At 70.4% G+C, this 56,026-nt stretch carries 57 protein-coding genes and 1 riboswitch (2 of these 58 cut by a window edge); of the genes, 40 read left to right on the forward strand and 17 right to left on the reverse strand.

The genetic code is table 11. From position 1 onward, the window contains the following. The 6 genes in view from DFJ64_RS18580 to cysQ are tightly spaced (at most 23 nt apart) and all read left to right on the forward strand, a layout consistent with a single transcriptional unit that may run on beyond the window. A protein-coding gene (locus DFJ64_RS18580; protein ID WP_115851593.1) for an aspartate carbamoyltransferase catalytic subunit crosses the window boundary here: on the forward strand, positions 1-119 show its final stretch. 865 nt of this gene lie to the left of the window's left edge; 119 of the gene's 984 nt are visible here — the last part of the coding sequence; its start codon lies off the left edge, out of view; it ends in the stop codon at positions 117-119. After that, positions 116-1,402 (forward strand): dihydroorotase, encoded by a 1,287-nt coding sequence (locus DFJ64_RS18585; protein ID WP_115851594.1) that lies wholly within the window; start codon positions 116-118, stop codon positions 1,400-1,402. The genes DFJ64_RS18580 and DFJ64_RS18585 overlap by 4 nt, the downstream gene beginning before the upstream one ends. A 23-nt stretch (positions 1,403-1,425) precedes the next feature. Next, positions 1,426-2,610, forward strand: coding sequence for a glutamine-hydrolyzing carbamoyl-phosphate synthase small subunit (gene carA / locus DFJ64_RS18590; protein ID WP_211310671.1), 1,185 nt, complete (start codon positions 1,426-1,428; stop codon positions 2,608-2,610). 1 nt (position 2,611) lies between these two features. Next, on the forward strand, positions 2,612-6,010 hold the full coding sequence (gene carB, locus DFJ64_RS18595) for a carbamoyl-phosphate synthase large subunit (protein WP_115851595.1): 3,399 nt from the start codon (positions 2,612-2,614) through the stop codon (positions 6,008-6,010). Next, positions 6,007-6,870, forward strand: a complete 864-nt coding sequence (gene pyrF / locus DFJ64_RS18600; protein ID WP_245941229.1) for an orotidine-5'-phosphate decarboxylase — start codon at positions 6,007-6,009, stop codon at positions 6,868-6,870. Before carB ends, pyrF begins: the two co-directional genes overlap by 4 nt. Before the next feature lie 13 nt (positions 6,871-6,883). Beyond that, a complete protein-coding gene (gene cysQ / locus DFJ64_RS18605; RefSeq protein ID WP_115852238.1) occupies positions 6,884-7,669 on the forward strand; it encodes a 3'(2'),5'-bisphosphate nucleotidase CysQ in 786 nt (261 codons plus the stop codon). 140 nt (positions 7,670-7,809) lie between these two features. On the opposite strand, the gene DFJ64_RS18610 is transcribed toward cysQ, so the two are convergent. The 3 genes from DFJ64_RS18610 to DFJ64_RS18620 all read right to left on the reverse strand — a co-directional run bounded on the left by DFJ64_RS18610 (position 7,810) and on the right by DFJ64_RS18620 (position 9,959). Then, on the reverse strand, positions 7,810-8,214 hold the full coding sequence (locus DFJ64_RS18610; protein WP_115851596.1) for a PaaI family thioesterase: 405 nt from the start codon (positions 8,212-8,214) through the stop codon (positions 7,810-7,812). After that, complete coding sequence (locus DFJ64_RS18615) at positions 8,211-9,431, reverse strand: MFS transporter (protein ID WP_115851597.1); 1,221 nt, start codon at positions 9,429-9,431, stop codon at positions 8,211-8,213. The genes DFJ64_RS18610 and DFJ64_RS18615 overlap by 4 nt, the downstream gene beginning before the upstream one ends. 81 nt (positions 9,432-9,512) lie before the next feature. Then, a complete protein-coding gene (locus DFJ64_RS18620) occupies positions 9,513-9,959 on the reverse strand; it encodes an Rrf2 family transcriptional regulator (RefSeq protein ID WP_115851598.1) in 447 nt (148 codons plus the stop codon). Between the two features lie 253 nt (positions 9,960-10,212). Here DFJ64_RS18620 and mihF point away from each other — a divergent pair, with 253 nt between their 5' ends. The 6 genes from mihF (at position 10,213) to DFJ64_RS18650 (ending at position 14,169) form a co-directional block, all read left to right on the forward strand. Further along, a complete protein-coding gene (mihF, locus tag DFJ64_RS18625; RefSeq protein ID WP_115851599.1) occupies positions 10,213-10,533 on the forward strand; it encodes an integration host factor, actinobacterial type in 321 nt (106 codons plus the stop codon). A 4-nt stretch (positions 10,534-10,537) separates the two neighbouring features. Beyond that, a complete protein-coding gene (gene gmk, locus DFJ64_RS18630; RefSeq protein WP_245941231.1) occupies positions 10,538-11,125 on the forward strand; it encodes a guanylate kinase in 588 nt (195 codons plus the stop codon). A gap of 21 nt (positions 11,126-11,146) precedes the next feature. Beyond that, a complete protein-coding gene (rpoZ, locus tag DFJ64_RS18635) occupies positions 11,147-11,455 on the forward strand; it encodes a DNA-directed RNA polymerase subunit omega (protein WP_211310672.1) in 309 nt (102 codons plus the stop codon). A 27-nt stretch (positions 11,456-11,482) separates the two neighbouring features. After that, positions 11,483-12,721, forward strand: coding sequence for a bifunctional phosphopantothenoylcysteine decarboxylase/phosphopantothenate--cysteine ligase CoaBC (gene coaBC / locus DFJ64_RS18640; protein ID WP_115851601.1), 1,239 nt, complete (start codon positions 11,483-11,485; stop codon positions 12,719-12,721). Between the two features lie 90 nt (positions 12,722-12,811). After that, positions 12,812-13,102, forward strand: coding sequence for a hypothetical protein (locus tag DFJ64_RS18645; protein WP_115851602.1), 291 nt, complete (start codon positions 12,812-12,814; stop codon positions 13,100-13,102). 371 nt (positions 13,103-13,473) lie between these two features. Continuing rightward, complete coding sequence (locus DFJ64_RS18650; RefSeq protein ID WP_147304761.1) at positions 13,474-14,169, forward strand: hypothetical protein; 696 nt, start codon at positions 13,474-13,476, stop codon at positions 14,167-14,169. Between the two features lie 157 nt (positions 14,170-14,326). Here DFJ64_RS18650 and DFJ64_RS18655 read toward each other — a convergent pair whose 3' ends face one another. Further along, positions 14,327-15,028, reverse strand: coding sequence for a hypothetical protein (locus DFJ64_RS18655; RefSeq protein ID WP_147304762.1), 702 nt, complete (start codon positions 15,026-15,028; stop codon positions 14,327-14,329). 89 nt (positions 15,029-15,117) lie between these two features. Here DFJ64_RS18655 and DFJ64_RS18660 point away from each other — a divergent pair, with 89 nt between their 5' ends. Beyond that, complete coding sequence (locus tag DFJ64_RS18660) at positions 15,118-15,336, forward strand: hypothetical protein (protein ID WP_147304763.1); 219 nt, start codon at positions 15,118-15,120, stop codon at positions 15,334-15,336. 195 nt (positions 15,337-15,531) lie between these two features. On the opposite strand, the gene DFJ64_RS18665 is transcribed toward DFJ64_RS18660, so the two are convergent. Further along, on the reverse strand, positions 15,532-17,244 hold the full coding sequence (locus DFJ64_RS18665) for a serine hydrolase domain-containing protein (protein WP_115851606.1): 1,713 nt from the start codon (positions 17,242-17,244) through the stop codon (positions 15,532-15,534). After that, a complete protein-coding gene (locus tag DFJ64_RS18670; RefSeq protein WP_115851607.1) occupies positions 17,241-18,137 on the reverse strand; it encodes an endonuclease/exonuclease/phosphatase family protein in 897 nt (298 codons plus the stop codon). Before DFJ64_RS18670 ends, DFJ64_RS18665 begins: the two co-directional genes overlap by 4 nt. Positions 18,138-18,298: 161 nt before the next feature. Between DFJ64_RS18670 and DFJ64_RS18675 the strand changes: the two genes are divergently transcribed. Continuing rightward, positions 18,299-19,066 carry a hypothetical protein gene (locus tag DFJ64_RS18675; RefSeq protein ID WP_115851608.1) on the forward strand — a complete coding sequence of 256 codons (768 nt, stop codon included), beginning with the start codon at positions 18,299-18,301 and terminating at the stop codon, positions 19,064-19,066. 319 nt (positions 19,067-19,385) lie between these two features. On the opposite strand, the gene DFJ64_RS18680 is transcribed toward DFJ64_RS18675, so the two are convergent. Beyond that, positions 19,386-20,462 (reverse strand): Rv2578c family radical SAM protein, encoded by a 1,077-nt coding sequence (locus DFJ64_RS18680; RefSeq protein ID WP_245941233.1) that lies wholly within the window; start codon positions 20,460-20,462, stop codon positions 19,386-19,388. 264 nt (positions 20,463-20,726) lie between these two features. On the opposite strand from DFJ64_RS18680, the gene metK reads away from it, so the two are divergent. From metK to DFJ64_RS18745, 13 genes are all read left to right on the forward strand, one after another. After that, positions 20,727-21,920, forward strand: coding sequence for a methionine adenosyltransferase (gene metK / locus DFJ64_RS18685; RefSeq protein WP_115851609.1), 1,194 nt, complete (start codon positions 20,727-20,729; stop codon positions 21,918-21,920). Between the two features lie 68 nt (positions 21,921-21,988). Further along, on the forward strand, positions 21,989-24,016 hold the full coding sequence (locus DFJ64_RS18690) for a primosomal protein N' (RefSeq protein ID WP_115851610.1): 2,028 nt from the start codon (positions 21,989-21,991) through the stop codon (positions 24,014-24,016). A gap of 97 nt (positions 24,017-24,113) precedes the next feature. Beyond that, on the forward strand, positions 24,114-24,905 hold the full coding sequence (locus DFJ64_RS18695) for an HAD family hydrolase (protein WP_245941235.1): 792 nt from the start codon (positions 24,114-24,116) through the stop codon (positions 24,903-24,905). A gap of 183 nt (positions 24,906-25,088) precedes the next feature. Beyond that, positions 25,089-25,634, forward strand: coding sequence for a peptide deformylase (gene def, locus DFJ64_RS18700; protein ID WP_115851611.1), 546 nt, complete (start codon positions 25,089-25,091; stop codon positions 25,632-25,634). 28 nt (positions 25,635-25,662) lie between these two features. Next, complete coding sequence (fmt, locus tag DFJ64_RS18705; RefSeq protein ID WP_115851612.1) at positions 25,663-26,589, forward strand: methionyl-tRNA formyltransferase; 927 nt, start codon at positions 25,663-25,665, stop codon at positions 26,587-26,589. Next, complete coding sequence (locus tag DFJ64_RS18710; RefSeq protein ID WP_115851613.1) at positions 26,589-27,995, forward strand: RsmB/NOP family class I SAM-dependent RNA methyltransferase; 1,407 nt, start codon at positions 26,589-26,591, stop codon at positions 27,993-27,995. Before fmt ends, DFJ64_RS18710 begins: the two co-directional genes overlap by 1 nt. Positions 27,996-28,067: 72 nt before the next feature. Next, complete coding sequence (gene rpe / locus DFJ64_RS18715) at positions 28,068-28,748, forward strand: ribulose-phosphate 3-epimerase (RefSeq protein ID WP_115851614.1); 681 nt, start codon at positions 28,068-28,070, stop codon at positions 28,746-28,748. Continuing rightward, positions 28,748-29,092 carry an NIPSNAP family protein gene (locus DFJ64_RS18720; RefSeq protein WP_115851615.1) on the forward strand — a complete coding sequence of 115 codons (345 nt, stop codon included), beginning with the start codon at positions 28,748-28,750 and terminating at the stop codon, positions 29,090-29,092. Before rpe ends, DFJ64_RS18720 begins: the two co-directional genes overlap by 1 nt. Positions 29,093-29,235: 143 nt before the next feature. Continuing rightward, positions 29,236-29,374, forward strand: a riboswitch (FMN riboswitch). A 125-nt stretch (positions 29,375-29,499) separates the two neighbouring features. Continuing rightward, entirely contained in the window at positions 29,500-30,153 is a 654-nt protein-coding gene (locus DFJ64_RS18725; protein WP_115851616.1) for a riboflavin synthase, read from the forward strand. Beyond that, positions 30,150-30,854, forward strand: a complete 705-nt coding sequence (gene pnuC / locus DFJ64_RS18730; RefSeq protein WP_115851617.1) for a nicotinamide riboside transporter PnuC — start codon at positions 30,150-30,152, stop codon at positions 30,852-30,854. Before DFJ64_RS18725 ends, pnuC begins: the two co-directional genes overlap by 4 nt. Continuing rightward, on the forward strand, positions 30,851-32,137 hold the full coding sequence (locus DFJ64_RS18735) for a bifunctional 3,4-dihydroxy-2-butanone-4-phosphate synthase/GTP cyclohydrolase II (RefSeq protein ID WP_115851618.1): 1,287 nt from the start codon (positions 30,851-30,853) through the stop codon (positions 32,135-32,137). Before pnuC ends, DFJ64_RS18735 begins: the two co-directional genes overlap by 4 nt. Positions 32,138-32,152: 15 nt before the next feature. After that, positions 32,153-32,638, forward strand: coding sequence for a 6,7-dimethyl-8-ribityllumazine synthase (gene ribH, locus DFJ64_RS18740; RefSeq protein WP_115851619.1), 486 nt, complete (start codon positions 32,153-32,155; stop codon positions 32,636-32,638). 39 nt (positions 32,639-32,677) lie between these two features. After that, a complete protein-coding gene (locus DFJ64_RS18745) occupies positions 32,678-33,214 on the forward strand; it encodes a SixA phosphatase family protein (RefSeq protein ID WP_170152671.1) in 537 nt (178 codons plus the stop codon). Positions 33,215-33,232: 18 nt separating this feature from the next. Here DFJ64_RS18745 and serB read toward each other — a convergent pair whose 3' ends face one another. After that, on the reverse strand, positions 33,233-34,429 hold the full coding sequence (gene serB, locus DFJ64_RS18750) for a phosphoserine phosphatase SerB (protein WP_115851621.1): 1,197 nt from the start codon (positions 34,427-34,429) through the stop codon (positions 33,233-33,235). Positions 34,430-34,597: 168 nt separating this feature from the next. Here serB and melA point away from each other — a divergent pair, with 168 nt between their 5' ends. Next, the gene (melA, locus tag DFJ64_RS18755; protein ID WP_115851622.1) at positions 34,598-36,154 is read left to right on the forward strand and encodes an alpha-glucosidase/alpha-galactosidase; all 1,557 of its coding nucleotides are present in this window, start codon (positions 34,598-34,600) and stop codon (positions 36,152-36,154) included. A gap of 10 nt (positions 36,155-36,164) precedes the next feature. On the opposite strand, the gene DFJ64_RS18760 is transcribed toward melA, so the two are convergent. After that, entirely contained in the window at positions 36,165-36,890 is a 726-nt protein-coding gene (locus DFJ64_RS18760) for a hypothetical protein (protein ID WP_115851623.1), read from the reverse strand. A gap of 108 nt (positions 36,891-36,998) precedes the next feature. Here DFJ64_RS18760 and DFJ64_RS18765 point away from each other — a divergent pair, with 108 nt between their 5' ends. The 5 genes from DFJ64_RS18765 to DFJ64_RS18785 all read left to right on the forward strand — a co-directional run bounded on the left by DFJ64_RS18765 (position 36,999) and on the right by DFJ64_RS18785 (position 41,427). Beyond that, a complete protein-coding gene (locus DFJ64_RS18765) occupies positions 36,999-37,784 on the forward strand; it encodes an ABC transporter ATP-binding protein (RefSeq protein ID WP_115851624.1) in 786 nt (261 codons plus the stop codon). Positions 37,785-37,843: 59 nt separating this feature from the next. Then, positions 37,844-38,311 (forward strand): NfeD family protein, encoded by a 468-nt coding sequence (locus DFJ64_RS18770; RefSeq protein ID WP_115851625.1) that lies wholly within the window; start codon positions 37,844-37,846, stop codon positions 38,309-38,311. Continuing rightward, complete coding sequence (locus DFJ64_RS18775) at positions 38,308-39,450, forward strand: SPFH domain-containing protein (protein WP_425452203.1); 1,143 nt, start codon at positions 38,308-38,310, stop codon at positions 39,448-39,450. Before DFJ64_RS18770 ends, DFJ64_RS18775 begins: the two co-directional genes overlap by 4 nt. Next, the gene (locus tag DFJ64_RS18780) at positions 39,447-40,208 is read left to right on the forward strand and encodes a sulfite exporter TauE/SafE family protein (protein ID WP_115851627.1); all 762 of its coding nucleotides are present in this window, start codon (positions 39,447-39,449) and stop codon (positions 40,206-40,208) included. Before DFJ64_RS18775 ends, DFJ64_RS18780 begins: the two co-directional genes overlap by 4 nt. Before the next feature lie 184 nt (positions 40,209-40,392). Then, positions 40,393-41,427: a M48 family metallopeptidase gene (locus DFJ64_RS18785; protein WP_115851628.1), complete on the forward strand. Its 1,035-nt coding sequence runs from the start codon at positions 40,393-40,395 to the stop codon at positions 41,425-41,427. A 30-nt stretch (positions 41,428-41,457) separates the two neighbouring features. Here the strand turns inward: DFJ64_RS18785 and DFJ64_RS18790 are convergent, their stop codons facing one another. Next, complete coding sequence (locus DFJ64_RS18790; RefSeq protein ID WP_115851629.1) at positions 41,458-42,009, reverse strand: YbaK/EbsC family protein; 552 nt, start codon at positions 42,007-42,009, stop codon at positions 41,458-41,460. Between the two features lie 52 nt (positions 42,010-42,061). On the opposite strand from DFJ64_RS18790, the gene DFJ64_RS18795 reads away from it, so the two are divergent. After that, positions 42,062-42,883 (forward strand): TrmH family RNA methyltransferase, encoded by an 822-nt coding sequence (locus tag DFJ64_RS18795; protein WP_245941236.1) that lies wholly within the window; start codon positions 42,062-42,064, stop codon positions 42,881-42,883. Here the strand turns inward: DFJ64_RS18795 and DFJ64_RS18800 are convergent. Together DFJ64_RS18800 and DFJ64_RS18805 are read right to left on the reverse strand one after the other, a co-directional pair. Beyond that, entirely contained in the window at positions 42,867-43,184 is a 318-nt protein-coding gene (locus DFJ64_RS18800; protein WP_115851631.1) for an antibiotic biosynthesis monooxygenase family protein, read from the reverse strand. The two genes, DFJ64_RS18795 and DFJ64_RS18800, sit on opposite strands and share 17 nt — an antisense overlap. Positions 43,185-43,277: 93 nt before the next feature. Then, complete coding sequence (locus DFJ64_RS18805; RefSeq protein ID WP_115851632.1) at positions 43,278-45,182, reverse strand: ABC transporter ATP-binding protein; 1,905 nt, start codon at positions 45,180-45,182, stop codon at positions 43,278-43,280. Between the two features lie 202 nt (positions 45,183-45,384). On the opposite strand from DFJ64_RS18805, the gene soxR reads away from it, so the two are divergent. Then, on the forward strand, positions 45,385-45,960 hold the full coding sequence (gene soxR, locus DFJ64_RS18810; RefSeq protein ID WP_115851633.1) for a redox-sensitive transcriptional activator SoxR: 576 nt from the start codon (positions 45,385-45,387) through the stop codon (positions 45,958-45,960). Here the strand turns inward: soxR and DFJ64_RS18815 are convergent. Then, positions 45,951-46,640: a (2Fe-2S)-binding protein gene (locus tag DFJ64_RS18815; RefSeq protein WP_115851634.1), complete on the reverse strand. Its 690-nt coding sequence runs from the start codon at positions 46,638-46,640 to the stop codon at positions 45,951-45,953. The two genes, soxR and DFJ64_RS18815, sit on opposite strands and share 10 nt — an antisense overlap. A 170-nt stretch (positions 46,641-46,810) precedes the next feature. Between DFJ64_RS18815 and DFJ64_RS18820 the strand changes: the two genes are divergently transcribed. Beyond that, positions 46,811-47,836, forward strand: coding sequence for a zinc-dependent alcohol dehydrogenase family protein (locus DFJ64_RS18820; protein WP_245941238.1), 1,026 nt, complete (start codon positions 46,811-46,813; stop codon positions 47,834-47,836). Between the two features lie 15 nt (positions 47,837-47,851). Here DFJ64_RS18820 and DFJ64_RS19585 read toward each other — a convergent pair whose 3' ends face one another. Further along, positions 47,852-48,313: a VTT domain-containing protein gene (locus DFJ64_RS19585; protein WP_170152672.1), complete on the reverse strand. Its 462-nt coding sequence runs from the start codon at positions 48,311-48,313 to the stop codon at positions 47,852-47,854. A 225-nt stretch (positions 48,314-48,538) separates the two neighbouring features. Here DFJ64_RS19585 and DFJ64_RS18830 point away from each other — a divergent pair, with 225 nt between their 5' ends. From DFJ64_RS18830 to DFJ64_RS18840, 3 genes are all read left to right on the forward strand, one after another. Continuing rightward, positions 48,539-49,252 carry a CDP-alcohol phosphatidyltransferase family protein gene (locus tag DFJ64_RS18830; protein ID WP_115851636.1) on the forward strand — a complete coding sequence of 238 codons (714 nt, stop codon included), beginning with the start codon at positions 48,539-48,541 and terminating at the stop codon, positions 49,250-49,252. An 82-nt stretch (positions 49,253-49,334) separates the two neighbouring features. Further along, positions 49,335-50,960, forward strand: coding sequence for a GxGYxYP domain-containing protein (locus DFJ64_RS18835; protein ID WP_115851637.1), 1,626 nt, complete (start codon positions 49,335-49,337; stop codon positions 50,958-50,960). A 101-nt stretch (positions 50,961-51,061) separates the two neighbouring features. Further along, entirely contained in the window at positions 51,062-52,819 is a 1,758-nt protein-coding gene (locus tag DFJ64_RS18840) for a cation:proton antiporter (protein WP_115851638.1), read from the forward strand. A gap of 17 nt (positions 52,820-52,836) precedes the next feature. Here the strand turns inward: DFJ64_RS18840 and DFJ64_RS18845 are convergent, their stop codons facing one another. Further along, positions 52,837-53,235 carry a VOC family protein gene (locus DFJ64_RS18845; RefSeq protein WP_115851639.1) on the reverse strand — a complete coding sequence of 133 codons (399 nt, stop codon included), beginning with the start codon at positions 53,233-53,235 and terminating at the stop codon, positions 52,837-52,839. A gap of 217 nt (positions 53,236-53,452) precedes the next feature. Between DFJ64_RS18845 and DFJ64_RS18850 the strand changes: the two genes are divergently transcribed. After that, positions 53,453-54,352 carry an MBL fold metallo-hydrolase gene (locus tag DFJ64_RS18850; RefSeq protein ID WP_115851640.1) on the forward strand — a complete coding sequence of 300 codons (900 nt, stop codon included), beginning with the start codon at positions 53,453-53,455 and terminating at the stop codon, positions 54,350-54,352. Positions 54,353-54,362: 10 nt separating this feature from the next. Here DFJ64_RS18850 and DFJ64_RS18855 read toward each other — a convergent pair whose 3' ends face one another. Continuing rightward, complete coding sequence (locus tag DFJ64_RS18855) at positions 54,363-55,049, reverse strand: MerR family transcriptional regulator (protein ID WP_245941240.1); 687 nt, start codon at positions 55,047-55,049, stop codon at positions 54,363-54,365. Positions 55,050-55,474: 425 nt separating this feature from the next. Beyond that, positions 55,475-56,026, reverse strand: partial view of a DHA2 family efflux MFS transporter permease subunit gene (locus DFJ64_RS18860; RefSeq protein ID WP_211310673.1) — the 3' portion only. 498 nt of this gene lie beyond the right edge of the window; 552 of the gene's 1,050 nt are visible here — the last part of the coding sequence; its start codon lies beyond the right edge, outside the window; the stop codon is at positions 55,475-55,477.

The raw sequence follows: 56,026 nt of genomic DNA on the forward strand, positions 1-56,026 counted from the left end.
CGGTGGTGGTCGAGCAGGTCACCAATGGCGTCGCCGTCCGCATGGCTGTGCTCTACTTGCTGCTGGCCGGAGCGCGGCCGGCGAGCGACGAAGCCGAGCGAGGGGGAGAGCGCCCATGAACAGCTACCTTCTCCGTGGAGCCCGCCCGCTCGGCGGCGAGCCGGTCGACGTGCTCCTTCGCGATGGTCTGATCGCCGAGATGGGGACAGGCCTGTCGGCGCCCGGGGCGAGCGTCGTCGACGCTGACGGTCTCGTCCTCCTGCCGGGGCTGGTCGACTTGCACACCCACCTGCGGGAGCCTGGTCGGGAGGACGCGGAGACGGTCGAGACCGGCACGCGGGCTGCTGCGCTCGGCGGTTTCACCGCGGTCTTCGCGATGCCCAACACGGATCCGACCGCCGACACCGCGGGCGTGGTCGAGCAGGTCTACCGGCTCGGTCAGGAGGCCGGCCACTGCGACGTCCAGCCCATCGGGGCGGTCACCGTGGGGCGCGCCGGCACCCAGCTCGCCGAGCTCGGCGCGATGGCCGACTCCGCGGCCCGGGTGCGGGTGTTCAGCGACGATGGCGACTGCGTCTCCGACGCGGTCCTCATGCGGCGAGCGCTCGAGTACGTCAAGGCGTTCGATGGGGTGATCGCACAGCACGCCCAAGAGCCCCGGCTGACCGAGGGCGCCCAGATGAACGAGAGCGCCCTGTCCGGCAGACTCGGCCTGGCCGGCTGGCCGGCGGTCGCGGAGGAGGCGATCATCGCCCGCGATGTGCTGCTCGCCGCCCACGTGGGGTCGCGTGTACACATCTGCCACGTCTCTACCGCTGGCTCGGTCGACATCCTTCGGTGGGCGAAGAGCCGTGGCTATCCAGTCACGGCGGAGGTCACGCCCCACCACCTCCTGCTCACCGAGGAGCTCGTGACGGGCTACGACCCGATCTACAAGGTCAACCCGCCCTTGCGGTCCGCCGACGACGTCCGGGCGCTGCGTGAGGCGTTGGCTGACGGCACCATCGACTGCGTCGCCACCGACCACGCACCCCACCCGGTGGAGGACAAGGAGTGCGAGTGGCAGGCCGCCGCGATGGGCATGATCGGCCTCGAGACGGCCCTGCCCGTCGTGCAGCAGGCGATGGTTGACACCGGGCTCTTGGACTGGGCGGGCGTCGCCGAGCGGATGTCGATTCGCCCCGCGCGCATCGGACGGCTCGCCGGGCACGGCCAGCCTGTGGAGGTGGGCGCGCCGGCCAACCTCACCCTCTACGACCCGGCGGCGCCGTGGGTGGTCGATCCGGCTGAGCTGGCCAGTCGTTCCCGCAACACTCCGTTCGCCGGCACCACTCTGCCCGGTCGGGTGGTCGCGACGTTCCTGCGCGGTCGACCCACAGTCCTGGACGGGAAGCCACAGTGACCGCCGTCACGATAGGAGAACGTTTGTCGAAAAAGACCCCTGCGCTGCTCGTCCTGGAGGACGGCAGAGTCTTTCGAGGAGTGTCCTACGGCGCCGAGGGAGAGACCTTCGGCGAGGCGGTGTTCACCACCGGGATGACCGGCTACCAGGAGACCCTGACCGACCCGTCGTACCACCGCCAGATCGTCGTCCAGACGGCACCGCACATCGGCAACACCGGGATCAACGAGGAGGACCCGGAGTCCCGCAGGATCTGGGTCGCCGGCTACGTCGTCCGCGACCCAGCGCGCCGACCCTCCAGCTGGCGGGCCCGCCGCCACCTCGAAGACGCCCTCGTCGAGGCCGGCATCGTCGGCATCGCGGGCATCGACACCCGCGCGCTCACCCGGCACCTGCGGGAGCGTGGCGCGATGAGGGCCGGCATCTCCACCACGGAGACGAACCCGGACGCCCTGCTGGCCCGGGTACTCGCCTCCCCTCCGATGGAGGGCGCCGACCTGGCCGGTGAGGTGACGACACCGACGCCCTACGTCGTCCCGGCCCGCGGGGCCAAGCGCTTCACCGTCGCCGCGATCGACCTGGGTATGAAGGCGATGACCCCGCAGCGCCTGGCCGAGCGGGGGATCGAGACGCACGTCCTGCCGGCCACGGCGACCCTCGACGACATCCTCGCGATCGACCCCGACGGCGTCTTCATCTCCAACGGGCCGGGCGACCCTGCCGCCAGCCACCACCCGGTCGAGCTGGCCCGGGGCGCGCTGCGCGCCGGCCTGCCGTTGTTCGGTATCTGCTTCGGCAACCAGATCTTCGCCCGCGCGCTGGGCTTCGGCACCTACAAGCTGCGGTTCGGCCACCGCGGCATCAACCAGCCCGTGCGGGACCTGCGAACGCGCAAGGTGGAGATCACCACGCACAACCACGGCTTCGCCGTCGCCTGGCCCGGCCGCGATCCAGGCGACACCCGGATCCCCACGCGCGACGGCGCGGACAGCTACCCCGCCGTCGAGACCGAGTTCGGCGTGGCCGAGGTCAGTCACGTGTGCCTCAACGACGGCGTGATCGAAGGGCTACGGCTCCGTGGTCCGAGCGGCACCGAACGCGCCTTCTCGGTCCAGTACCACCCCGAGGCGGCCGCGGGGCCGCACGACGCGGCCTACCTGTTCGACCGGTTCGCCGACCTCATGACCGCGCACCGGGGAGGGAAGTGACATGCCCAGGCGTACCGACATCTCTTCGGTCCTGGTCATCGGCTCCGGTCCGATCGTCATCGGTCAGGCCTGCGAGTTCGACTACTCCGGCACCCAGGCCTGCCGGGTGCTGCGGGAGGAAGGGCTGCGCGTCGTCCTGGTGAACTCCAACCCGGCGACGATCATGACCGACCCGGAGTTCGCCGACGCGACCTACGTCGAGCCGATCACGCCCGAGCACGTCGAGAAGGTCATCGCCGCCGAGCGGCCCGACGCGCTGCTGGCCACGCTCGGCGGCCAGACCGCGCTCAACACCGCGGTCGCGCTGCACGAGTCCGGTGTCCTCGCCAAGTACGGCGTCGAGCTCATCGGCGCCTCGGTCGAGGCGATCCAGCGTGGGGAGAACCGAGAGTCGTTCAAGCGCGTCGTCGAGGAGGTCGGCGCGGAGGTGGCGCGCAGCCGCATCTGCCACTCCCTCGACGAGTGTCTCGCGGCTGCCGAGGAGCTGGCCTACCCCGTGGTGGTACGGCCGTCGTTCACGCTGGGTGGTACCGGCTCGGGCTTGGCGCACGACCCCGACGACCTCCGTCGGATCGCCGGAGCGGGCCTCCAGGCCAGCCCGACCAGCGAAGTGCTCCTGGAGGAGTCCGTCCTGGGCTGGAAGGAGTACGAGCTCGAGGTCATGCGGGACGGCGCCGACAACGTCGTCATCGTCTGCTCCATCGAGAACGTCGACCCGATGGGCGTCCACACCGGCGACTCGATCACGGTCGCACCCGCGATGACCCTGACCGACCGCGAGTACCAGCGGATGCGCGACATCGCCATCGGCATCATCCGCGCGGTCGGCGTGGACACCGGCGGGTGCAACATCCAGTTCGCGGTCAACCCGCGCGACGGCCGAATGATCGTGATCGAGATGAACCCCAGGGTCTCCCGCTCCAGCGCCCTGGCCTCGAAGGCCACGGGGTTCCCGATCGCGAAAATCGCCGCCAAGCTCGCCCTCGGCTACACCCTCGACGAGATTCCCAACGACATCACGCTCGAGACGCCGGCGTCCTTCGAGCCGACCCTCGACTACGTGGTGGTCAAGGTTCCTCGGTTCGCGTTCGAGAAGTTCCCGCAGGCGGACCCGACGCTCACCACGCACATGAAGAGCGTCGGGGAAGCGATGGCGATCGGCCGCAACTTCACCGAGGCGCTGCAGAAGGCGCTTCGCTCGCTGGAGAAGAGCTCGAGCCCGCTCTCTTGGTCTGGCGAGCCGCGCCCCAAGGACGAGCTGCTCGCCGCCATCCGGACCCCACACGACGGCCGGCTCGGCACGATCGTGGAGGCCATTCGCGCGGGCGCCACGCTGGAGGAGCTGGCCGAGGCGAGCCAGATCGACCCGTGGTTCCTGGACCAGCTCTTCCTCTTGCACGAGGTGGCGATGCAGGTGGCGTACGCGCCGGACCTCGACGCCGACCTGCTCCGGCTGGCCAAGCGCCACGGCTTCTCCGACCGACAGATCAGCGAGCTGCGCGAGTTGGGCGCACCACCCGGTCAGCTCGGCCGGAGCATGCGCGAGGACGTCGTTCGCGGCCTGCGGTGGGCGTTGGGGATTCGGCCGGTGTTCAAGACCGTCGACACCTGCGCGGCCGAGTTCGCCGCTCGCACGCCGTACCACTACTCGACCTACGACGAGGAGACCGAGGTCGCACCGCGTGAGAAGCCCGCGGTCATCATCCTCGGCGCCGGTCCCAACCGGATCGGCCAGGGCATCGAGTTCGACTACTCGTGCGTGCACGCCGCCATGGCGCTGCGCGAGGCCGGTTACGAGACCGTCATGGTCAACTGCAACCCCGAGACAGTCTCCACCGACTACGACACCAGTGACCGGCTGTACTTCGAGCCGCTCACGCTCGAGGACGTGTTGGAGATCGTCTACGCCGAGCAGCAAGCCGGCCCGGTCGCCGGCGTGGTCTGCCAGCTCGGCGGCCAGACGCCCCTCGGTCTCGCGCAGGGCCTCGCGGACGCTGGTGTCCCCATCGTGGGCACCAGCCCGTCGGCCATCCACCTCGCCGAGGATCGCGGCGCGTTCGGCCGGGTCCTGGAGGAGGCGGGTCTCCCAGCGCCCAAGCACGGCACGGCGACCTCGTTCGCCGAGGCCAAGCGGATCGCTGACGAGATCGGCTATCCGGTGCTCGTCCGGCCGTCGTACGTGCTCGGCGGTCGCGGTATGGAGATCGTCTACGACGACGCCGCACTGGAGTCCTACATCACCCGAGCCACCGAGATCTCCCCGGAGCATCCGGTGCTCGTCGACCGGTTCCTCGACGACGCGGTCGAGATCGACGTCGACGCCCTGTACGACGGCGAGGAGCTTTTCCTCGGCGGTGTCATGGAGCACATCGAGGAGGCCGGTATCCACTCCGGTGACTCCGCCTGCGTCCTGCCGCCGATCACCCTCGCCAAGGACCAGATCGAGCGGATCCGCCGCTCCACCGAGGCGATCGCCCGGGGCGTGGGCGTCCGTGGCTTGCTCAACGTGCAGTACGCCCTCGCTGGTGACGTGCTCTACGTCCTCGAAGCCAACCCGCGGGCCTCCCGGACGGTGCCGTTCGTCTCGAAGGCGACCGCGACACCGTTGGCGAAGGCAGCCGCCCGGGTGATGCTGGGCGCGACCATCGCCCAGCTGCGCGAAGAAGGGCTGCTGCCCGAGGGGGACGGCGGGGCTCTGCCGGCGAGCGCGCCGATCGCGGTCAAGGAGGCGGTCATGCCGTTCAACCGCTTCCGCACCGGCGACGGTCGTATCGTCGACACCCTGCTGGGCCCGGAGATGCGCTCCACGGGTGAGGTCATGGGGATCGACGCCGGCTTCGGCGTGGCCTTCGCCAAGTCGCAGGCGGGCGCGTACGGCGGTTCCCTGCCCACCAAGGGGCGGGTCTTCGTGTCGGTCGCCAACCGCGACAAGCGGCACATGATCTTCCCGGTGAAGCGGCTCGCCGACCTCGGGTTCGAGATCGTGGCGACCGAAGGGACGGCGGCGGTGCTGCAGCGGAACGGTGTGGTGGCGACGGTCGTCCGCAAAGCCAGCCAGGGTCCGGGTCCCAACGGGGAGCCGACCATCGTCCAGCGCATCTTGGCCGGTGAGGTCGACCTCATCGTCAACACGCCGCACGGCACCACCTCCGGTGGCAGTCCGCGCGTCGACGGGTACGAGATCCGCACGGCGGCGATCATGGCCAACATCCCGTGCATCACGACCGTCCAGGGACTGGCCGCCGCCGTCCAAGGCATCGAAGCGCTGCGCTCCGGCGAGGTCAGTGTCCGGTCGCTGCAGGACTGGGCGCGGCAGTTGCGCGCCGACCGTGGCCAGCGGGAACGGACGGACCGCGGGCGAGCGCGCGACGACCGACAGGACAAGGAGCGCTCCGCGTGATCACACCACCGCCGGTGTCGTTCGGGGTACGCTTCCGCGCCGCTGTGGACGCCCGAGGGCCGCTGTGCGCGGGCATCGACCCTCATCGCTCACTGCTCACCGCCTGGGGGCTGAGCGATGACGTGGCGGGACTGCGGCGCTTCGCGCTGACCGCGACGGAGGTCCTGGCGCCCATCGTGCCGGTGGTCAAGCCCCAGTCGGCGTTCTTCGAGCGTTTCGGCAGCAGGGGAGTGGCCGTCCTGGAGGAGGTGGTCACGACCGCCCGCGAGGCCGGTGCCCTGGTCCTCCTCGACGTCAAGCGCGGAGACATCGGCTCTACCGTCCAGGCGTACGCCGACGCCTATCTGGATCCGGCGTCGCCGTTGTGCGCCGACGCGGTGACCGCGAGCCCGTACCTGGGTTTCGGCTCCTTGCGCCCCATGCTGGACGTGGCGGCGACGTTCGGCCGCGGCGTCTTCGTGTTGGCGCTGACCTCGAACCCGGAGGGGGCGCAGGTCCAGCGAGCGCGAACAGCCGACGGTCGCACCGTGGCCGGGGCGATCCTCGACGAGATCGCCGCCGTCAACGCCGGTGCCTCCCCCTGCGGCTCCGTAGGGGCGGTGGTGGGCGCCACGGTCGGCGAGACAGGGGAGGACTTCACGCGAGTGAACGGTCCGCTCCTCGCACCGGGACTCGGTGCGCAAGGCGCTGGCCCGAAGGACCTCCGCCGCGTGTTCGGCGCGGCGCTCCACAACGTGCTTCCCGCGACGTCGCGCGCGTTGCTCGCGGCCGGGCCCTCGCGTCAGGCGTTGCGTGACGCGGCGGAACAACTCCGCGACGCTTTCGGCGCCGCTGTGGGGACGGCGGATGCGGGGCTCTGACACGATGGGCGAGATGCCGACGATCAGCGCGACCTTGGTCGACCGGGTCCGTGAGCTCGCGGAGCGAGCGGGAACGGCGATCCTGGAGGTCTACGGTCGCGACGACCCCGGCGCTCGGCGGAAGGCTGACCACACGCCGGTCACCGAGGCCGACCTGCGGGCCGAGGCGGTGATCCTGCGCGGGCTCGTCGACATCACCCCTGACATCCCGGTGGTGGCGGAGGAGAGCGTCGCGGCGGGTCGCGTGCCGACGCTCACCGGCCGGCCGTTCTGGCTGGTCGATCCGCTGGACGGGACGAAGGAGTTCCTGTCCCGCAATGGTGAGTTCACCGTCAACATCGCCCTCGTCGAGGACGGCACCCCCGTCCTCGGTGTCGTCCACGCTCCCGTCCTCGGGCTCACGTACGTGGGTGCGCCAGGTGGCGCTCTCCGCTATGCGGACGGCGAGGTCGCGCCCCTGGCGGTGGTGCCGGCACCGTCCGCTGGCTTCCGAGCGCTGGTGAGCCGCAGCCATCTCGACCAGCGCACGCAGGAATGGCTTGCCGGCATCTCCGTGTCGTCATTCGTCGCGGCCGGCAGCTCGCTGAAGTTCTGCCGAATCGCGGAAGGTGCCGCCGACGTCTACCCGCGGTTCGGGCGAACGATGGAGTGGGACACGGCCGCTGGGCACGCCGTCCTCGTGGCGGCGGGCGGCGCGGTCCGGCAGGCGACGGGCGAGCCGCTCTCGTACGGCAAGCCGGACTTCGCCAATCCGCCGTTCGTGGCGTACGGGCAGACGCCTCCGCCTGAGGCCCCGTGAGGGACTCCTCGGCCCGGTGGCCCAGCGACTCGTCGGCTTCTCGTCCTGTCACCTGTCGGTTTCGCGTCCCCGTCTCGCCCGCCGGCAGCGCCGACTCGCCACGATCCGCGCGGGTTGCCGCCGGCCGGGAGACGCCGCCCTCAGGTGTCTCGAAGCGGGACGTGGTGAAGCCGCACGGTGCCGCGGGCGACCGTCCGGTTCCCGGCCGTCAGGGTGACGTGCCACAACTGCTGGACGCGTCCTTGGTGGATCGGCTCGGCCACCACGTCGAGTCGGCCATGCGGCGCCGCCCGCAGGAAGTCGGTGTTGTTGTTGACGCCCACGGCGAACTGGTCACGGTCGAGCACGTGGGCCGAGGCCCCGACGCTCGCGGCGGTCTCGACGATGGCGGTGTAGACACCGCCGTGGACGACACCCCATGGGGTGTCGTGCTCGGGACCGAGCTCGGCGTAGCCGAGCACGCGGTGCCCGGTGACCTCGGTGAGCGTGAGACCGAGGGTCCGCAGGAAGGCGCCGGTGTTCTCGAGATCGGGGAGACTTCTCATCTCTCTCCTCGTGTCGTGTCGTCGGCGGGCAGAAGAGTTGGGTCGACGGTGGGCGCAGGCCGCGGAATCGTTCGGCGGGAGATGAGCCGATGGGCCGCCTCCGCGGTCACGAGGCCGAGCACGATCAGCACCGCTCCGACGACGCCCAGCCGGTAGGGACCGACGAGAGCGAGGCCGAGCTGCCCCGTGACGCCTGATGCGGAGACGGCGACGTACACAGTGGCCGAGGCGAGCCCGGACAGCAGTGGCGCCGCGGATGGCCTGACGGTGACGAGGCGGTGCGTTTGCGGGGCGAGCAGACCCCACCCGGTCAAGCCCCAGACGACCAGTGCTGCCATCGCGCCGGGGAGCGTGGCGCTCGTCCAGGGCAGGAGGAAGAAGTTCACGGCCGCCACGGCGATCGCTGTGTTGATCACCCGCCGGTTGCCGTAGCGGTCGACCAGGCCGCCTGAGACGAGGGTTCCCGCGGTCGAGGCGACGCCCCAGACGACGAGGAGCCCGGCGAGCACCGCACCGCTGCCGCCGGTCGCCCTGTCGAGGCTCTGGCTGATGAAGGAGTAGACCGTGTACAGGCCTGTGTAGACGAAGAGCGTCGTCGCCAAGGTGAGGCCGACCCGCCCGTCGGCGACCGGGGCGAGCCGAGTCACGAGCGGAACGGCGGGTGGTCTCGGCGTGGCGGGGAGAAGGACGACGATGCCGACGCCCGCGGCGATACCCAGGAGGGAGACGAACCCCATCGTCGCGCGCCAGTCTCCTGTGAGCGCGCCGACGAAGGTGCCGAGGGGCGCGCCGAGCGCGGTCGCGGCGGACAAGCCGCCCATCACTGTCGCGAGAGCCCGGCCGCGTGTCGCGTCGGTGGCGAGCGCGGCCGCGGTCGCGACGGCCGTGGGCGTGACGATCGCGCCACCGAGGCCGGCGAGGGCGCGCGCAGTCACCGCGAGGCCGACATCCTGCGCGGCCGCGGTCGCCATGTTGCCGATGACAAAGGCGGCGAACCCTGTCGCGAAGACCGTGCGCGTCGGCCAGCCGGCGGTCACGGTGGCCATCACCGGTGCCCCGACCGCGTAGGCGAAGGCGTAGGCGGTGATCAGCCATCCCGCTGTTCCGATGGGCACGCCCAATGCCGCGGCCGCCTCGGGGAGGACCCCAGCGACCACGAAGCTGTCGGTTCCGACGGCGAACGTGCCGAGCGCGAGAACGAGCAGTGATCGATACATCGAGGGCCTTTCGTAACCGAACCTGTTACGACAAATCCCGTGAGACCGCCCGGAGGTCGAGCCATCTCGATCAGGGCTGAATCAGCGGGAGGGATGGCGGCGGCGCACCGTCTCTCGCAGCACCTGCGCGATGGTGACCTCGGCCAGCGCGGCGGTCATCGCGTGCTCGGCGCGCTCATAGGCCGCGCGCAGGACGGGCGGGATACCGCGGCCAACGGGGCATTCCTGATTCGGGGTCGACGGGTGGAGGGCGAACACCGGCTCATCTTCGACCGCGTGGTACACGTCGCGCAGCGTGATCGACTCGGGAGGGCGGCTGAGCGTCCAGCCCGCGCCTTGTCCCCGCCGCGACTCGATCAGGCCCGCTGCCTTGAGTCGGGACAGGAGGCGGCGTACCACCACGGGGTTGGTGTTGACGCTTCGGGCGATCTGCTCCGACGTCACGATGCCGTCGGCGCGTTGCGGGCATACCAGCGCCATCCATGTCAGGGCATGGGTCGCCACCGTCAGTCGGCTGTTCGCGCTCATCCGACTTCTCCACTCGCCGGTCTTGTCGTAACTGAGATTATTACATCAACCGCGAACGCGCTCGGCGCCCCATCACCGCCCCGGCGGCGAACTGGTGAACCACGTTTGCTGTCAGGGGTCCCACCTGGGTAGGTTCGCCTTCATCGTGCAGACCAGGTCGTTCCTGATGTCCGGAACTCACCTGTGTCGATGCCGTGCACACACCAAGTACTGCTGCACCCAGACCCGACGTACAGCCTTGAGGTGACCATCCGTGCCGCTACCTCCCCTGACCCCCGAAGCTCGCCAGGCAGCACTGGAGAAGGCCGCACAGGCCCGTCGCGAGCGCGCCGAGGTGAAGAACCGTCTCAAGAACGCCGGCGCCTCGCTGAGCGAGGTCGTCGCTGAGGGACGCAACTCCAACGAAGTGATCGGCAAGATGCGGGTGATCGACCTGCTGTGCGCCATGCCCGGCGTCGGCAAGGTCCGGGCCCGCCAGATCATGGACCGGATCGGCATCTCCGAGACGCGCCGCGTGCGTGGACTCGGCGACAACCAAGTGGCGGCGTTGAAGCGTGAGTTCGGCGAAGCCTGAGGCCGTGTCCGACGGCCTGACGCGCCGCAGCGCCTCACGGCCGCTGGCCAGTCTGACCGTCCTGTCCGGGCCGTCGGGAGTGGGCAAGAGCACGGTCATTCAGGAGCTCCGCGCCCACCATTCGGACCTGTGGGTCTCGGTGTCGGCCACGACCCGGAAGCCGCGGCCCGGCGAGGTCCACGGCGTCCACTACTACTTCGTCGACGACGCCGAATTCGACGAGATGGTCGAACGCGGCGACCTGCTCGAATGGGCGGTCTTCGCCGGCAACAAGTACGGCACCCCCCGCGCGCCGGTCGAAGCCCGGCGCGCGGCGGGCGTGCCGGTCCTCCTGGAGATCGACCTGCAGGGTGCGCGGCAGATTCGGCGGAACTCCCCGGACGCGCGACTGGTGTTCCTGGCTCCTCCGAGTTGGGACGAGCTGGTCCGCCGACTCGTGGGGCGGGGCACCGAGGCACCGGAGGTGATCGAGCGACGGCTGGCGGCGGCTCGCGAGGAGCTCGCCGCGGAAGAGGAGTTCGACGTCACGCTCGTGAACACCGATGTCAAGACCGTGTGCCAGCAGTTGGTAGCCTTGACACGTTCATCCTGACCTTCGTTCGGAGGCTTGAGCGTGCCGGCCAACTCTCAGCCAGCTAGTCCCACCCAACCGGTGGCGGAGGGCATCACCTACCCGCCCATCGACGACCTGCTCCAGAAGACCGACTCCAAGTACAAGCTGGTCCTGTTCGCGGCGAAGCGTGCCCGCCAGATCAACGCGTACTACGCCCAGCTCGGCGAGGGTCTGCTGGAGTACGTCGGACCGCTCGTCGACACCCACGTCCAGGAGAAGCCGCTCTCGATCGCGCTGCGCGAGATCGACGCGGGTCTGCTGACGTGCGAGGACGCCGAGGAGGGCGACCAGCGGCCGGCGGCGTCCTGACGTCGCCTCCAGGTCGGAGTGTCCGTTATGCCAGCGGCGTCCCCAGCGAGGGTCGTGCTGGGCGTCACCGGCGGCATCGCGGCGTACAAGGCCTGCGTCCTGCTGCGGATGCTCGTCGAGTCCGGCCACAGCGTGCGCGTCGTGCCCACCGAGAGTGCCTTGCGTTTCGTGGGCGAGGCGACCTGGGCGGCACTCTCGGGCCAGCCCGTCCACACGCGGGTCTGGGATGACGTTCACGAGGTGCCGCACGTTCGCCTGGGCAAGGACGTTGACCTCGTCGTCGTGGCCCCGGCTACCGCCGACGTGTTGGCGAAGGCCGCCCACGGGCTGGCCGACGATCTCCTGACGTCCACCTTGCTGACCGCGCGGTGCCCTGTCGTCTTCGCGCCGGCGATGCACACCGAGATGTGGGAGCACCCAGCGACGCAGGAGAACGTCGCGACGCTGCGGCGCAGGGGAGCGCTCGTCCTGGAGCCCGCCGAGGGGCGGCTCACCGGCCCGGACACCGGAAAGGGTCGGCTCCCCGAGCCCGAGGAGATCTTCGACGTCTGCCAGGTTGCCCTGGCACGGGGCACGGAGGGCCTGCGCCGCGACCTCGTCGGCCGTCGCGTGGTGGTGAGCGCCGGAGGCACCCGGGAGTTCCTGGACCCGGTGCGCTTCCTCGGCAACCGCTCGTCCGGTCGGCAGGGCTACGCTCTCGCGCGCGCCGCGGCGTTGCGTGGCGCGCGTGTCACGCTCGTCGCGGCGAACACCACGCTTCCTGACCCGGCGGGCGTCGCCGTGACGCGGGTGGTGTCCACGCGTGAGATGCGTGACGCCGTTCTCGCCGAGGCGCAGGACGCCGACGCGGTCGTCATGGCCGCGGCGCCTGCCGATTTCCGCCCGGCGGACTACAGCGAGCACAAGATCAAGAAATCCGGTCAGGACACCGCACGCATCGTCGAGCTCGTCGAGAATCCCGACATCCTCGCGGAGCTGTCGAAGAACCGGCCCAGGCCCGATCTCGTCGTGGTCGGTTTCGCGGCGGAGACCGGAGACGCTCACGCCGGCGTGCTCGATCACGGCCGCGCCAAGCTCGCGGCCAAGGGCTGTGACCTGCTCGTCGTCAACGAGGTGGGCCCCGACAAGGGGTTCGAGTCGCCGGAGAACGAGGCCGTGATTCTGGGCGCGGACGGCTCGGAGACGGTCGTTCCTCGCGCCTCGAAGGACATCCTGGCCCACCGTGTCTGGGACCTCGTGGTCCGCACGTGGTCGACCACCGGGTGAGGCGGCTCCGCACGGGTAGCGAACGACCACGTTTCACGACGAAGCGAAAAGAACCACCCAAAGCGCTGTGTGTCCAATACGATGCCGCGGGTGGGCGATGTCAGTGTCGTGGTGCTCGTCATCGGCGTGGTGGTCGCCTTCTACGCCGGGAAGCGGTGGCAGCACACCCAGCGTGCCACGGCCGACTACCGGCTGGCACGTACAGGCTTGCGCACCGCGCGCAAGACGCAGCTGCTGTCGCTGCGTGCCGTGAGCATCGCGCTCATCCTCCTCGTGGCCTACCTCATCGGCACGTTCAACCTCGCGTTCGACCGGAACGAGGACAAGCAGCCCCGACCCGCCGCGACGTCCACGCCAGCCGAGAAGCCAGCCCAGAAGTGACGGCCAGAGGAGACAGCCCGCGCGACAGTCTTCCGCTGAGACGAGCCTTCCGCTGAGACGAGCCTCCCGCTGAGACGAGCTCACCGGAGGATTCCAGAAGAGGAAACGGGCGGCCGCCGGGCGGCCTCGGCCAGCCGCCCGCCCTCTGATTCGTGACGCGTCTCCTTGTGCGGCCCGGTGGGGGGTCACTCCGGGTGCGCGCACGCGTCGTGCGCGTCAGTGCCCACCTCGGGCGACATGTAAACCTCCTACGCCAAGACTCGATAGAACCGATGCCGCTCGATGGGACTTGATGGGAAACTCGATAGGAATAGCCCCGACCTGGGAACGCGGAAAAGCATGTCCACAAGATCCCGGGCGCCAAGAACACGATGACGCTGCCCGGCGGCAGCCGCTTGGGAGGGTTGTCGGGACACGCGGCGTGGGCGGATGTCGTGACCAGCGTGCCGTCTCGCCTGCGTCTCATCATCACCGACACCGGCGCGATGCTCCGGGCGTGTGCGGAGATCGACCGAGCCGCCGAGACCGCGCGTCGCTACCTCGAGGACCTCAACCAGCAGTACTACAGCGTCACGCCCATGGTCTGGTCGGCGAACGACCAGGAGGCCTTCGCCGAGCGCCTCCGCAAGTATCGCGACTCCGTGGTCAACACGTGCTGCCTCGCCGAGGAGTCCGCTATGTTGACCGCCGTCATCGCCACGCTGCGGTTCGTGCAACACGCTGTCACCGCCGTGCTCGCGGGTACTTTGGCGGTGCTCGCCGCCGCGTTCTGGGTCGCCATGGCGGTCCCAGGGGGACAACCGGTCGCCACCAGCATCCGCAGTTCTGGCACACCACTCGCCAACACGCTTCCTCGAATCGTCCGGATCATGGACGAGGTGATGGTCAGGTGTGGCCAGGTCCATGCCAGTCTCTTGGCCATCCGAACCCTCGAGGCCGGAATCAGTGACGAGATCCGGCTGGAGGACGGTGGCGGGATGTCGGACGTCCTGCGGTCCGCGGGTCTGACGCTCGGCGACGTCGTCGAGAAGTTCCTGAGCAAGCTGAAGGTGTGGGAGAAGATCTAAGGCGGGGTCGTTCCCCCACGGAACGCCTGATGTGCGATGTCGAGGCGACCCATCAGGCGACGCGTTCGTCTCCATGACGAACGCCGACGCGAGACAGTGCTTCTCCGGTTGTCACTCAGGCTTCTCCGGTTGTGGCTCAGGCTTCTCCGGTTGTCACTCAGGCTCGTGCCGGCTGGTGCGTCGACTGCCGATCTCCTACGAAACGCCTGAGCACGAGAAGCACGATGCCGTTCGCCACGAAGACGGCGAGGGCCGGCACCAGCAGGATCGACGGATTGATGAACCAGAAGTAGTCCACCGCGAAGAACGCGACGACTTGGACGACCCCCAAGACGGCGCGGATTCGGCGGATCCTTCGTCGTCCACGCACCTTCGCGGCTTCGGCGGGAAGCTCGGAGGTCTGGATGGTGTCAAAGCCGTCGAAGACTGGTTGGTGGCCGGTGAGCGTGGGCAGGGGAAGCCACAGCAAGCCGGCCGCCTGGGCGTGCCGTTCCGTGGCTGGCGCGGAGCTGCTGAGGATCGTACGGAGGCGATCTGGGTCCTTGCCAAAGGCGCGGGCCAGCTCGGTGACAGCGATGGGGTCGCGTCCGTCCACCCCGACGAGCGGCGAGAAGCCGGGCCTGTAGGAGGAGAGTCGGAAACGATCTCCGTCGACGGCGGCGACGACGACGTCGGTGCGCAGCAGATCACACAGGAGGGGAGCCAGTCTGGAGGCCGACCGTTCAGTGGTGAGAACGCTCGACCAACGCTCGCCGATATCGGGCGCCATGACCTGGCCGGACCAGTCGGAAGAGAGCGTCCGAAGCGCGTCGTCGACGTCTTCTGGCTTGGCGCGAACCTGCAGCAGCGTGTAACTCACCGGCGGCATCGTAGTGGCCGTGACTTGGGTCATCCACAGGCCGACTCAGCCGTCGCTCTCGGTGATCAGACGCCGGTATGCTGCGGGCTGTGTCCAAGGTGATCGACCGGGACTTCATTCGTCGTCTCGGTAACAACATCCAGCGATCCGCTGACACGAACCTGCCAGGTGCCGCGCAGTCGGCCTCCTCCGCGGTGACCACGATGATGGACGCCGGGCAGGCCGGTGGGCTCTTGGTGGCCGCGGCATTCTTTTTCGCCTGTGAGTACACCCAGGCCTCGTTCACTCGGAAGCAGGAGGAGGCCTGAGGAACTGAACGAGGCGTTGCGGCGAATCGCCGAGAACTGGCAGGCTGTGGAGGATCTCCAGAGAATCCCGCACGGAATCTGACGGACCGTCGCGAGGCCGTGGTCGGCGGAGTCGAGGCGATGCCGCCGGCGGTGCTGCGACTCTCGCTGAACTAGATCCACGGGACGGTCGATCGGGTGCATGGAGCCACCGCGTCAGTCGGCGCTCTTGGCGAAGCCGTCCGGCAGCCATCGCGCGTCGTCAGCGGGACGGCGCTCGTCGAAGAGGACACCCTCGGCGGCGGTGATGCGGACCCGGTCGACGTAGACACCCCGCCCGACGTAGGCGGCGTCGGTGGAGTAGCGCCACCGCACCCAACGCGCATCCGCTGGGAGAACGGCGCGGGCCACGTACCAGCGTCGTCCTTGGTACCCGGAGACGGTGCCGTCGGAGTCCCAGCGCCCGCCAGGACCGTGCAGCCGAAGCGACAGCGGTGTCCACGTCACGCCGTCGGTCGAGGTCTCGACGTACGCCACGTCGTAGTCGGCTTCGGTGTCCCACCAGTAGGCGAAGCTCAGCCGCCGCGGCGTGGCCGCCGGGGGCACGGGCAACGTCAGCCGTGCCTCCGAGGCGTCTCGCATCCCCGAGAACCACGCCTCTCGTCCGTCGAGAGGGCGCACCGGGACCGCCCGCGCCAGCTCGTTCGCGACCGTTCGACGGATCCCTCCGAGCTCGGACCAGGCTCGAGTCGGGTGCACCCGGTTGCTGAGCAGGATGACGAACGACCGAGTCGCGGGGTCGACCACCAGCGAGGTCCCGGTGAAGCCGGTGTGCCCGTACGTGTCCGGCGTCCGCATCGCCCCCATGTAGCTGTACTGCGCGAGCTGGAACCCCAAGCCGCGCTCCGCACCCGGGCCAAGGTGGGGGTTGCCGTTGGTGAGCATCTCGGCGACCGTCTCCGGCCGCAGGATGCGCGCGTGGCCATACCGGCCGCCGTTGAGGATCGTCTGGGCGAACACGGCGAGGTCCCAGGCCGTGGAGAAGACACCCGCGTGGCCCGCCGTGCCGCCGAGCAGCCACGACGTCCGGTCGTGTACCTCACCCCAGATGAGGCCCCGGCCCCCTTCCTGCCATTCGGTCGGCGCGATCCGGGGACGAAGCTCGGCCGGCGGGTTGTGCATCGTGTCGCGCAGACCTAAGGGCTCGACGACGCCGGCCCGGACGACCTCGTCGAGGCGCTGCCCGGTCAGCTGCTCGACGATGGCCCCGACGACGATGAACGACAGGTCCGAGTAGAGGTACTGCGTCCCGGGCTCGTAGCGCAGGTCGACGGCGAAGACCGCGGCGAGCCGCTCTTCTCTCGTGGGGTAGGGATCGAGGCTGAGTCCCGCTGGCAGGCCCGCCGTGTGCGTCATGAGCTGGCGAACGGTGACGTCCTGCTTGCCGCCGGCGGCGAAGGCCGGGATGTAGCGCGCGACGGGCGCGTCGAGGTCGAGTCGCCCTCGCTCCACCTGCTGCATCGCCACCACCGCGGTGAACAGCTTCGACAGCGAGGCGACGTCGAAGATCGTGTCGGGCCGCATCGGGATGCGCTGCTCGGGTGGCAGCTCCTCGCCGGTGCTGCTGGCGTAGCGCAACGCGTCGCCGACGGCGGCGTGCTCGACGATGACACCGTTGCGGGCGGCGAGGACGACCGCGCCGGGATACAGGGGCCGTTCCGGTGAGGGCCGCAGGCCGCTCTCGACAGCGGGACGGAGACGCGCGACGTAGCGGGGGAGCAGCCCCGCCTGTTCGGGGGTGCCGTAGACCAAGCGTCCGTCTGCGCCGCCGCCGGTCGGACGCGGTGCCGCCAGGGCGGGCCCGAAGCCTCCCGCGAGCGAGGCGGCCGGGGTGAGCGCGGCCGCCGCGAGGATCGCCCGGCGTCTCATCGCCGCCTTCCCTTCGGGACGAGGAGCTCGGCGACGACGGGTCGGTGGTCGGAGGCCAGCGACTCCACGACGTCGACGGACTGGACGCGGATGTCTCGGCTCGTGGTGATGTAGTCGATACGTCGAACGGGCTCGTCCGCCGGGTAGGTGAGGCCACCGTCCGGACCGTTGGCGACGGCCCACGCGTCGTCGAGCGCCGCCCACAGCGGGGCGAGCTCCGCCGCGTCGGGTGGTGCGTTGAAGTCGCCGACGAGCACCTGCGAGGTAGGCCGCGGGTCGTTCTCGGCCATGATCCGCAGCATGTCGGCCACCTGCATCGTTCGGACCGTCGGGTCGCCGCGGTGGTCCAGGTGAGTGACGTAGACGCGGATCAGCGCGCCCTTGGCGTTGACGAGCACCTCGGGGAAGCCGGGCGCTGGCTCGGCCACCGGGTTCGGCACCTGGGTGGACAGCCGGGTGATCTCGTGGTTCGTCGCGCGCAGGATGGGATACCGGGACAGGATCGCGACGCCGAACTCGCGGCGGGGCGTGCCGGGCTCCGGCGGGTCGAGGCTGTAGATCGGGCCGAAGAACACCCGCATGTCGAGCTTCTCGGCCAGCTCGGTGGCGAGGTCATGCCACTGGCTGCGAGCGCTCCAGTGCACGTCGACCTCTTGGAGACCGATGATGTCGGCGTCCAGAGCGCGGAGGGTGGCCGCGGTGGCGTCCAGGTCGAAACCGCCGACGCCGGCACCGGCCGCGATGTTGTAGGTCGCGACACGCACAGGCACAGCTCGGCGGCCAGCGTCGCCGCCTGCTCCTGACTCCGCCTGGGCGGGCGCCATCGTGGCCCAGCCGGTCGTCACGGCGAGAATGGCCGCCCCGATCGCCACCGTCATCGATCGCCGCCTCATCAGGCCTCCTTCGCGATCATGAGAGCCTTCGGTGACGGTACAAAGCGCGGGAAGGCTTGGCTAGGCGCTCGTCTGATCGTGGTCGCGAGTGACACGCGAGTGACATCGGCCAGCGACAGCGTGTTCGCCGACCGTCCGGCGCGCTGAATACCGCGAGCTGAATGCCGCGCGCTGAATACCGCGAGCGGAAGAGGGACACCGCGTCGTCCGCGCGTTCGACTCCGACAGTCTCGCGAACGCCGCCGAAGAAGCGGGCCGAGCAGCGTCTGCTGGAGGCCCTCGGCCAGCTCGCCGCCGATGGCGGAATCCACTACAAGGGTTCGCCGCGGATCGGGCCGACGCCGTGGACCAAGGTGGATCTGCGCGTGACCAGCAGCGGTGCGGCGTATGGGTCCATGGCGCGGGTGACCCAGAAAGCTCAGGTGTTCGCTCTCGGCGCCGAGACCGTCTTCGTTCGAGGCAACACCCCGTTCTGGATGTCGGCGCTGGGGAACCTCACCAGTGGCCCGGACGACGTCGCGAGAAAGGCAGAGCTCTTCGCGCAGCATTGGGCTCTCGTCCATCCTGAGGTCGTCTCCCGCGTCGGTGAGGTGCTGCGTCCCGCGGCCCTCGCCGACGAGCTGCGGCGGTTCGTGAGCGAGGACGGCGTCCGGTCGGTGCGATCCGGCACCGTGAACGGCGAAGCGGTCGACGTCATCACGGTGGGCGACTCGGTCTTCCACGTCACGAAAGCGGAACCGGCGCGGTTGCTGCGCATGCGGGTGCCACGGCTCCCGGCGTACGGCGAGGCGGGGAGCTCCGGCTTGGTGGGAGGCATCGCTGGCTCCTCGCACGGGCATGGAGAGGCTCGCGTAGCCGCCTGCTACTGCAGGACCTGCAGGGCTACCAGAACCAGTACTTCAAGTTCGGTAGGCATACCTACGTCCTGACCAGGGAGCGGCTCATTCACATCTTGGTACGCCATCACCGTCGATACTGGAGCGGTGGCCCGACCACGACGCAGCAGTGCTTCTTCCGCCGGACCCCAGTATCGACGAGGTGCTGGGAATCATCAGCGAGCTCTCAAGCAGCACGGGCGCACGCTCATGAGACTCGGGCACGGTCGCTCGAGGCGTCGCGCGCCACGGTCGACGGACAGCAGTACCAGTTCGCCATCGACGAAGGGTTCATCATGCAGTTCACGCCGGTCGGGTGACGCTCGAGTGGACCTGCCCTGACGTCGATGGTGAGGCACTGTGACATGGCCGGCTACAGCAGCGTGAGCTGCTCGGCGGCCGAGCTCTCGACGCGAGACCGCGCGGGTGCGCGGCCGAGGTGGCGACTCTCCGCCGGGGAGGTCGGCACCTGACGGACCTGGCCGGGCTTGGCCCGCTCGAGCCCGTGCCGACGGGCGGCCGCGCGCACACGCTCGGTCAGGTCGCGCGTGTAGCTCGACGGCAGGTAGGCGCCACGACCGTAGAGCGCGCGGTAGCGCGGCAGGAGGTGGGGGAAGTGCCGCGTCAACCAGGCGAGGTACCACTCCCGTGCCCCGGGACGGAGGTGGAGCGCGAGCGGGGTCACGCTCGCCGCGCCCGCGTCCGCGATCGCCGCGACGGTCTGGTCGATGGACTCGTCGTCGTCGGTGAGGAACGGCAGGATGGGCGCCATCAGCACCCCCACCGAGAAGCCCGCTTCGGCGAAGGCGCGCACCGCGTCCAGGCGGCGTCTCGGGCTCGGCGTCCCCGGCTCGACCAGGCGCCACAGCGACTCGTCGACGAAGCCGACGGAGAAGGCGATGCCGACGTCGGTGACCTGGGCCGCCTCGACGAGCAGGTCGAGGTCGCGCAGGATGAGCGTCCCCTTCGTGAGGATGGAGAACGGGTTGGCGAAGTCCCGCAAGGCGGCCAGGATCTCGCGCATCAGTCGGTAGCGGCCCTCGGCGCGCTGGTAGCAGTCGACGTTCGTGCCCATCGCGATGTGGTCGCCGCGCCACCTCGGGGAGGCGAGCTCACGCCGGACCAGCTCGCCCGCGTTGACCTTGACGATCACCTTGGTGTCGAAGTCGCGGCCGGCGTCGAGGTCGAGGTAGGTGTGGGTGTTGCGGGCGAAGCAGTAGGTGCAGGCGTGGCTGCACCCGCGGTAGGGGTTGATCGTCCACTCGAAGGGCACCTTGGAACGCGCGGGGACGCGGTTGATGATCGACTTGGCGCGGATCTCGTAGAACGTCATCCCGGCGAAGCCGGGCGTGTCGAACGTCCGCCGGACCGCTCCCGGCATCGCCAAGGGCAGCGGCTCGGCCGTGCCCGCCGCGGGGTCCGCGTCCGACGAGAGGCTCTCCCAGCGCACGACTCCATTCGAACACGTGTACGAGGATCTGTCCAATCGGCGTCCGGCAACCGCCGCGGCGTTCGTCGACATCGGCCGACGATCGCGCATCCGGATACGCAGCGTCATACCGCTCAAAACACGGCCCATCGGTTTCACGTGGCACACCGGCTGGTTACGCTGACAGCACCAACACCGCGAGCTCTTGGTCCTCGCACCCGCGTGGTTCACGCTGAACCCGCCACCGAATCGGTGGACCTGGGTGAAGCAACGGAAAGGACGCCCGTGTCGCGACGCCTGTTCACTTCTGAGTCGGTCACCGAGGGCCACCCGGACAAGATCGCCGACCAGATCAGCGACTCGATCCTCGACGCGCTGCTCAAGGAGGACCCGCACAGCCGGGTCGCCGTCGAGACGCTGGTGACCACCGGTCTCGTCGTGGTCGCCGGCGAGGTCACGACTCAGGCGTATGCCGATATCCCGACTCTGGTGCGCGACCGGGTCCTCGACATCGGCTACGACTCCTCGGCGAAGGGCTTCGACGGGGCCTCGTGTGGAGTGACCGTCTCGCTGGGCTCGCAGTCCCCTGACATCGCCCAAGGCGTGGACGGCGCCTGGGAGGAGCGCGCCGACGGCTCGGTCGATCCCTTCGACCGGCAGGGTGCCGGCGACCAGGGCATGATGTTCGGCTTCGCGTGCGACGAGACCCCCGAGCTCATGCCGTTGCCGATCATCCTCGCCCACCGGCTCGCGAGGCGGCTCGCGCAGGTCCGCAAGGACGGCACGCTGCCCTACCTCCGGCCGGACGGCAAGACCCAGGTCACGATTGAGTACGACGGTGACCGGCCGGTCCGGCTCGACACCGTCGTGGTCTCCAGCCAGCACGCCGCCAACATCGACCTGGACAACCTGCTCGTCCCCGACATCCGCAACCAGGTGGTCGAGCCGGTCCTGGCCGAGTTCGACCTCGACCACACGGACTACCGGCTGTTCGTGAACCCGACCGGCCGGTTCGAGGTCGGCGGACCCATGGGCGACGCCGGTCTGACCGGCCGCAAGATCATCGTCGACACCTACGGCGGCTACGCTCGCCACGGCGGCGGTGCCTTCAGCGGCAAGGACCCGTCGAAGGTCGACCGGTCCGGTGCCTACGCCATGCGGTGGGTCGCCAAGAACATCGTCGCGGCGGGCCTGGCGAAGCGCTGCGAGTGCCAGGTCGCCTACGCGATCGGCAAGGCCCAGCCGGTGGGCTTCTACGTCGACTGCTTCGGCACCGAGGCCGCGCCGCTCGACGTGATCGAGAAGGCCGTCCTGCAGGTCTTCGACCTGCGTCCGGCCGCGATCATCCGAGACCTCGACCTGCTCCGGCCGATCTACGCCCAGACCGCGACCTACGGTCACTTCGGCCGCTCCGAGCCGGACTTCACCTGGGAGCGGACCGACCGCGCGGACGCGCTGCGGCAGGCGGCCGGTCTCTGAACCGAGCCCGCGCATACCTGGGACGAGGTGTAGGTCTCGAGGTCGGTGCCGTGGCCTAGCCTTCGAGAGTGGCCGAAGCGGACGCGGACCAGCTCGCGCTGGTGCGAGCGACGGTGCGACGTAGCCGACCGCGTGCCACCCAGCAGGCTCCCGCGCCGACGCTGCCGGTGGCCCGGGTCGCGGTCGACGTGCCCCTCGTACACCTCGACCGGCCGTTCGACTACCTCGTTCCCGAGCACCTTCACGACGAGTGCGTGCCCGGGTGTCGGGTTCGGGTCCGCTTCGCGGGTCAGGATCTGGACGGCTACGTCCTCGAGCGCGTGGCCGAGTCGGACTACGACAAGCGGCTGACACCGCTGCGTCGGGTGGTCTCCGCTGAGCCAGTCCTCGCGCCAGAGGTGGCACGGCTCGCCCGCGCCGTGGCTGACCGGTACGCCGGCACGCTGGCCGACGTGCTGCGGCTGGCGATTCCACCCCGACACGCCCGCGTGGAGGGTGAGCCGCCACGCGAACCGGCGCCGGCCGTCGAGCCACCCGGCGACCCCGGCCCCTGGCGTGCGTACGAGACCGGTCCCGCCTTCCTCCACGCGCTGCGGCGGGGCGCCGCCCCACGGGCGGTGTGGACGGCGCTCCCTGGAGAGGACTGGCCGACCTGCCTTGCCCTCGCGGCCCGCGCGACGCTCGCCGGTGGGCGAGGCGTGCTCTTGATCGTCCCCGACCACCGCGACGCCAGCCGCCTGGACGAGGCGTGCCGCGCCGTCCTCGGCCCGGACCGGCACGTGCTCCTCACCGCGGAGCTGGGTCCAGCCGAGCGCTACCGCCGGTTCCTGGCGGTCCGGCGCGGCGCCGTGCGGTGTGTCGTGGGTACCCGCGCGGCCGCCTTCGCGCCGGTCGCCGAGCTCGGCCTGGTGGTGTGCTGGGATGACGGAGACGACCTGCACGCCGAGCCTCGAGCGCCGTACCCGCACGCCCGGGAGGTCCTGCTGTTGCGGGCACACCAGCTCGGCTGTGGCGCCCTCCTCGGGGGCTTCGCCAGTACCGCGGAAGCCGCGCAGCTCCTGGCGACGGGGTGGGCGCGTCCCCTCACCGCGAACCGGGAGACGGTACGCCAGCACGCCCCACGCGTCTTCGTCGCCGGCGATGACGACGCCGAGCTGGCTCGTGACCCCGCCGCCCGCACCGCGCGACTGCCGCACCGGGCGTTCGAGGTGGCCAGGTCAGCTCTGGCGACGGGACCGGTCCTCGTGCAGATTCCCCGGTCCGGGTACCTTCCCGCGCTGCTGTGCCAGGGGTGTCGCGGACCGGCGCGCTGCTCGCACTGCTCGGGCCCGCTCCAGCGAGCCGGTGCCCACCAACCGCCCGCCTGCGGCTGGTGCGGGCGGCCCGCGGCCGCGTGGCGGTGTCCCACCTGCGACGACACCCGGCTGCGCGCGCCGGTCATCGGCGCCGAGCGGCAAGCCGAGGAGCTGGGGCGGGCGTTTCCCCGGGTGCCGGTGCGGGTCTCCGGGGGATCGCGCGTGCTCGACACCGTCGGACCGGAGCCGGCGCTGGTGATCGCCACCCCCGGCGCCGAACCGGTTCCGACCGACGGCTACGCAGCCGCGCTCCTCCTCGACTCCTGGCTCGCGTTGTCACGCGCCGACCTTCGCGCGGCGGAGGAGACCCTTCGGCGCTGGCTGAACGCCGCCGCCATGGTGCGGTCGGCGGCCCGCGGCGGTGCCGTCGTGGTGGTGGGGGAGTCGGGCGTGCCGGCGATCCAGGCGCTCGTGCGCTGGAGCCCGCTGGGATGGGCCGAGCGCGAGCTGTCCGAGCGGCGGGTCGCGGGCTTCCCACCAGCGGTCCGGTTGGCCACGATCGAGGGTCCGCCGGACGCGGTCGCGGACCTCGAGCGGTTGGCGGAGCTCCCGGAGACGGCGGAGACACTCGGCCCGGTGCCGCTGGGCTCCGACGACGCCGAGGTGCGCCTGGTGGTACGCGTACCCAAGAGCGACGGGCAGCGCTTGGCCACCGCGCTCAAGGTCGCTCAGTCCATCCGGAGCGCTCGCAAGGAGCCTGGCACGGTTCGGGTCCGGGTCGATCCGGTGGCTCTGGCCTAGCCCCGTCACGACCCGCGCCCACGCGCGACGGTGCGCGCCCAGCACGCGGGGAGGACGGGCACTGGTCAGGAGGGGCACTTGGGTAGGGTCGAGCGCTGTGACCTCAGCCGCCACGAGTGTCGAGACCAGCACGGCGGGTCCCATCGAGGCGGTCGTCTTCGACATCGGAGGCGTCCTGTTGGACTGGGACCCGCGCTACCTCTACCGGTCGTTGCTGCCTGACGAGACCTCGGTCGAGCGATTCCTCGCCGAGGTGTGCACACCGAGTTGGAACGCCGCCCAGGACGCCGGCCGGGACTGGGACGAGGCGGTGGCCGCGCTCACGGCGCGGTTTCCCGAGCACGCCGACCTCATCCGCGCCTATCACGAGCGCTGGCCGGAGATGGTCGCGGGTGTGTTCGAGGACACGGCGGCGATCCTGCGGGAGCTGCGCGCGGCTGGGGTGCCCACGTACGCGCTCACCAACTTCTCGGCGCAGAAGTGGGAGATCGCGGTGGAGCGCTGGGGTGTCCTCACGGAGTTCGACGGGGTGGTGGTGTCCGGCAAGGAGCGGGTGACCAAGCCTGACCCGGCCATCTACCTCCTGTTGGTGGAGCGCTACGGGCTCACGCCGGAGAGGACCTTCTTCACCGATGACACTCCCGCCAATGTTGAGGCCGCCCGGCGGGTGGGACTGCGCGCCGAGCTGTTCGTCGACGCCGACACGCTCCGGGCGCAGCTTGTCGCGGCGGGTGTTCTCCCGTCCGCCGCGGCCTCCGCGGGTCAGCAGGCGCCGCGTGGCGGTGGTCCGCGGACTCGGGGCGCACGAGCGGCTGAGGACGGGCAGGTGAGCCCTGAGCAGCGGGGCGGCGCGGACGCACCTGTGGCGACGGAGGCCGACCCGCGGTGAGGACGGGGGTGCCTGAGCCCAGCCGACCAGAGGGCTGGGCGACGGGTGAGAGTGAACGAGCCGGCCGCCCGCCGAATCGGCATCAAGGCGGCACATCAGCCCTTCCCGCCCCGCGCCCGTCAGATGTCGCGGGTGTCCTTCGTAGACTGGGCGCGAACCTGTCCGACTGACGAGGAGATCCGCGTGGCCGTCCAGCCCATCCGCCTGTTCGGGGATCCGGTGTTGCGGACACCGGCCGAGCCGGTGACGGACTTCGACAAGGAGCTCCGGACGCTGGTGCGTGACCTCACCGACACGATGCTCGACGCGCCCGGCCTCGGGCTGGCGGCGCCTCAGATCGGCGTCGGGCTGCGGGTCTTCACCTACCACGTCGACGGTGTGATCGGTCACCTGGTCAACCCCGACCTCGACTTGTCGGAGGAGGAGCAGTTCGGCCCCGAAGGCTGCTTGTCCCTTCCCGGCCTTCGCTTCGACTGCCGACGCGCGATGCGGGTCATCGCGAAGGGCTACACGATGTACGGCGAGCCGGTCACCATCGAAGGGTCTGAGCTGCTAGCCCGCTGCATCCAGCACGAGACCGACCACCTCGACGGCATCCTGTTCATCGACCGGCTCGACCAGGAAGCGCGCAAGGAAGCCCTGCGGCTGATCCGCGAAGCGGAGTGGGCGGGTGGCCAGGTGCCTGAGGTGCGGGTGTCGCCACATCCGACGCTGGGTCGCGCGCTCTGACACGTCTGGCGAGGAAGGTCCGCACGATATGCGTTTGCTCTTCGCTGGGACGCCTGAGGTTGCCCTCCCGTCCCTGGAGGCCATCATGCGCAGCGACCACGAGCTGGTCGCTGTCCTCACCCGCCCGGACGCTCCGTCGGGTCGTGGGCTGAGGCCACACCCGTCCCCGGTAGCGGAGCGGGCCCGGGCCGCGGGGGTGGAGGTGCTCACACCCGCGTCGGTGAAGGACCCCGCGTTTCAAGCGAGGTTGCGGGAGATCGCGCCCGATTGCTGCCCTGTCGTCGCCTACGGCGGGCTGCTGCCGGCGAACGTGCTCGACATCCCTCGGCACGGCTGGGTCAACCTGCACTTCTCGCTCCTGCCCGCGTGGCGGGGCGCGGCCCCGGTCCAGCACGCGATCCGCGCTGGCGACGAGATCACCGGCGCGACGACGTTCCGGATCGTCGAGGAGCTCGACGCCGGACCCATCTACGGGGCCATCACTGAACCCATCTCGCCGCGAGACACCGCGGGGGAGCTGCTCGATCGGCTGGCGCGGAAGGGCGCGCAGCTGCTGCTGGAGACCCTCGACGCGATCGAGGCCGGCACCGTGGAGCCCCGACCGCAGCCCACCGAGGGGGTGAGCTACGCGCCCAAGGTCGGCGTCGACGACGTCCGCGTCCCCTGGACGGATCCCGCCTTCGCGATCGATCGCCTGGTGCGCTCGGCGACACCCACGCCTGGCGCGTGGACGACCTTCCGGGACCAGCGGCTCAAGCTCGGCCCCGTGGAGGTGATCACCGACCCGAAGGAGCTGGCGCCCGGCGAGCTTCTCGTCGAGAAGTCCCGCGTTCTCGTCGGCACCGGCAGCGTGCCGGTCGCCCTCGGCGACGTCCAGCCGCACGGCAAGCGGATGATGCCGGCCACCGACTGGGTTCGCGGAGCTCACCTCGCCGCTGGTGAGCGGCTGGTGTAATGGCGCCAGCTCGGTCGCGGCGGCCCCAGGGTGGGCGGCGGTCTGGCGTCGACGACGCTCGCCTGGCCGCCTACCACGTCGTCCACGCGGTGTCGACGCGAGACGCCTACGCGAACCTGGCGCTCGCCGCCGCGTTACGGGAACGCGAGGTCACCGGCCGCGACGCGGCGTTCGCCACGGAGCTCACCCACGGCACCTTGCGGTGGCGCGGCACGTACGACGAGATCCTCGCCCGCTGCGTCGACCGTCCGCTCGACCGGCTCGACACAGCCGTGCTGGATGTTCTCCGGCTCGGCACCCACCAGGTGCTCGGCATGCGGGTGCCCGCGCACGCGGCGGTGGCGACCAGCGTCGACCTGGCCCGGCGGGTGGCGGGACGCGGCCCCTCGGCCCTCGTCAACGCTGTGTTGCGACGGGTCGCGCGGCGCGACCGCGAGGACTGGCTCGCCGAGGTGGCGCCGTCGTACGACTCCGATCCAGCCGGGCACCTCGCGATCGTCCACGCCCATCCGCGGTGGGTCGTCGAGGCGTTCCGTGACGCCCTCGCCGGCTCCTGGGCGGAGACCGCGGCGGCGCTCGCCGCCGACAACGAACCCGCCCCCGTGACATTGACCGCGTGGCCGGGGCGTGGCGAGGTCGCGGAGCTGGTCTCCGCTGGCGCGGACCCCGGACGCTACTCGCCGTACGCCGCGGTCCTCAGGCACGGTGACCCGCATGGGCTGACCGCCGTCCAGCAAGGGCGCGCCGGCGTCCAGGATGAGGGCAGCCAGCTCGTGGCCCTGGCGCTGGCCGCCGCACCCGTCGAGGGGCGCGACACGCGGTGGCTGGACCTGTGCGCCGGGCCGGGCGGCAAGGCCGCCCTGCTCGCCGGACTCGCGGCCGAGCGCGGCGCTCGACTGCTGGCGGTCGAACGCCAGCCGCACCGCGCCAGTCTCGTCGCCCGGGCCCTGGGCTGCCGCCCTGGTGTGCTCGGCCCTTCTGGGGTGCTCGGCTCCGTCATCGCCGACGGAACCCGTCCGGCCTGGCGAGCGGCGACGTTCGACCGGGTGCTGGTCGACGCCCCGTGTACCGGTCTGGGGGCGTTGCGCCGTCGTCCCGAGGCGCGGTGGCGCCGATCGCCGGGGGAGGTGGGGGAGCTCCACGAGCTCCAGGTGGCGCTGCTCCAGGCGGCCGTGGACTCGGTGAGGCCCGGTGGGGTGGTGGCGTACGCGACGTGCTCGCCGCACCTGACCGAGACCCGCCAGGTCGTCGACGCTGTCCTCACCACGAGGGACGACGCCGAGCGGATCGACGCGCGGCCGAGCCTTCCGGGCGTACCCGACCTCGGCGACGGACCCGACGTCCAACTGTGGCCGCACCGGCACGGCACCGACGCGATGTACCTCGCGCTACTCCGGCGTCGCTGACGGTGAGGCCTGGTCGACCGCCGCGGCGCTGTGCGGTGGCCGCGACGGGCCGGCCAGTAGACTCACCGCGCGATGGGCGTCCAGATCTCACCCAGCATCTTGTCGGCGGACTTCGCGCGCTTGGCGGACGCCGCCGCGAGCGTCGCCAACGCAGACTGGCTGCACGTCGACGTCATGGACAACCATTTCGTCCCGAACCTCACGCTCGGGCTTCCTGTCGTCGAGTCGCTGCTGCCGGCGAGTCCGATCCCACTCGACTGCCACCTGATGATCGAGGACCCGGACCGTTGGGCGCCCGCGTACGCGGAGGCCGGGGCGCAGAGCGTCACCTTCCACGTGGAGGCCGCCCACGCTCCGATTCGCCTGGCTCGGCAGCTGCGCTCGCTCGGTGCCCGCGCGGGCATGGCGCTCAAACCCGCCACTCCGATCGAGCCGTACGAGGACATCCTCAGCGAGCTCGACATGGTGCTCGTCATGACGGTCGAGCCCGGTTTCGGCGGGCAGAAGTTCCTCGACGTCTGCCTGCCCAAGGTGCGCCGAACTCGTGAGCTCGTGTCCAAGCATGGGCTGGAGCTGTGGATCCAAGTCGACGGCGGCATCTCCCCGGAGACCATCGAGCGCTGCGCCGAGGCCGGGGCCGACGTGTTCGTCGCCGGGTCCGCGGTCTACCGGGCCGATGACCCGGCGCGGGTCGTCGACGAGCTGCGGCGGCTCGCTGAGGGTGCGACCACCAGACGGCAGGGCGCGCACTGATGTTCTTCCGCTGCGACCGCTACGTGGTGGTCGACGGCAAGGCCGACGCGTTCACGGCCTTTTTCACCCGCCACGTCCTCCCCGTCCGGGAGAAGTACGGCGCCCGGCTCGTAGGTCGCTGGCAGACCGAGGACGAGGTGGAAGTCCTCGTCATCTGGGCGTACGAGAGCCGACAGGCCGCTGAGGAAGCCGACCGGCTCGTGGAGCAGGACCCCGCGACCGCTGAGGCGCGAGCGTTCTTGGAACGCTACCTGGAGCCGATCTGTGTCGAGCAGGCACAGCTGCCGTTGTACTCGACGGTCCCCCTGGGGCAGACCGCGCTCCGCGGGCTCGCGTTCCGGTGACGGACGCTCGCCAAGGCGACGCCGACCGGTCAGGCCCCTCGCGGACGGGGTGAGCGTGAGCTCGACCCAGGTCGGACATACCCGGCTCCCGCCGCCGACCTTGACAGCACGTGTCACACTGAACGTCGTACGAGCAAAGCTCGCGCGTGCTCCGGGGTTCGGTGGAATTCCGAACCGGCGGTGACAGTCCGCGACCCGGCTGGTGTCCGACCCGACACCAGACGGTGGACCAGGTGGAACTCCTGGACCGACGGTGAAAGTCCGGATGGGAGGCAGCACGCGGGCCGCGACCGTACCCACGGGTGGGTTCCGCCTGCCGTCAGGTGGGGCCCTCGACCGTGGGCGTTCGTGACCCTGTCCTCACCCGGAGTCCGCTCGAGCCGGACGAGGGAAGGACAGGGACCCGGGTGTTCACCGGCATCATCGAAGAACTCGGCGAGGTCGTCGATCTCGACCGGCTCGCCGACTCAGCCCGTCTCACCGTGCGCGGGCGCCGTGTCGTCGCCGACACGCGTCCCGGTGACTCCATCGCCGTCGACGGCTGCTGCCTCACGGTCGTCGACCTCGAGCCCGACGACGGCCGGTGCACGGTCGACGTGATGGCCGAAACCCTCGAGCGCACCACCCTGGGAACCCTTCGCCTCGGGCAGCGCGTCAACCTCGAGCGCGCTGTGCGCGCCGACGGTCGTCTGGGCGGACACCTGGTGCAAGGGCACATCGACGGCACCGGCCAGATCAGGCGGCGCGAGCACACACCGCGTTGGGACCTGCTGGAGGTCGCGATCCCCGCGCGTCTTTGCCGCTACGTCGCGGAGAAGGGCTCCATCGCCGTCGACGGTGTCTCGCTCACGGTGGTGGAGGTCCGCGACCATCCGGAGCCGGCGTTCACCGTGAGCCTCATCCCCACCACGCTCGCGCTCACGACGCTGGGCCACAAGCAGCCCGGCGACGCGGTCAACCTCGAGGTGGACGTCCTCGCCAAGTACGTCGAACGGCTCCTCACGACATCGCGAACGCCCGATGCCGTGCCGGCCGTCGCTGCCGAAGGAGTACGCGCATGAGCTGGTTGATGTGGCTGCTCGACGCCCGGCTGCACATCGCCGGGTCGGAGATCCTCTGGCGGGAGATCGTCGGCAACGGCTTCGGCTTGGCGAGCGCGATCGCCGGAATGCGGCGTCGGGTGGTGGCCTGGCCGGTCGGGATGATCGGGAACGTCTTGCTCTTCACGGTCTTTCTGGGCGGGGTCTTCGACACGCCCCAGGACAAGGACCTGTGGGGGCAGGCCGGCAGGCAGGTGTTCTTCTTCGCGGTGAGCGCCTACGGCTGGTGGCGCTGGCGGCAGACCCGGGCTCGCGGAGAGGTCGCCGACGGCGGGGCTGTCGCACCCCGGTGGGCGACCTGGTCGGAGCGCCTCGTGCTGCTCGCCCTGGCCGTGGCGGGCGTGGGCGTGTTCACCGTCGTGTTCACCCTGCTCGGGTCGTGGGGACCGCTCCCCGATGCGTGGATCTTCACCGGCAGCATCCTGGCCACGTACGGCATGGCCCGCGGCTGGGTGGAGTTCTGGTTGATCTGGATCGCGGTCGACGCCGTGGGAGTCCCTCTGCTGCTGGCCGCTGGCTACTACCCCTCGGCCACGTTGTACCTGGTCTACGGCGGGTTCTGCGTCGTCGGGTTCGTGGCGTGGTTGCGTGCCCACCGGCGACTTGCGGCGGCGGCCGTCCCAACCCCCGCGGACGCAGTGGCCGGGGGAGGGCCGGCATGAACCTGCGCCTCGACTCGATCGAGTCCGCCGTCGCCGACCTGGCCGCCGGCCGACCCGTCGTGGTCGTCGACGACGAGGACCGGGAGAACGAGGGCGACCTCATCTTCGCGGCCGCGGCGGCCACGCCCGAGCTGGTGGCGTTCACCGTTCGCCACACCAGCGGCGTCTTGTGCGTCTCGCTTCCCGGCGAACGCATGGACGAGCTGCGCATCCCGCCGATGTCGCCGCAGAACGAGGAGTCCATGCGGACGGCGTTCGGCGTGAGCGTCGACGCGGCAGAGGGGGTCACGACCGGGATCTCGGCGGTGGACAGAGCTCGCACCCTTCGGGTGCTCGCCGACCCGGCGGCCACAGCGGACGCGCTGGTTCGTCCCGGACACGTCTTCCCGCTGCGGTACCGGGAGGGCGGCGTCCTCGTCCGGCCGGGACACACCGAGGCGGCCATCGACCTGCTACGGCTCGCCGGCTGCCCGCCGGCCGGCGCTCTCGCGGAGCTGGTCGACGACAGCGGGGCCATGCTGCGGGGTCCCGCGCTGCGCGCTTTCGCCGACCGACACGGGCTGTCCATGATCTCCATCGCCGACCTGGCGCGGTACCGCCGGCGGCACGAACGGCTGGTGGAGCGGACGACGACCGCCCGTCTCCCGACCGCGTACGGTGAGCTGACCGCCGTGGGCTACCGCTCGGTCGTCGACGGCTCGGAGCACCTGGCGCTCGTCAAGGGCGACCTGACGACTGGGCTCGGACACGACGTCCTCGTCCGCGTGCACTCGGAGTGCCTGACTGGGGACGTCCTCGGCTCGCTGCGATGCGACTGCGGACCCCAGTTGCGGAACGCGCTCGCCGCCATCGAGCGGGAGCCCGCCGGGGTTCTGGTGTACCTGCGCGGCCACGAAGGCCGGGGGATCGGTCTGCTGGCCAAGCTGGCCGCGTACCGGCTCCAGGACGCCGGCAAGGACACGGTCGACGCCAACCTGGCCTTGGGGCTTCCAGCGGATGCGCGTGACTACTGGATCGCCGCGCAGATCCTTGCCGACCTGCGCGTGTCGCAGGTGCGGCTGCTCACCAACAACCCGGCGAAGCGGGCTGGGCTGGAGGAGTACGGCATCACTGTCAAGGAACGCCTGCCCTTGACGGTGCCACCCAACGAGGAGAACGTGCGCTACCTGCGCGCCAAGCGGGACCGTCTCGGCCACGTGCTGCCCGCGGGACTAGGTGTTCCCGGCCAACAGGGTGTGGACGAGCGGGTGGACCGCCCGCCCGTGACGTTCGACGCGTCCTGACCGAGAGGAACACAGATGAGTGGGACGGGTGCACCAACCCTGCGACCTGGCGACGTGACGGACCTGCGGGTCGCTGTCGTGGCGGCGTCCTGGCACGAGCAGGTGATGAACGGGCTGCTGGACGGCGCGCTCCGCTGCTTGGACGAGGCCGGTGTCACCAAGCGGTTCGTCGTGCGAGTGCCGGGGTCGTTCGAGCTGCCCGTCGCGGCCGCCCGGTTGGCCCGCGACCGCACGGTCGACGCCCTCGTCGCACTGGGGGCGGTCATCCGCGGTGGGACGCCGCACTTCGACTACGTCTGTCAAGCAGCGACCGTCGGGTTGACGCACGTGGCGGTCGAGACCGGCGTACCGATCGGATTCGGGGTGCTCACCTGTGACACGGTGGAGCAGGCGTTGGACCGTGCCGGTCTGGCCGGTTCCCGTGAGGACCGAGGGTACGAGGCGGCACAGGCCGCGCTCACCACCGCCGCCACCTTGCGCGACCTGCCGGTCTCGCGCTGATCAGGCACGCGCCGGTGACTCCTGGCAGAGTGGGGTCTCGTGACGCGACGGTTGTTGCTGCTCCGACACGGCCACGCGGCTTCACCGCTGGGCATCGCGGATATCGATCGGCCACTCACCGGCCAAGGACGGCGTCAGTGTCGCCAGGTGGGGGCTGACTGCCGAGCTCGGGGACTTCTCCCCGAGCTGGTGGTGGTCTCACCGGCGCTGCGGGCCCGACAGACGTGGGAGGCGCTGGCGGTCGGGATGGGCGCCACCCCCGAGGTCGACGTCGACCGTCGGGTCTACGCCAACACCGTCGACGACCTGCTGGAGGTCATCGGTGAGCTACCCGACGAGCTGATGACCGTGCTGATCGTGGGACACAACCCCTCCATCGCCGGGCTCGTCGACGTCCTCGACAACGAGCCCCAGCGGCCCGCGCGCGGCGCGCTGAGCAGCGGCTATCCCACCGGCACCCTGGCCGTCGTCGAGCTCGACGACCCCTGGCGCCGCGTCCTTCCCGGGGCCGGCGTCCTGCGCGAGGTCCTCAGCCCGCACACGCGTCTGGGTTCCGGCCCCAGCGAGCGGCGCTAGGGGCGTCTCCCGACCGCCTCACGTGCCGGCCTCAGCGTCCGCCTCGGCTGCCTCAACCTCTTCCCGGCTGATGCCGAGCAGGTAGAGGATCGCGTCGAGGTACGGCACCGTCACCGCGGTGTCCGCCGCCTGGCGGACGACCGGCTTGGCGTTGAACGCCACTCCGAGCCCGGCGGCCGCCAGCATGTCGAGGTCATTGGCTCCATCGCCGATAGCGACCGTCAGTTGTAGCGGCACGCCCGCCATCGCGGCGAACCTGCGAAGTGCCGCCGCCTTCTCCGCACGGTCGACGATCCGGCCCACGACCCGTCCGGTGAGCCGTCCGTCGACCACCTCCAGCTCGTTGGCGGCCGCGAAGTCGATGCCGAGCTCGGTGGCGATCGGCTCCACCACCTGGGTGAAGCCACCGCTCACCACCCCGAGCTGGTAGCCGAGCCGCTTGAGGATCCGAACGAGCGTGCGGGCACCTGGTGTGAGCCGCACCTCCTCGCGAACCTCGTCCAGGGCAGAGGCGTCGACACCGGCGAGCAAGGCGACCCTGCGACGTAGGGATTCGGCGAAGTCCATCTCGCCGTGCATGGCCGCCGCAGTGATCCGCGCCACCTCGTCCAGGCAGCCTGCGCGCGCGGCCAGCATCTCGATGACCTCGCCCTGGATGAGGGTGGAGTCGACATCGAGCACGACCAGCCGCTTGGCCCGCCGGTGGAGTCCCGCCGCCTCCACCGCGACGTCGACCTGCTGGGCCGCGGCCTCGACGGCGAGGGCGCTGCGCAACCTCGCCGGGTCGGTGCCGGACACGTCGAGCTCGATGGCGGTCACCGGATACCGGGCGATCCGGACGATCCGGTCAATGTTGGCACCGGTATCGGCGATCCGGCCCGCGATGGCGGCGATGGCGCGCGGTCGGAGCGGTTGGCCAAGGACCGTCACGTGGCTGCGGCCGCTTCGACGGGGAAGGTTGTCTCCGGTTCCCGTGGCCAGCTCCACATCCATGCCGAGGCTGGCGGCGGCCTTCTCGATCGCTGTCCGCAGCCGGATCTCGTCTTGCGGAACGGTCATCAAGACACCGAGCACGAGACGGCCACGGAGGACCACCTGCTCGACGTCGAGGATGTCGACGCAGAACGGGGCGAGTGCGTCGAAAAAGGCGGACGTGACACCGGGCCGGTCGCGCCCGGTCAGGGTGACGAGCAAGGTTCGAGCCTGCGTTGGCACGCCGACACGTTAACGGTCCCGCCTGCTCGGGCACCGGCCAGGTGAGAGACAACGACCCAGGCGAGAGACAGTGGCACCGTGAGCAGGATCGTCGGACGGCTGGCCGCTAGCGGTCGACTCCGCGAGGGCGACTTGTCCCAGCGCACGCCGGGTGCAGAGGCTGGCCGTATGTCCCTGCGCATCGCGATGCTTGGTGCCGGTTCCCTGGGCTTCACTCGCCGGCTCGTCCGCGACATCCTGGCGGTGCCCGAGCTGGCGGACACCACTTTCGCCTTCTACGACATCTCCGAGCGCAACCTCGACATGGTGACGAGGCTGGTTCGGCGGGAGATCGAAGCCAGCGGGCTCCCCGCCACGATCGAGCCGACGCTCGACCGGCGAGCCGCTCTCGCCGACGCCGACTACGTCTTCTCGGTCATTCGGCAAGGTGGTCTTGACGCCTTCCGCACAGACATCGAGATCCCGCTGAAGTACGGTGTCGACCAGTGCGTCGGCGACACCATCTGCGCCGGTGGTCTCATGTACGCCCAGCGGACGATTCCGGTCCTCCTCGACTTCTGCAAGGACATTCGGGACGTCGCCAAGCCGGGTGCCCTGTTCCTCAACTACACGAACCCCATGGCGATGAACACCTGGGCGTGCAACGAGTACGGAGGTGTCCGCACCATCGGTTTGTGTCACGGCGTCCAGGGCAGCCACTGGCAGATCACCCGCTGTATCGAGGCCTGGGCCAAGCGAGAAGGGCTCCTGGCGCCGGAGGAGTCGTTGCACCGCAGCGAGGTCGACGTCGCGGCGGCCGGGATCAACCACCAGACGTGGTTCATCAAGGTGCGCTGGCGCGGGATGGACATGATCCCGCGGCTGCTGGAGCTGTTCGAAAGCCATCCGACGTACTCTCGCACCGAGAAGGTGCGCATCGACGTACTGCGCCGGTTCGGCTACTTCAGCACCGAGTCCAACGGCCACTTGTCGGAGTACCTGCCGTGGTACCGCAAGAGGCCGGAGGAGATTCGCGACTGGATCGACCTGTCGAGCTGGATCCACGGCGAGACCGGTGGCTACCTGCGCGTGTGCGAGGAGAGCCGGAACTGGTTCGAGACCGACTTTCCCAAGCTGATGGAGGAGCCACCCGAGCCGATCACCCCTGAGGGACGCAGTGAGGAGCACGGCTCGTACATCATCGAGGCCTTGGAGACCGGGCGCACCTACCGAGGCCACTTCAATGTGGTCAACGACGGGATCATCACCAACCTGCCGCGCGGAGCCGTGGTCGAGGTACCCGGCTACGTCGACCGCACCGGCGTCAACATCCCTGTCGTGGGTGACCTGCCGTTGGCGTGCGCGGCGACCTGCGCCGCGAGCATCCGCGTGCAGGAGATGGGCAAGGAAGCCGCCGTCCACGGCGACGTCACGCTGCTGAAGCAGGCGATGCTGCACGACCCTCTGGTGGGTGCGGTCTGCAACCCCGAGGAGGTGTGGCAGATGACCGACGAGATGCTCGTCGCCCAGGCCCAGTGGCTCCCCCAATACGCCGACGAGATCCCGGCCGCCCGCCGGAGGTTGGAGGAGGCGGAGCGCAACGGGACGCGCGTCCGCCTGCGCCAGACCGAGGGCGCGGCACGGTTGCGCACCCGAAGCGTCGAGGAGCTGGCGGCCGACCGAGCCGCGGCACGGGCGACGGCCACGGCGGCGGACAAGGCTGGCATGACCAAGGCCGGGACGTAGCCGGCTGCGCTCAGCGCGGGGGAGCGCACGCTGCGACGAGCGCCCGACGAGCCGCCGCCTCCAGGCTTCGCAACGCCTGCCTCCGCGACTCGGCCTCGTAGACGGTGGTGGCTCCGCCGTCGTCATCCAGAGCGAGCTGGCACAGCAGCAGACAGCGCCGGGCGCGGGCGGCGAGCTGCTCGGCGCGGGCGGAGTAGCCGGCAGGGAGACCGTCGCCGCTCGCGCCCACCCGACGCAGGTCGACGAGCGCCTCAGCCACCTCCGGTCGCCAACGTGCTACGTCCAACTCGGCGAGCTGGTCGATCACGTCCTGGAGTGTGTGCGCCAGGTCCGCCGACGCCTCCGTGAACGCCAACGGCGTCGCGGGGTTTGCCTGGTGCACCCGCCACTGCACGCCCGCGCCCACCACGAGGGGCACCAGCCCGAGTCCCGACCCCTCGCAGACCACCGCTTCGCCGGCCTCGAGGGCGGACTCGGTGAACTCCCGGGGTCCCGCCAGACCGAGCGGATCACCGGGGACAGGCAGGGCGAGCGTGAACGCCTTCGTGCCGAGGGTGCGCAGCGCGCCGAGCGAGAGAACTATCGGTGTGGGCTCGTCCTGGCCAGGCAAGCCGATGACGTGGTGAGCCGCGTCGCCGGCTCGGATTCCCTCGTCGGCCTCGTCGAGGCTGGTGGCGCCGGCGAGCCAGGCGTTCCCCCACGTCACGAAGCGCGCGGCACGGGGCATGGTCCGCATGCGTTCAGCCTAGGGTGGGCGGCCGACGGGCCTCGTATACGCGCCACCCAGCGTGATCCGCCCACCACAGGGGAGCGGGCGGGTCGACGTGCCGTAAGTTGTGCCTTCATGGGCCCAGTACTCGAGCTCACCGACATCACGGTCGTACGTGACGGCACAAAGCTGCTCGACGGCGTCTCCTGGAGGGTCGAGGAAGGGGACCGCTGGGTGATCCTCGGTCCCAACGGTGCCGGCAAGACCACGTTGCTGCAGGTCGCCGCCGCCCGCATACACCCCACCAGCGGAGTCGCCACCATCCTCGGAGAGACCCTGGGACGCGTCGACGTGTTCGAGCTCCGGCCCCGCATCGGGATGACCAGCGCGGCGGTCGCCGAGCGGATCCCCCGCGGCGAGCGGGTGCTGGACGTCGTGGTGTCGGCCTCGTACGCGGTGCTCGGGCGCTGGCGCGAGAAGTACGACGACGTGGACTACGAACGCGCCGAGCGGCTGCTCGCCTGGCTCGGGGTCGCGGAGCACCGGGATCGGACGTTCGGGACCTTGTCCGAGGGTGAGCGAAAGCGGGTGCAGATCGCCCGCGCCCTGATGAGCGACCCAGAACTGCTCTTGCTCGATGAGCCGGCGGCGGGATTGGACCTCGGCGCCCGAGAGGCGCTCGTTCACACTCTCGACGAGATCGCCCGGGCGGAGGACGCGCCCGCGACCGTGCTGGTGACGCACCACGTCGAGGAGATCCCGCCGAGTTTCACCCACGCGCTGCTGTTGCGCGGCGGAAGCGTGGTGGCGGCGGGCCCGATGGCGCAGACGCTGAACTCCCGGTCGCTGTCGGAGACGTTCGGCATGCCGCTCGCCCTCGTGCGGTCGGCCGGCCGATGGACAGCCCGCGCGAAGCCGTGAAAGATGGTGGATCCTTCGGCGGGTGTCCCTCACCTTCATGGTCACGTAGGTTGATGACTATGAGCGACCTGCTCCACTGGCTGGGAGACCACCTGTGGGTCATGTGGGCGGTCATCGCCGGCCTCTTGGCGGCGGTCGAGCTGCTCACCCTCGACCTCGTCTTCTTGATGCTTGCCGCGGGTGCAGCCGCGGGCGCGGTCGCCGCTGCTGTGGGCGGAGGGCCGATCATCTCCGTCGTCGTGTCCGTCGTCGTCGCGCTCGGCATGCTCGCCGCGGTGCGCCCGGTCGCCCTGCGCCACCTCAAGCAAGGCTCGCCCATCCGGACGGGTGTGGCCGCCCTCGTCGGCCAGCCGGCTGTCGTCATGCAGGAGGTCAGCCCGACGAGCGGCACGGTCAAGATTCATGGCGAGATCTGGTCGGCTCGCCCGTACGATGGGCAGTCCACCATCGAGCCCGGCAAAACCGTCGAAGTGCTGTCGATCGACGGCGCGACCGCCTACGTCCACGAAACGGAGAAGCCGTGGTGATCGTCGTCCTTGTCCTAGCTCTGGTCGCGGCCATCGTCTTGGCCCGGTCCGTCAAGATCATCCCGCAGGCACGGGCGGGAATCGTCGAGCGACTCGGTCGGTACTCACGCACCCTGGGTCCCGGCTTGTCGGTCATCGTGCCGTTCATCGACAAGGTCCGCTACACGATCGACCTTCGCGAGCAGGTCGTCTCGTTCCCGCCACAGAACGTCATCACCGAGGACAACCTCGTCGTCGCCATCGACACCGTCATCTACTTCCAGGTGACCGACCCGATCCGGGCGACGTACGAGGTCGCCAACTACATCCAGGCGATCGAGCAGCTCACCCAGACCACGCTGCGCAACATCGTCGGTGGGATGGACCTGGAGCGGGCCCTGACCAGCCGTGAGGAGATCAACAGCGCGCTGGGCGCGATCCTCGACGAGGCGACCGGCAAGTGGGGTGTCAAAGTCAACCGCGTCGAGCTGAAGGCGATCGACCCGCCGCCGTCGATCCAGGACTCGATGGAGAAGCAGATGCGGGCCGACCGCGACAAGCGCGCCGCGATCCTCACCGCCGAGGGTGCCCGTCAGTCCGCGATCCTCACCGCCGAGGGTGAGAAGCAGGCGGCGATCCTGAAGGCCGAGGGTGAGAAGCAGGCGGCGATCCTGCGGGCGCAAGCTCAGCGCGAAGCGGCGATCCTGAAGGCCGAGGGTGAGGCCCAGGCCATCGACACGGTGTTCGCCGCCATCCACCAGGGTCGTCCCGACCAGGCGCTGCTGTCCTACCAGTACCTGCAGATGCTGCCGAAGATCGCCCAAGGCGACGCGAACAAGGTCTGGATCGTGCCGAGCGAGATCGGCAAGGCGCTGGAAGGGCTCGGAGCGGCGGTCGGCAAGCTCGGCGCGCAGCAGACCAACGGGGACACCGCCGCGCTCGACGAGTCGGCTCGGTCGCGTGGCCGGCGGGCGGCTCAGGAGTCGGACGAACGCGCGGGCCAGGTCCTCCAGAGCACCGAGAGCGAGGTCGCGGCCGCGATCGCTGAGGCCGCGGACGCCGCCAGGGGTGGCTTCGGGAGCCGTCAGGGTCGGACCGCCGAGGTGGAGGCGCCGTCGCCCACCGGTGACGTCGAGCCGGGGGAGTCCCCGCGGGCGTGACGGGCTGGGAGGTCATCGCCGTCTTCGCCGCGGCGCTCGCAGCTGGAATGATCAATGCGGTCGTGGGGTCGGGAACGTTGATCACGTTCCCGACCCTCGTCGCGTTCGGAGTGCCGCCGGTCGTCGCGAACGTCACGAACACCGTCGGCCTGGCGCCCGGTTCGGCGGCTGCCGCGTGGGGCTATCGACGTGAGCTCGCCGGCCAGGCGGGACGCCTCGTCCGGCTGGGGTTCGCCTCGCTGTTGGGGGCGCTGACTGGAGCCTTCCTGCTGCTGAGGCTGCCCCCCGAGGCGTTCGACATGATCGTCCCCGCCCTGGTCGGGTTGGGCTGTGTGCTCGTCGTCCTCCAGCCGTGGATCTCGCGGCGGCTCGCCGAACGCCGGAGCAGGCCCACGCACCCGCACTACGGCACCTGGATGACGCTGCCGCTGGTGTACGCGACCGGTGTCTACGGCGGCTACTTCGGCGCGGCCCAGGGAGTCATCCTCATCGCCGTCCTGGGCATCGGGCTGGAGGAGACCCTGCAGCGGGTGAACGCCGCCAAGAACGTCCTGGCCGGGCTCGTCAATGCGGTCGCCGCGGTGTTCTTCATGGCCGTGGCCGAGGTGTCCTGGTCCTACGCGGGACTGGTCGCCGTCGGCTCGATCGCCGGTGGCCTGCTCGGCGCGCACGTGGGCCGGCGACTGCCGCCGACCGTGCTGCGGGCAGTGATCGTCGCGGTCGGGACGATCGCCGTCGTCATGCTGGTGCGGCGCTAGGGGGCCCAGTGCGGATGAGTGCGCGAAGACGAGCAAACGACCCTGGACGTGGCTGGAGGCTGGTCGCACAGAGGTCGCTCGCTCGTTGGGCGATGAAGCCACGTACGGCTGGGACGTGTGGTTGGGTGGCGGCACCGAGTAGATTCCGTGGTTCCTGGCAGACGTCCAGCGATGGGGGAGTGCCATGACCGACACGAACGGCCGACCCGCGCGTCACCGCGTCACGCTCACCGACATCAGCTCGCGAGCCTGGGAGCATCCGGCCGACCGGGGCGCGCTCGCCGCGGTGCGTCAGCTGAAGGGCTTCGACCTGGTGCTGCGGAAGATGTCCGGCCTGATCAACGAGCGCGCGCTCCGGCTGGTGTTCTTGGGGTCGGCCGTCCGGGCCGGGGACCGACAGTTCCCCCGGCTCTACCGCACGTACGCGGAGGCTGCCGCCACCCTCGACGTGCGGGAGCTGCCCGAGCTCTACGTCATGACCGGCCCGATGCCGAACGCCATGTGCATCGGTCTGGACAAGCCGTTCATCGTGGTCAACAGCGCGTTGATCGACCTGCTCGACGAAGAGGAGCTCCGCTTCGTCCTCGGTCACGAGCTCGGACACGCCCGCAGCGGTCACGCCCTCTACCAGTCGGTGTTGGTCTTCCTGATCCGGCTCAGCGGTGTGGTCGCCTGGATGCCGCTGGGAGCCCTCGGTCTCCGCGCCCTCATCGCCGCGCTCATGGAGTGGTCGCGCAAGGCGGAGCTGTCGGGGGATCGGGCGGGTCTGCTCGCCGTGCAGGACCCGAGCGCCGCCTTGCGAACCCACATGAAGCTGGCGTCCGGCGGCCACCTGGAGGATGTCGACGCGACGGCGTTCTTGGAGCAGGCGGCCGAGTACGACGCCGCCGGGGATCTGCGCGACAGCGTGCTGAAGTTCCTGCTGTTGGAGGCCCGCAGTCACCCGTTCCTGGCGGTCCGCGCGGCGGAGCTGCGGCACTGGGTGGACAGCGGGGAGTACTCGCGGATCCTCGCCGGTGACTATCCCCGACGCCAAGACGACGCGTCCGCGAAGATGACCGAGGAGGCGAGACGAGCGGCCGAGGCCTACAAGGAAGCGTTCGCCCGGTCTCAGGACCCGCTCGCGAAGCTCATCAACGATCTGGGCGGCACGGTCGACGGCGTCCGTGACCGGCTGGCCGGTTGGCTGGGGAGCTGGACCGGCTCAGGGCGCGGGTGAGCGCGCACCGGTCAGGTGCGCGGTGGCGGCTCAGGCCGGGATGCCGAGGCCGTCGTGAACCTCCGCGCCCGGGATCGTGGTGAGGACCTCGCCCGGCACGACCAGCTTGGATCGCCGCAGTCCCGAGCCGATCACCACGGGTCCGGCTTCGGCGACCTTGGCGTCGACGAGGATCGGCCAGGTCTCGGGCAAGCCCACGGGCGTGATCCCGCCGTACTCCATGCCGGTCTCGCTGACCGCGCTCTCCATCGGGGCGAACGACGCCTTCCGCGCCTCCAGCCGCCGGCGCGTCAGGCCGTTGACGTCGGCGCGGGTGGTGGCGAGAACGACACACGCGGCGTACCGGGTCTCACCGCCGCGGCGGCCGGCGATGATCACACAGTTGGCCGACTGGTCGAGCGGCACGTCGTAGGTGGCGCAGAAGGCTGCGGTATCGGCCACGTTCGGATCGATCTCGGCGACCTGGAACTGGCTGGTGTCGACCTTGCCGTGCCAGGCTCGCAGTGCCTCCGCGACAGGCGGCGCGAGAAGATCGGGTCGGTCGAGGGCCGGCTGGAGGTGCAAGGTCCCGATCGGACGCATGCCCCCATTGTCGTACCCGACCAAACCCCCGCACGGAGCCGGGTGAGGGACGGTGGGACACACTGACGGTGTGGGCTTCGTCCGGGTCGATCGGCGCGATGATCCGCGTCTGCGCGACTACGCCAACCTCAAGGACGTGACCTTGCGCAAGAGCCTTGAGGAGGCGCACGGCATCTTCCTCGCCGAAGGAGAGAAGGTGATCCGCCGCGCCGTCGCGGCCGGCTACCCGGTGCGGTCCTTCCTCATGACCGAGCGCTGGATCGACAGCCTGAGCGACGTCGTGGCGGACACCGGAGCCCCGTGTTACGTGCTGCCGCCCGACGAGATGGCGAACGTGACGGGCTTCCACGTTCACCGCGGCGCCCTGGCGTCCTTCGCGCGGCTGCCGCTCCCTCCGGTGGAGAAGATCGTGGCCGAGGCGCGCCGCGTCGTGGTGCTCGAGGACATCGTCGACCACACGAACGTCGGCGCGATCTTCCGCAGCGCCGCCGCCTTCGGAGTGGACGGGGTGGTTCTCGCACCACGCTGCGCCGATCCTCTCTACCGGCGCGCGGTGAAGGTCTCGATGGGCGCGGTCTTCACGCTGCCGTACGCGCGCATGACCCGCTGGTACGACGGGCTGTCGACGCTACGCGACCACGGCTTCTGGATCGTCGCGCTGACCCCCGCGCCGGATGCGGTCCCGCTGGAGGAGTGCGCGGTCGGCCGAGACCGCGTCGCACTGCTCCTGGGCACCGAGGGGGACGGGCTCTCGGCCCGGTGGCAGCGGCAGGCGGACGTCAGGGCTCGCATCCCCATCAATCCCGCGATCGACTCCCTCAACGTCGCCGCCGCTGCCGCCGTCGCCTGCTACGTGCTCACTCGTCAACCCTGACGTAGGTGCCGAGGTCGGCCTCGATACCGGCCCGTCGGAAGAACTCCGGCGGCGAGAACTGGGCCTCTTGGTGCGACCGTTCCACGGCCGCCTTCGCGTTGGCCAGGTCGTCCGCGGACGCCCACCGCGCGATCGTGACGATGTCGTAGCGATCCTCGTCGAGTCGGTTCTCCAGCAGCGCGTCCTCGACGAAGCCGGGCTGTCGGCGCAGCACCTCGTGGGTTCGGCGGACGTTCTTCCAGAACTCGTCCCGCGCGTCCGCGGGGACGACGAACCTGTCGACACGGTAGACAGGTGCCATGCTCCTCCTTCTTCGCGTGGTCGTCTCTGGGCGGTGAAGGCTGTGGTGGCGGTCTCCGGTGAGCGCGACGCTCAGCGGACCTGCCGAGGGAGATCAGGCGGAGAGGGCGTGAAGGTCGCAGCAGTCCGCGCGGTCGTCGGGACGGTCGCCGAGGAACTGGGTGCGATACAGCCGCTCGTAGCGTCCTCCTGCGGCGAGCAGCTCGGCGTGCGTCCCGCGCTCGACGATCCGGCCGTCCTCGACCACGAGGATGAGGTCGGCGGCGCGGACGGTGGCTAGCCGGTGGGCGATGACCAACGCCGTCCTGCCAGCCAAGGCCTCGCCGAGGGCGGCTTGGACGTCGGCTTCCGATTCCGAGTCCAGGTGGGCTGTGGCCTCGTCGAGGATCACCACGCGTGGGCGAGCCAGGAGCAGTCGTGCGATCGTGAGCCGCTGACGCTCACCGCCGGACAGCCGATACCCACGCTCTCCGACCACGGTGTCCAACCCGTCGGGAAGCGCGGCGACGAGGTCGGCGATCCGTGCGCGCCGCAAGGCGTCCCACAGCTCGTCGTCCGTCGCCTCCGGACGAGCGAGCAGGAGGTTGTGGCGGATCGAGTCGTGGAACAGGTGGCCGTCCTGGGTGACCATGCCGACCGCTTCGCGTATCGACGCCCCCCGCAGCCGCCGGACGTCGATCCCGGACAGCCGCACGGATCCGGTGTCGACGTCGTACAGGCGTGGCACCAAGGACGCGATCGTCGACTTGCCGGCGCCGGAGGACCCGACGAGCGCGACCATCTGTCCTGGCTCGATCCGGAACGAGACGTCGTGGAGTACTTCCTCGCCGCCCCGAGTGTCGAGCACCGCGACGTCCTCCAGCGACGCGAGCGAGACCTTGTCCGCTGCCGGGTAGCTGAAGTGGACGTGCTCGAACTCCACCGACACGGGTCCCTCCGGCAGGTCGCGCGCCTGAGGGTCGTCGCTGATCAGCGGCGGGAGGTCGAGCACCTCGAAGACCCGTCCGAAGCTCACCACCGCGCTCATCACCTCGACGCGGGCGCTGGCCAGCGCGGTCAGCGGCGCGTAGAGACGCGTGAGGAGAAGGGAGAGGGTGACCACCGCGCCGGCGTCGAGGCTGCCGCGCAACGCGTAGAAGCCGCCGACTCCGTAGACCAACGCGAGCGCGAGAGCGGAGACCAGCGTGAGCGCGGTGACGAACACCCACTGCACCATCGCGGTGCGCACCCCGATGTCGCGCACGCGGCGCGCCCGCGTCGCGAACTCGGTCGACTCTCGCGTCGGTTCGCCGAACAGCTTGACCAACGTCGCGCCCGGAGCGGAGAAGCGCTCGGTCATCTGCGTGGTCATCGCGGCGTTGTGGTCGGCCGCCTCGCGCTCGAGCCGAGCGAGCCGTGTGCCCAGTCGCTTGGCCGGCCACACGAAGACGGGCAGCAACAGCAGGGCCAGGAGGGTGATCTGCCAGGAGACCTGGAGCATCACCGCCAGGCTGAGAGCGAGTGTCACGAGGTTGCCCACGACCCCGGACAAGGTGTCACTGAAGGCTCGCTGTGCGCCGATGACGTCGTTGTTGAGCCGGCTGACCAGAGCGCCCGTGCGCGTTCGGAGAAAGAACGCGACCGGCATCCGCTGGACGTGGTCGAAGACGGCACGACGCAGGTCGAAGATCAGGTCCTCGCCGATGGTGGCTGACAACCAGCGATTGACGACGCCGACCGCGGCCTCGGCGACCGCGATTGCGGCGATCGACGCGGCGAGTCCGAGCACGACGTCGAGCCGCGCTCTGGTGACGATCGCGTCGACGACCTGTCCAGCGAGGACGGGCGAGGCCACCGCCAGTAGCGCGGAGGCGACGCTGAGGAGCACAAAGCAGGCGAGTCTCGCCCGGTGCGGTCGCGCGAACTGGCCTATTCGGCGCAAGGTTTCCCGGGAGAGCACCGGCCGCCCGTTCTGGGCGTTTCTCGCGTGGTAGAGCGCGTTCCACGCGGCCAGGTCCATGCTCACAGGTGGTTTCTCTCCTCGTTCGGTGATGGACGCACGGGCGGCATACCCACCACGGCCCGCTGTCGGCGACGCGGGACAGCGGGCCGCGCGGTGGTGGGTCGACCCTAAAACCTCAACCTTTGTTAAGGTCAACTCCCTGGTTGAGGCGTGGATCGGCTGGCGGATGCGGGCCCCACGACGATGGTCGGAGGTGGGCATGGGCGGACCCGCGGTGGAAAAGGCGGAGCTCAGCGTCGGCGAGCTAGCCGCCCGCAGTGGTGTGGCGGTCTCCGCGTTGCACTTCTACGAACGTCAAGGCCTCATCACCAGTAGGCGGACGTCAGGGAACCAACGCCGGTACCGGCGCGACATGCTGCGCCGGGTCGCGTTGATCCGCATCGCCCAACGGGTCGGCATCCCGCTCGCCGACGTCGCCAAGGTCCTGTCCCTGCTCCCCGAGGGCCGTACGCCGTCTCGCCAGGACTGGCAGCGCATCGCCGCCGCCTGGCGGGACGAGTTGGACCAGCGGATTCGTCACCTGCAGCAGCTTCGCGACGACTTCGACGACTGCGTGGGCTGCGGATGCCTGTCCATCGACCGCTGCGCGCTCGCGAACCCGGGGGACCGGCTGGGTCGGCAGGGCCCCGGTCCGCGCCGGCTGCTCGACGGGTCGACGTCGCCGCCCCGTGTCACATGCGGAGGAGAGGAGGCGGAGCGGGAATCCCCCCGTCCGGGCCCGTCACGATCCTCGAGCTCGCGGAGGCGGGGGACGCGCGCGGATCGCTACCCGTGACGGGGCGACAACGCGCAATCGCCGCACCATCCGCCGCCTGGTACGCGGTAGTACAGACAGCAGCTCGACCGGGTGAAGGCTTCCGCCGTGCGGCGTCCGTCCGCGAAACACCCCGCGGTGTCGAGGGGCGGTTGGCCGAACGCGGACCTCGCCAGCCGTTCGCCGTCGGCGTCGACGTCGGGCCGGGCCCTGGTCAGCACGTCGAGCGAGCCCAGGAGCGCTGACGCGACGTTGCCCCACAGCAGCGCCTCGGGCAGCCGAACCCGCCGACGGACCGCCGTCAGCAGCGGGACGAGGTGCGGCTCCACGACGGCTCGCCGGAGATCGAGCACGGCGTCACCACCCCGCCTCTCCGCCCGCACGTCCGCCACGTGGAGACGATCACCCGGTGCCCACCAGGTGGTCGCCGGATCCACCGTGAGGACGCGGTCGTGCAGCAGCAGGACGGCGAGGACGGGAGACCACAGGCGCGCCGCGAGCCCTTGGACGAGGATGGAGGCGCCGACGCGGCGCTCACTGGTTCGCAACGCCCGGGCGGTGACGTCGATCGCCGTCCCGAGAGCGCGGTCGTCGGAGTACAGCTGAGCCAGGGACGGCGACCGAGGCGGGAACGTTGAGGGCACGACGGTGAAGTACTCGCCGAACGACTCCAGCTCGGCGAGGAGCGCCCGGAAATCCACGTGGGCATTCCATCACGGTCGCCGTCGTGCCGCACACCGCCGCGAGCTGGGTGCTGCTCGGCCGAGGCGGCCTGCCGAGGTCGCTCGGGCCGCCCGGTGGGCGAGGGAGGCTCAGCGCGGACGTGGGGGAGGATGCACGTGGAGGGGATGCACGTGGAGGGGGAGATGGCATGACGGTGCCGACGACGATGCGCGCGTGGGTCGTGCGCGAGCCGGGCCGGCTGGAGCAGGCGGAGCTGCCCGTCCCCACCCCAGGCCCGGACGAGCTGCTCGTACGTGTCGACGTCTGCGGAGTCTGCCGCACTGACCTACACGTGCGCGACGGCGACCTGCCGCCGCACAAGTCGCCCGTCGTGCCCGGCCACGAGGCTGTCGGGCGCGTGGTCGCCAAGGGGTCGGCCGTTCCCGACCGCTACGCCCTCGGGATGCGAGTGGGGGTGCCCTGGTTGCGGCGGACCTGCGGCACCTGCGCGTGGTGCCGACGCGGACAGGAGAACCTGTGCCCCCACTCCGTCTACACCGGGTGGGACGCCGACGGAGGATACGCGGAGTACACCACGGTGCCCGCCGCCTACGCGTACGAGCTGCCCGAGGACGCGTTCGGCGCCTACACCGAACCGGAGCTTGCTCCGCTCCTGTGCGCCGGCATCATCGGCTACCGCGCTCTCACGCGCGCGGAGGTGCCGTCCGGCGGTCGACTCGGCATCTACGGGTTCGGTGCATCCGCCCACCTGACCGCGCAAGTCGCGATGGCGCGGGGCGCCACCGTCCACGTCCTCACCCGATCAGAGGCGGCACAGCAGCTAGCCCTCCGGCTCGGCGCGGCCTCGGCCGGTGGCGCGTCGGAGATGCCGCCGGAGCCGCTGGACGCCGCGATCCTCTTCGCCCCCGTCGGGGACCTCGTGCCGGTCGCCCTCTCCGCGCTCGACCGGGGCGGCACCCTCAGCATCGCCGGCATCTACCTCACCGACATCCCCACGCTCGACTACGAGCGGCACCTGTTCCTGGAGCGCACCGTCCGCAGCGTCACCGCCAACACCCGCGAGGACGGACGGGAGTTCCTCGCGGCCGCGGCCGCGCACCGTCTGTCCGTCGAGGTCAGCCTGTACCCGTTCGACCGCGCCGACCAGGCCCTGGACGACCTGGCCGCCGACCGCATGCACGGCGTCGGCGTGCTCTCGGTCCACGCCACCTGAGCGTCCGCGACACCCTTAGCCTCCGGTCGCGAACTCGACGAGCCCGAGGAGGGTGACGAACCGTCCGAGCCGGCCGGCGAGCCCCGCGGCGAGGAACACCGCCAGCGGGACGCGGAGCTGGCCGGCGATGACCGACATGACGGCGAACGGTGGCACACCCAGCCACGCGGACACGAACAACAGGAGCCCACCCAGCCACGGGTTGCCCCCGACGCGGCGCTGCCAGCGCCCCAAGGCGTCGCGCCACTTCGGCGACTCGGTCTTCGCGCGCACCCACCTCCACCGGAGTGAGTCACGCCCGAGCAGAAAGTAGACGACCTTCCCGACCATCTGGCCGGAAGCGGCGGCCAGCGCCACGGACCACACCCCGAACCCGTCGAAGACGGCGGCGACGCCGGCGACGTACGCCTCAGCGTTGACCACGGGCACCAGCGCGGAGACGACGCAGTACCCGAAGGTCGTCAGGATGAGGGTCACCCGGTCGTCACCCGCCGTGGCACGCGTCCTCCCTGCGTGTGGTGCTCCCTGCGCGCCGTCGCGCGATGGACTCTTCGTGCGGTGGACCGTGGAGTGAGCTCGGTCCAGGCCCCAGTCCGGACCAGCCCACGGTAGCCTCTGCCCGCCACCGGTCGGCAGGGTAGCCCCCGCGCCGGCTCTCGCACGGACGGGTGGAATCGCACAGCCAGGAGGAGGGGAGCGACAGTGGTATCGGACGCTCGACGGCGGCGGTCGACGCCCTCCTCTCGGTGGGCTCCGTGCGGGCACCGTGGCTGTGTCCGGCCCGACCGGGAGCGGCTGCTGACCGCGCCCACCGTGGTGACGTTCGCGCGGACCGCCGGGTCGCTCGGCATCGCCCTGGGCGCCGCGCAGGCCCGCTCACTGACCTGGCTGCTCGTCGCGCTGGCGGTCTACTGGGTGGGCGACGTGGCGGACGGCGCGTTGGCACGGCTCACCGATACCGAGACCCGCCATGGCGCCGTCCTCGACATCGTCGCTGACCGCCTGTGTGCGCTGGGGTTCTACGGTGGCTTCGTCTGGCTCGACCCGTCGATGGCCCTGCCGATGGGCATCTTCGTGTTCGAGTTCGCGCTCGTCGACGCCTACCTGTCGCTCGCCTTCCTCTCCTGGCCGCTGTCCAGCCCCAACTACTTCGACCTGGTCGACCGACCCATCTGGCTCGCCAACTGGTCGAAGACCGGGAAGGTGGTGAACTCCTCCCTCGTCGCGGTCGTCATGGTGACGACGCGCTCCGTCCCGCTGTGCACGGCGATCGCGCTGGGCCTGCTCACGGTCAAGGTGTGGTCGCTGGCCCGGTTGGCCCGCCTCGGCCTGCCGACACCGACCGGGTGCGCGGCGAGGGACGCCGGATCGGGCGTCGAGCCGACTCGCGTCACGGGCACGTCTGACCCGGCCTAGATCGGACGGATCCATGGTCGCCACCGGGCGGTGATCACTACTGTGCGACGACCGGAGCGCAGGTGACGAGGGGAGAGGACGGATGGACGCGCCTCGGCCGGGTCTGTCTCGACGCGCGGCGCTGCGTCGCGTCGCCTGGGCGGCGGTGGGAGCCGCAGCCCTCAGCACGGCGGATCTGTCGCACCCCACGATCGCGGCCGCCCGACCACCACAGGAGCGCGGCTGGTACCCCAAGGGTGTGCGTCCGACGCGGCTGTACGTGGTGGAGGAGTCCGCGCTGTCCTCGGCCGAGCGGGTTCTAGTCGCCACGCTGCAGGGACAGCTCGCGCGGCGCCGGCAACCCGACGGATCGGCGCCCGGCATCTACGTCACGATCCCCGGGGTCGGCTACGAGGTGTGGCTTGCGGACCTGGCCGACCGCTACGGCATCCCACTCACGCACGGCGACGGCGTCCGGGACCTTCTCGACCGGTTCGCCGACTCGGCCTCGGGCTACGTCCTCTACCGCGGTGACGGGGTGAACGCCGCGACGACCGTGGCCGGGCTCACCGGGTCGATCGCGGTCGAGGAAGGCCTGGAGCCACTCGCGCGCGAGTACGGCCTCGGTCTGGTCGCCGACGTACGCGACAAGGACGACCGCTGGGTGAGGCAGACGTACGGCTCGCGCCTTCGCGGGGACCTCGTCATCGAGCAGAAGCCAGACTTCTCCAACCAGCTCCGCGACTACGCCACGCTGACAGGAGCGTTCACCTTCTACGACGGCAACTCCTCCTTCCGCGAGCGAGTGGTCGCCGACCTCGACCCCGACGCGGCCGTCCTCGGCTGGGGGGACGCGTCGAGCGGCGAGGACGCGTTCGTCTCGGTCTCGTCCCGGGCCGGCGTGCGGACCATCCCAGCCGACCACGCCCGAAACCTCGCGCCGTTGTCGGGCATCAGCCTCAACCGGGTGACCCAGCGGCGACCGCGCCGCCTGCCGCGGCCAGAGCCCGGCTGCCACTACGTCGCTTTCCTCGTCACCGACGGCGACAACATCCAGTGGATGCTCAACGACTTCCAGAGCAGCACTCGGTGGTTCGCGAGTCCGCACCGTGGCTCGCTCGACCTGGGCTGGGGGATCTCGCCGAGCCTGGTCGACCTCGCTCCGTCGGTCATGCGTTGGTACTACGACCACGCGGCCACTGGCGCCCACCACGACAGCTTCGTCGCGGGACCGTCCGGAGGCGGGTACTTGTACCCGAGCATGTATCCGCGCGAGGAGCTGGAGCTGCACACCGCCCGGTTGGCCGCCTCGATGGAACGCGCCGACCTCGACGTCGTCCAGATCATCGACTTCGGCTCGTTCGACGACACCGACCTGTGGGCGACGTACCTACGGCACCGGCAGATCGCCGGCCTGATCTACCTGGAGTACTCCCGGTACGACACCCACAAGGGCCGGATCGTGTGGGCGAACGACAAACCGGTGATCTCGGCCCGCACCATGCTGTGGGACGGCCTGCCGGGTGCGGACGAGACGAGCGTGACGGCCGAGCTCAACAACGCCGACCGTGATCCGACGAGCCCGTCCGGCTACTCGGTCGTCATGTGGCACGCATGGAGCAAGTCCGTCGCGAACGTCAAGACCGTGGTCGACAACCTGGCGCCGCACGTCCGGGTCGTCACGCCGGACGTCCTGGTGCGCATGGTCGCCGCGAACGTTCGCCGTTAGCCGGCTGAGCTCGCGAGCTGGTCCAGGCTGGTCACCGACACAATCGACACGCTGCGTCAAGAACCGGACGCGTGGCGCGACAGCCCGTTAGCGTTCCCTCGGTGACCGCGGAAGAGTTCCTGCTCGGGGTCAGCATCACGCTCATCCTCGCCGTGACCGCGCAGATCACGGCCGGTCGGCTGAACGTGCCCGCCCTGATCCTGCTGCTTCCCGCCGGGTTCACGGCGGGCGCGTTCACCGACCTCGTCAACGCCCGAGCCCTGCTGGGCCGCCTGTACGAGCCGGTCGTGGCGTTCTCGGTCGCGGTCATCCTCTTCAACACCTGTCTCGAGCTTGATCCCCGTCAGCTGCGTGGCGCCCTGCGGCGGGCCGTCGCGGCCCTGGTCGTCCTCGGTGTCCCTGTGACGTGGGCGGCCACGACGTTCTCGGCGATCGTGCTCCACGGCATGTCGGAGTCCGCCGCGCTGCTGCTCGGCGCGATCCTCGTCGTGTCCGGGCCCACCGTGCTGGGGCCCATCCTGGACTTCGTCCGACCCGCCGAGCGGCTGCAGAGGCTCCTCACGTGGGAAGGCACGCTGGTCGATCCGATCGGCGCCATCCTCGGCGCCGTCGTCTTCCACGCCGTGGTGGCCAGAGGACCGCAGACCATCGTCTTCGAGGCGGGTCAGTTCCTCGCCAGCATCGTCGTTGGTGTGGGCGCCGCGGTGGTGGGAGCGCTCCTCCTGTGGTTCACCCTGCGTTTGCGGCTTCCGGCGGTCCTCAGCACCGCGGTGACGGTCGCCTCGGTCGTCGCGGTGGCCGCCGCGGCGGACGTCGTCCGGGACGACACCGGTCTGATCGCGGCGATCATCATGGGCTTGGTCTTCGGGCGGCTGCCCGGGGTGGACGTGGCCGCGCACCAGCCGTTCTTCGGCACGGTGGTGCAGCTCATCCTCGGCGTCCTGTTCGTCGCCATCTCCGCGACCGTCACCCCCAGCTCCGTGCTGCGGGTCCTACCGCCGACCCTCGCCCTGGTCGGCATCCTCGTGCTGGTCGTCCGCCCTCTCGTCGCGTTCGCAGCGACCTCGTTCACCGAGCTGACCCGCCGGGAGCGGGCGTTCGTCGGCTGGATGGCCCCGCGCGGAATCGTCGCCGCCGCGACGGCCTCGGTGTTCTCCGCTGGTCTGGTGGCCGAGGGCATCCCGGGGGCGGAGGACATCCTGCCGGCCACGTTCCTCGTGATCATGCTGACCGTGCTGCTCTACGGCCTGACCGGGCCGCCTGTGGCGCGGCTGCTCGGTGTCACCCGGCCGGCACACACCCGACCGTTCCTCGTCGGCGGTGCACCGTGGGTCGTCGATCTGGGGCGCACTCTCCAGGACATCGGTGTCGATGTCTTGATGTGGGCAGGGCGGGAGGAGGAACGCCGGGCCATCCGGCAGGCAGGGCTGGAGGTGGCGCCGGGGGAGTTCCTGGCCGCGGCGGCCGGAGGTGGCGCGGCCATGGAGGGTGTCAACGCCGTCTTTCTGCTCACCGAGGAGGATGACTTCAACGCGCTGGCGGCGACGATCCTACGGGCGCGCCTTCCCGAGGACGCCCGGGTCTACCGGGTGGCTCCTGCCCCTGGCAGCCAGCAGGTCGCCGCGCCTTTCCTTGGGGGAGTGACCCTGTTCGCCGCCGAGCTGACCCGCGACGAGATCGACCGCCGGTACCGCGCGGGCGCTCGTGTCGTGATCCGGGAGGGCGACCCGCCGCCGGAGTTCCATCCGCTCCTCGTCGTTCGTGCGGGTGGACGCATCGACCCGGTGACCCGCGAGGAGGAGCCGCGACCGGGGCCCGGCGACGTCCTGGTGCTGTTCGGTCCGCCGCGAGCCGACTGAGCAGCAGCCAGCACCGGCTACGCGGAGCCCCCGGCCGTGGCGCCCTTCCAGTCGACCAATTGGACGATCACGCCGTTCGGGTCGCGGACCTGGAAGGCGCGCTCCCCCCACTCCTCGGTGGTGAGGGGCATGGTGACGGCCACGCCCTCCGATTCAAGGCGAGCGAGCTCGCCTTCGAGATCGTCGACCTCGAAGGCGAGGATCACGCCCGAGGCGTGGTCGTCGCGCTGGTCGTCGGGGAGGGTGGGCAGGCCCCGCTGGAGGAACACGACGTGCATGCCGACGTCCTCGCGGGTCAGCGAGGCGAAGCCGGGTGCGGCCATCACCTCGCGGAAGCCGAAGTGCTTGACGAGGAAGGCGCTGGAGGCGGCGACGTCGTCGACGTTCAACGACACGGCGGAAGCAGTGACGCGCATGAGGCTCCTGGGAGGGTCGGGGAAGGACGTCAACAGTATACGGCGTATAAAGTAAAAACAGAATGTCGGATTCGATGAGGGCGCGTATGGTTCATGGCATGAGTGGACCTTGGCGGGCACGCCCCATGTGACCGAAGGGTCGAGCTCGCACCAGACGAGAGCGTCGCCACGTTGACCACGCCGGCGCCGCCTCACCCGTCACGGAAGGAGCCGCACATTGCCCGCACCCCCAGCTGTGCGACACCTCAGCTCCCGCGTCGTCGCCTATCTGCAGGCGCCCGGCGGCTGGTTCCTGAACAACGCCGGTTGGGTCACCGGCGTCAAGCAGACCTTCCTCATCGACACGTGCGCGACCGAGAAGCGCACCAGGCAGCTGCTCGAGGCGGTACGCGCGGACACCGACGCGACGAACCTCGATCCAGTCGTGATCACACACGCCCACGGTGACCACGCCAACGGCGCCGGGCTGCTCGCGCGAGCCGGCAGCACGGTCATGGCCACCGAGGCCGCCACACGCGAGATCATGGCGGGGCCACACCTGTATCCCGAGGTCTTCGCCTACGACGGCTGGGGCGACGTTCGACCGCCTGCGACCATCACGACCATCACCGAACGAGTGTCGTTCGACCTCGGTGACGGACGCGCTCTCGAGCTCGTTCCGGTGCCCACCCACGCCCACACCCCCGGCGACCTGGTGGTGTGGCTCCCCGAGGAGCGCGTGCTGTTCGCGGGCGACCTGCTGTTCGTGGGGGTTACGCCCTTGGCCGTCCACGGGTCGATCCGGGGGTGGCTCGACGCCCTCGAGTGGCTGGCCGGGTTCGACGCGATCCATCTCGTCCCCGGACATGGTCCGGTATGCACAGGCGACCGAAAGGTCATCGCGGACGTCCAGGCCTATCTCCGGTGGCTGTTGGATGTGACCGCCGACGACTGCCCGGACTTCGACGCGCTGCACGAGCAAGCCAGCGACCGTTGGTCGGCTTGGCTGGATCCCGAGCGGCACGTGGTGAACCTGCGAGTAGCTCACGCGGAGGTGCACGGTCAGCCGTTCGATTTGGCCGAGGCGCTCCAGGCGCTGCTTCGCGTCAACGGAGGACCGATCGTCCTCGACCTGTGAAGATCCTGGATCACTCGCCTGGACCCTCGGGGGTTCGGTACGCCAGGTAGGCGTCCAGCGCGGCGGCGCCGGCCAGCATGGCGCGACCGAGGGCGGAGAGTCGAGCACGCCAGTCGCGCAGCATCGGTTCCACAGGCGCCACGCCACCGGCGAGGCGCACGTGGGCGATCAGCGGGGCGATCTGCTCCAGGGGGTAGCCACCGCGTCGAAGCTGCCAGACGACGAGGGCGTCCCGAACGTCGGCGGCGCTGTAGACCCGGTAGCCGGTCCGAGGGTCTCGGCTGGGTTGGAGGAGGCCAGCGCGTTCCCATGCCCGCAAGGTCGCCGGACGGATACCGAGCCGCCTCGCCAGCGGACCGATGAGCGTGCTGCCGGATCCCCCGTCCGGTACGGCGTCGAGACCGGCGAGCGCGGCTTCGACGGCCTGGAGTGTTCGGCGGTCGTCAAGCAGCTGGGCATGTGACTCGTCGATGAGGCGCAGCGCCTCGTCGGTGGCGCCGTCGTGGATCGCGCGCATGATCAGGGCAGCGGTGCGGTGCCCGTGCCCGGCGACGAGGGCGAGGAACGCGCGGAGCGCTCGCTGGTGCACGGGGGTGTAGACACGGTAGCCGTGGGGCGTGCGCTCGGCCTCCGGAAGGATGCCGGCCTCCTCGTAGTTGCGAATCGCCTGGGTGGACAGGCCGTGCTCGCGTGCCAAGTCGATCGGTCGGAGCCGGGTTCGTTCGCGCGTCGTGTCACGGCGACGACGGGGAGACGACCGACGAGAGGGCGACGCTGCCTCCGGCGCCGCCGGCGCTGTCGTCCGGGGCTTCGCCGTGCACTGATCGGTCACCGTGACATCCGGTCCGCTCGGACTGGTTCCGCCTGGCTGGCGAACTCGCGGTGCAGGATACGGGACCCGTCGCTCGGTTCCTGCCGCGACGGTGTCAGGACGGCGTCTTCTGCTCCGCGAACCGCACGGGCAGGATCGCCGACACGACGGTCGCCGCACCGGTGAGGAAGAGCATCCAGGCGAGGGCCGGGGTGAAGCCGCCGGTGTCGAGGATGACGGCGGTCAGCGTGGTGCCACTCGCGGCGCCGATCCGTTGGACGACGTTGCTGAGGCTAGTGGCATCCGGGATGTCAGGCGGGTTCAGCGTGCGGTAGAGGGCGACACTGACGGGCAGGCTGCCGACGACGGGGTGGCAGGCGGTCGGCGTACCGACCGGCTGCGAGGAACGCGACGGCCAGGCCGAGACTCTGCGGCGCGAGAGCGAGTCCAGAGTCGAACGCCGGCAGGCCGCGAAGCTGCTGGTAGTACAGCGGTAGGAGGAACATCGGCCCCCAGGTGGTGGCCCCAAGCGCGAACATCATCACCGTTCCGGCCCGGAACGAGTGATCGCGGAACAGCCGAAGATCGAGTAGGCCAGGAGTGCGACGACGCAGCGACCTCACCACGAACGCGGTGACCAAACCTACGCCCAGCGCCGCCGTGACCACGACGGCGGCCCCCGATCCCGTGCCTACGCCCGTCAGCGCGTGCAGAATGGCGACCACTCCGAGCGGCACCAGGACGGTTCCCACGAGGTCGAGCGGCCGGTTCGAACGCTCGTCGTCGGGAGGGAAGAGCCGCCAGGCCATGACGATCGACGTGAGCACGATCGGCACGTTGACGAAGAACACCCACCGCCATCC

It is taken from the genome of Thermasporomyces composti, assembly GCF_003386795.1.
Classification (GTDB): Bacteria; Actinomycetota; Actinomycetes; order Propionibacteriales; family Actinopolymorphaceae; genus Thermasporomyces; species Thermasporomyces composti.

What these genes read in the sequence shown, in the direction of transcription:
- fmt (WP_115851612.1), top strand. Translation starts at nt 25,663, where the DNA reads ATGCGTTTGCTCTTCGCTGGGACGCCTGAGGTTGCCCTCCCGTCCCTG.
- DFJ64_RS18760 (WP_115851623.1), bottom strand. Translation starts at nt 36,890, where the DNA reads ATGCGGACCATGCCCCGTGCCGCGCGCTTCGTGACGTGGGGGAACGCC.
- coaBC (WP_115851601.1), top strand. Translation starts at nt 11,483, where the DNA reads ATGCCAGCGGCGTCCCCAGCGAGGGTCGTGCTGGGCGTCACCGGCGGC.
- DFJ64_RS18805 (WP_115851632.1), bottom strand. Translation starts at nt 45,182, where the DNA reads ATGGACCTGGCCGCGTGGAACGCGCTCTACCACGCGAGAAACGCCCAG.
- pnuC (WP_115851617.1), top strand. Translation starts at nt 30,150, where the DNA reads ATGAGCTGGTTGATGTGGCTGCTCGACGCCCGGCTGCACATCGCCGGG.
- DFJ64_RS18835 (WP_115851637.1), top strand. Translation starts at nt 49,335, where the DNA reads ATGGACGCGCCTCGGCCGGGTCTGTCTCGACGCGCGGCGCTGCGTCGC.
- DFJ64_RS18790 (WP_115851629.1), bottom strand. Translation starts at nt 42,009, where the DNA reads ATGCGTCCGATCGGGACCTTGCACCTCCAGCCGGCCCTCGACCGACCC.
- DFJ64_RS18710 (WP_115851613.1), top strand. Translation starts at nt 26,589, where the DNA reads ATGGCGCCAGCTCGGTCGCGGCGGCCCCAGGGTGGGCGGCGGTCTGGC.
- DFJ64_RS18770 (WP_115851625.1), top strand. Translation starts at nt 37,844, where the DNA reads ATGAGCGACCTGCTCCACTGGCTGGGAGACCACCTGTGGGTCATGTGG.
- DFJ64_RS18720 (WP_115851615.1), top strand. Translation starts at nt 28,748, where the DNA reads ATGTTCTTCCGCTGCGACCGCTACGTGGTGGTCGACGGCAAGGCCGAC.
- DFJ64_RS18785 (WP_115851628.1), top strand. Translation starts at nt 40,393, where the DNA reads ATGACCGACACGAACGGCCGACCCGCGCGTCACCGCGTCACGCTCACC.
- DFJ64_RS18610 (WP_115851596.1), bottom strand. Translation starts at nt 8,214, where the DNA reads ATGAGAAGTCTCCCCGATCTCGAGAACACCGGCGCCTTCCTGCGGACC.
- ribH (WP_115851619.1), top strand. Translation starts at nt 32,153, where the DNA reads ATGAGTGGGACGGGTGCACCAACCCTGCGACCTGGCGACGTGACGGAC.
- DFJ64_RS18765 (WP_115851624.1), top strand. Translation starts at nt 36,999, where the DNA reads ATGGGCCCAGTACTCGAGCTCACCGACATCACGGTCGTACGTGACGGC.
- DFJ64_RS18585 (WP_115851594.1), top strand. Translation starts at nt 116, where the DNA reads ATGAACAGCTACCTTCTCCGTGGAGCCCGCCCGCTCGGCGGCGAGCCG.
- DFJ64_RS18675 (WP_115851608.1), top strand. Translation starts at nt 18,299, where the DNA reads ATGCCGCGCGCTGAATACCGCGAGCGGAAGAGGGACACCGCGTCGTCC.
- DFJ64_RS18670 (WP_115851607.1), bottom strand. Translation starts at nt 18,137, where the DNA reads ATGAGGCGGCGATCGATGACGGTGGCGATCGGGGCGGCCATTCTCGCC.
- DFJ64_RS18650 (WP_147304761.1), top strand. Translation starts at nt 13,474, where the DNA reads ATGACGCTGCCCGGCGGCAGCCGCTTGGGAGGGTTGTCGGGACACGCG.
- DFJ64_RS18800 (WP_115851631.1), bottom strand. Translation starts at nt 43,184, where the DNA reads ATGGCACCTGTCTACCGTGTCGACAGGTTCGTCGTCCCCGCGGACGCG.
- carB (WP_115851595.1), top strand. Translation starts at nt 2,612, where the DNA reads ATGCCCAGGCGTACCGACATCTCTTCGGTCCTGGTCATCGGCTCCGGT.
- cysQ (WP_115852238.1), top strand. Translation starts at nt 6,884, where the DNA reads ATGCCGACGATCAGCGCGACCTTGGTCGACCGGGTCCGTGAGCTCGCG.
- DFJ64_RS18665 (WP_115851606.1), bottom strand. Translation starts at nt 17,244, where the DNA reads ATGAGACGCCGGGCGATCCTCGCGGCGGCCGCGCTCACCCCGGCCGCC.
- soxR (WP_115851633.1), top strand. Translation starts at nt 45,385, where the DNA reads ATGGGCGGACCCGCGGTGGAAAAGGCGGAGCTCAGCGTCGGCGAGCTA.
- melA (WP_115851622.1), top strand. Translation starts at nt 34,598, where the DNA reads ATGTCCCTGCGCATCGCGATGCTTGGTGCCGGTTCCCTGGGCTTCACT.
- rpe (WP_115851614.1), top strand. Translation starts at nt 28,068, where the DNA reads ATGGGCGTCCAGATCTCACCCAGCATCTTGTCGGCGGACTTCGCGCGC.
- DFJ64_RS18820 (WP_245941238.1), top strand. Translation starts at nt 46,811, where the DNA reads ATGACGGTGCCGACGACGATGCGCGCGTGGGTCGTGCGCGAGCCGGGC.
- DFJ64_RS18615 (WP_115851597.1), bottom strand. Translation starts at nt 9,431, where the DNA reads ATGTATCGATCACTGCTCGTTCTCGCGCTCGGCACGTTCGCCGTCGGA.
- DFJ64_RS18620 (WP_115851598.1), bottom strand. Translation starts at nt 9,959, where the DNA reads ATGAGCGCGAACAGCCGACTGACGGTGGCGACCCATGCCCTGACATGG.
- DFJ64_RS18735 (WP_115851618.1), top strand. Translation starts at nt 30,851, where the DNA reads ATGAACCTGCGCCTCGACTCGATCGAGTCCGCCGTCGCCGACCTGGCC.
- DFJ64_RS18845 (WP_115851639.1), bottom strand. Translation starts at nt 53,235, where the DNA reads ATGCGCGTCACTGCTTCCGCCGTGTCGTTGAACGTCGACGACGTCGCC.